Annotated in this window: 50 protein-coding genes and 2 pseudogenes (2 of these 52 cut by a window edge); 20 read left to right on the plus strand and 32 right to left on the minus strand. The window is 59.0% G+C overall.

Annotation, left to right across the window (positions count from 1 at the left end):
- Positions 1 to 363, plus strand: partial view of a catalase HPII gene (gene katE, locus ACIPY9_RS19085; RefSeq protein ID WP_400704825.1) — the end only. It extends 1,782 nt beyond the left edge of the window; only the last 363 of its 2,145 coding nucleotides appear in the window; its start codon lies off the left edge, out of view; the stop codon is at positions 361 to 363.
- A 66-nt stretch (positions 364 to 429) separates the two neighbouring features.
- Here katE and ACIPY9_RS19090 read toward each other — a convergent pair whose 3' ends face one another.
- From ACIPY9_RS19090 to ACIPY9_RS19105, 4 genes are read right to left on the minus strand one after another with little or no spacing between them, the layout of a single operon-like run.
- A complete protein-coding gene (locus ACIPY9_RS19090) occupies positions 430 to 1,149 on the minus strand; it encodes a PA5502 family lipoprotein (RefSeq protein ID WP_400704828.1) in 720 nt (239 codons plus the stop codon).
- 38 nt (positions 1,150 to 1,187) lie between these two features.
- Entirely contained in the window at positions 1,188 to 1,976 is a 789-nt protein-coding gene (gene znuB, locus ACIPY9_RS19095; protein WP_400704831.1) for a zinc ABC transporter permease subunit ZnuB, read from the minus strand.
- The gene (gene znuC, locus ACIPY9_RS19100) at positions 1,969 to 2,766 is read right to left on the minus strand and encodes a zinc ABC transporter ATP-binding protein ZnuC (protein ID WP_400704834.1); all 798 of its coding nucleotides are present in this window, start codon (positions 2,764 to 2,766) and stop codon (positions 1,969 to 1,971) included. Before znuC ends, znuB begins: the two co-directional genes overlap by 8 nt.
- The gene (locus ACIPY9_RS19105) at positions 2,766 to 3,248 is read right to left on the minus strand and encodes a Fur family transcriptional regulator (RefSeq protein ID WP_400704837.1); all 483 of its coding nucleotides are present in this window, start codon (positions 3,246 to 3,248) and stop codon (positions 2,766 to 2,768) included. Before ACIPY9_RS19105 ends, znuC begins: the two co-directional genes overlap by 1 nt.
- Positions 3,249 to 3,315: 67 nt before the next feature.
- Between ACIPY9_RS19105 and ACIPY9_RS19110 the strand changes: the two genes are divergently transcribed.
- A complete protein-coding gene (locus ACIPY9_RS19110; RefSeq protein WP_400704840.1) occupies positions 3,316 to 4,239 on the plus strand; it encodes a zinc ABC transporter substrate-binding protein in 924 nt (307 codons plus the stop codon).
- Positions 4,240 to 4,336: 97 nt separating this feature from the next.
- On the opposite strand, the gene ACIPY9_RS19115 is transcribed toward ACIPY9_RS19110, so the two are convergent.
- Positions 4,337 to 5,287 (minus strand): homoserine kinase, encoded by a 951-nt coding sequence (locus ACIPY9_RS19115; protein ID WP_400704843.1) that lies wholly within the window; start codon positions 5,285 to 5,287, stop codon positions 4,337 to 4,339.
- Between the two features lie 35 nt (positions 5,288 to 5,322).
- Positions 5,323 to 5,610: a DUF2782 domain-containing protein gene (locus tag ACIPY9_RS19120; RefSeq protein ID WP_400704846.1), complete on the minus strand. Its 288-nt coding sequence runs from the start codon at positions 5,608 to 5,610 to the stop codon at positions 5,323 to 5,325.
- A 74-nt stretch (positions 5,611 to 5,684) separates the two neighbouring features.
- On the opposite strand from ACIPY9_RS19120, the gene polA reads away from it, so the two are divergent.
- Entirely contained in the window at positions 5,685 to 8,447 is a 2,763-nt protein-coding gene (gene polA / locus ACIPY9_RS19125; RefSeq protein WP_400704849.1) for a DNA polymerase I, read from the plus strand.
- A gap of 238 nt (positions 8,448 to 8,685) precedes the next feature.
- On the opposite strand, the gene yihA is transcribed toward polA, so the two are convergent.
- Entirely contained in the window at positions 8,686 to 9,324 is a 639-nt protein-coding gene (gene yihA, locus ACIPY9_RS19130) for a ribosome biogenesis GTP-binding protein YihA/YsxC (RefSeq protein ID WP_400704852.1), read from the minus strand.
- A 350-nt stretch (positions 9,325 to 9,674) separates the two neighbouring features.
- On the opposite strand from yihA, the gene ACIPY9_RS19135 reads away from it, so the two are divergent.
- The 6 genes from ACIPY9_RS19135 (at position 9,675) to ACIPY9_RS19160 (ending at position 16,670) form a co-directional block, all read left to right on the plus strand.
- Positions 9,675 to 10,289 (plus strand): c-type cytochrome, encoded by a 615-nt coding sequence (locus tag ACIPY9_RS19135; protein WP_400704855.1) that lies wholly within the window; start codon positions 9,675 to 9,677, stop codon positions 10,287 to 10,289.
- 187 nt (positions 10,290 to 10,476) lie between these two features.
- The gene (locus tag ACIPY9_RS19140; RefSeq protein WP_400704858.1) at positions 10,477 to 11,121 is read left to right on the plus strand and encodes a thiol:disulfide interchange protein DsbA/DsbL; all 645 of its coding nucleotides are present in this window, start codon (positions 10,477 to 10,479) and stop codon (positions 11,119 to 11,121) included.
- Between the two features lie 12 nt (positions 11,122 to 11,133).
- On the plus strand, positions 11,134 to 12,009 hold the full coding sequence (locus ACIPY9_RS19145) for an endonuclease/exonuclease/phosphatase family protein (RefSeq protein WP_400704861.1): 876 nt from the start codon (positions 11,134 to 11,136) through the stop codon (positions 12,007 to 12,009).
- Entirely contained in the window at positions 12,006 to 14,093 is a 2,088-nt protein-coding gene (locus ACIPY9_RS19150) for a GGDEF domain-containing protein (protein WP_400704864.1), read from the plus strand. Before ACIPY9_RS19145 ends, ACIPY9_RS19150 begins: the two co-directional genes overlap by 4 nt.
- A gap of 97 nt (positions 14,094 to 14,190) precedes the next feature.
- On the plus strand, positions 14,191 to 14,970 hold the full coding sequence (locus tag ACIPY9_RS19155; RefSeq protein WP_400704867.1) for an N-acetylmuramoyl-L-alanine amidase: 780 nt from the start codon (positions 14,191 to 14,193) through the stop codon (positions 14,968 to 14,970).
- A gap of 83 nt (positions 14,971 to 15,053) precedes the next feature.
- Positions 15,054 to 16,670: an EAL domain-containing protein gene (locus tag ACIPY9_RS19160; RefSeq protein ID WP_400704869.1), complete on the plus strand. Its 1,617-nt coding sequence runs from the start codon at positions 15,054 to 15,056 to the stop codon at positions 16,668 to 16,670.
- A 2-nt stretch (positions 16,671 to 16,672) separates the two neighbouring features.
- Here ACIPY9_RS19160 and ACIPY9_RS19165 read toward each other — a convergent pair whose 3' ends face one another.
- On the minus strand, positions 16,673 to 18,460 hold the full coding sequence (locus tag ACIPY9_RS19165) for a KinB sensor domain-containing domain (RefSeq protein ID WP_400704872.1): 1,788 nt from the start codon (positions 18,458 to 18,460) through the stop codon (positions 16,673 to 16,675).
- Positions 18,461 to 18,470: 10 nt separating this feature from the next.
- Entirely contained in the window at positions 18,471 to 19,817 is a 1,347-nt protein-coding gene (gene algB, locus ACIPY9_RS19170; RefSeq protein ID WP_400704875.1) for a sigma-54-dependent response regulator transcription factor AlgB, read from the minus strand.
- Positions 19,818 to 20,245: 428 nt separating this feature from the next.
- Between algB and ACIPY9_RS19175 the strand changes: the two genes are divergently transcribed.
- From ACIPY9_RS19175 to ACIPY9_RS19195, 5 genes are all read left to right on the plus strand, one after another.
- Entirely contained in the window at positions 20,246 to 20,527 is a 282-nt protein-coding gene (locus ACIPY9_RS19175) for a hypothetical protein (RefSeq protein ID WP_400704878.1), read from the plus strand.
- 56 nt (positions 20,528 to 20,583) lie between these two features.
- Positions 20,584 to 20,748 carry a DUF1328 domain-containing protein gene (locus tag ACIPY9_RS19180; protein WP_025257796.1) on the plus strand — a complete coding sequence of 55 codons (165 nt, stop codon included), beginning with the start codon at positions 20,584 to 20,586 and terminating at the stop codon, positions 20,746 to 20,748.
- Positions 20,749 to 20,751: 3 nt separating this feature from the next.
- Positions 20,752 to 21,216, plus strand: coding sequence for an inhibitor of vertebrate lysozyme family protein (locus ACIPY9_RS19185; RefSeq protein ID WP_400704881.1), 465 nt, complete (start codon positions 20,752 to 20,754; stop codon positions 21,214 to 21,216).
- Positions 21,217 to 21,727: 511 nt separating this feature from the next.
- Complete coding sequence (gltP, locus tag ACIPY9_RS19190; RefSeq protein WP_400704884.1) at positions 21,728 to 23,059, plus strand: glutamate/aspartate:proton symporter GltP; 1,332 nt, start codon at positions 21,728 to 21,730, stop codon at positions 23,057 to 23,059.
- 121 nt (positions 23,060 to 23,180) lie between these two features.
- Positions 23,181 to 24,422: a nucleoside recognition domain-containing protein gene (locus tag ACIPY9_RS19195; protein WP_400704887.1), complete on the plus strand. Its 1,242-nt coding sequence runs from the start codon at positions 23,181 to 23,183 to the stop codon at positions 24,420 to 24,422.
- A gap of 4 nt (positions 24,423 to 24,426) precedes the next feature.
- Here the strand turns inward: ACIPY9_RS19195 and ACIPY9_RS19200 are convergent, their stop codons facing one another.
- The 11 genes from ACIPY9_RS19200 to exbB form a co-directional block, all read right to left on the minus strand.
- Positions 24,427 to 25,602: a DUF5924 family protein gene (locus ACIPY9_RS19200; RefSeq protein WP_400704890.1), complete on the minus strand. Its 1,176-nt coding sequence runs from the start codon at positions 25,600 to 25,602 to the stop codon at positions 24,427 to 24,429.
- A gap of 190 nt (positions 25,603 to 25,792) precedes the next feature.
- The gene (locus ACIPY9_RS19205) at positions 25,793 to 27,172 is read right to left on the minus strand and encodes a M16 family metallopeptidase (protein WP_400704892.1); all 1,380 of its coding nucleotides are present in this window, start codon (positions 27,170 to 27,172) and stop codon (positions 25,793 to 25,795) included.
- Between the two features lie 57 nt (positions 27,173 to 27,229).
- A complete protein-coding gene (locus tag ACIPY9_RS19210; RefSeq protein ID WP_400704895.1) occupies positions 27,230 to 28,882 on the minus strand; it encodes a Na/Pi cotransporter family protein in 1,653 nt (550 codons plus the stop codon).
- Positions 28,883 to 29,110: 228 nt separating this feature from the next.
- Positions 29,111 to 30,376 carry a hypothetical protein gene (locus tag ACIPY9_RS19215; RefSeq protein ID WP_400704898.1) on the minus strand — a complete coding sequence of 422 codons (1,266 nt, stop codon included), beginning with the start codon at positions 30,374 to 30,376 and terminating at the stop codon, positions 29,111 to 29,113.
- A 379-nt stretch (positions 30,377 to 30,755) separates the two neighbouring features.
- Entirely contained in the window at positions 30,756 to 32,063 is a 1,308-nt protein-coding gene (locus ACIPY9_RS19220; RefSeq protein ID WP_400704901.1) for a CitMHS family transporter, read from the minus strand.
- A gap of 332 nt (positions 32,064 to 32,395) precedes the next feature.
- Positions 32,396 to 33,790 carry an aminoacyl-tRNA deacylase and HDOD domain-containing protein gene (locus ACIPY9_RS19225; protein WP_400704904.1) on the minus strand — a complete coding sequence of 465 codons (1,395 nt, stop codon included), beginning with the start codon at positions 33,788 to 33,790 and terminating at the stop codon, positions 32,396 to 32,398.
- A gap of 86 nt (positions 33,791 to 33,876) precedes the next feature.
- Positions 33,877 to 35,952 (minus strand): ATP-dependent DNA helicase RecG, encoded by a 2,076-nt coding sequence (gene recG, locus ACIPY9_RS19230; RefSeq protein ID WP_400704907.1) that lies wholly within the window; start codon positions 35,950 to 35,952, stop codon positions 33,877 to 33,879.
- 9 nt (positions 35,953 to 35,961) lie between these two features.
- Complete coding sequence (locus ACIPY9_RS19235) at positions 35,962 to 36,885, minus strand: LysR substrate-binding domain-containing protein (protein WP_400704910.1); 924 nt, start codon at positions 36,883 to 36,885, stop codon at positions 35,962 to 35,964.
- Positions 36,886 to 36,977: 92 nt separating this feature from the next.
- The gene (locus tag ACIPY9_RS19240) at positions 36,978 to 37,724 is read right to left on the minus strand and encodes an energy transducer TonB (protein ID WP_400704913.1); all 747 of its coding nucleotides are present in this window, start codon (positions 37,722 to 37,724) and stop codon (positions 36,978 to 36,980) included.
- A complete protein-coding gene (exbD, locus tag ACIPY9_RS19245; RefSeq protein WP_400704916.1) occupies positions 37,721 to 38,146 on the minus strand; it encodes a TonB system transport protein ExbD in 426 nt (141 codons plus the stop codon). Before exbD ends, ACIPY9_RS19240 begins: the two co-directional genes overlap by 4 nt.
- A gap of 3 nt (positions 38,147 to 38,149) precedes the next feature.
- Positions 38,150 to 39,124: a tonB-system energizer ExbB gene (gene exbB / locus ACIPY9_RS19250; protein WP_400704919.1), complete on the minus strand. Its 975-nt coding sequence runs from the start codon at positions 39,122 to 39,124 to the stop codon at positions 38,150 to 38,152.
- Between the two features lie 207 nt (positions 39,125 to 39,331).
- Between exbB and ACIPY9_RS19255 the strand changes: the two genes are divergently transcribed.
- Entirely contained in the window at positions 39,332 to 40,180 is an 849-nt protein-coding gene (locus ACIPY9_RS19255) for an NAD-dependent epimerase/dehydratase family protein (RefSeq protein WP_400704922.1), read from the plus strand.
- Between the two features lie 48 nt (positions 40,181 to 40,228).
- On the opposite strand, the gene ACIPY9_RS19260 is transcribed toward ACIPY9_RS19255, so the two are convergent.
- From ACIPY9_RS19260 to ACIPY9_RS19285, 6 genes are all read right to left on the minus strand, one after another.
- Positions 40,229 to 40,966, minus strand: a complete 738-nt coding sequence (locus tag ACIPY9_RS19260; protein WP_400704925.1) for a hypothetical protein — start codon at positions 40,964 to 40,966, stop codon at positions 40,229 to 40,231.
- 54 nt (positions 40,967 to 41,020) lie between these two features.
- Entirely contained in the window at positions 41,021 to 41,401 is a 381-nt protein-coding gene (locus ACIPY9_RS19265) for a RidA family protein (RefSeq protein WP_201000981.1), read from the minus strand.
- Positions 41,402 to 41,426: 25 nt separating this feature from the next.
- Positions 41,427 to 43,532, minus strand: coding sequence for a bifunctional GTP diphosphokinase/guanosine-3',5'-bis pyrophosphate 3'-pyrophosphohydrolase (gene spoT / locus ACIPY9_RS19270; RefSeq protein ID WP_400704928.1), 2,106 nt, complete (start codon positions 43,530 to 43,532; stop codon positions 41,427 to 41,429).
- Between the two features lie 60 nt (positions 43,533 to 43,592).
- Complete coding sequence (gene rpoZ / locus ACIPY9_RS19275; protein ID WP_117163837.1) at positions 43,593 to 43,856, minus strand: DNA-directed RNA polymerase subunit omega; 264 nt, start codon at positions 43,854 to 43,856, stop codon at positions 43,593 to 43,595.
- A 146-nt stretch (positions 43,857 to 44,002) separates the two neighbouring features.
- Positions 44,003 to 44,623 carry a guanylate kinase gene (gmk, locus tag ACIPY9_RS19280; protein WP_400704932.1) on the minus strand — a complete coding sequence of 207 codons (621 nt, stop codon included), beginning with the start codon at positions 44,621 to 44,623 and terminating at the stop codon, positions 44,003 to 44,005.
- 13 nt (positions 44,624 to 44,636) lie between these two features.
- Entirely contained in the window at positions 44,637 to 45,500 is an 864-nt protein-coding gene (locus ACIPY9_RS19285; RefSeq protein WP_400704935.1) for a YicC/YloC family endoribonuclease, read from the minus strand.
- Positions 45,501 to 45,794: 294 nt separating this feature from the next.
- On the opposite strand from ACIPY9_RS19285, the gene rph reads away from it, so the two are divergent.
- Both rph and ACIPY9_RS19295 read left to right on the plus strand, forming a co-directional pair.
- On the plus strand, positions 45,795 to 46,517 hold the full coding sequence (gene rph / locus ACIPY9_RS19290; RefSeq protein ID WP_400704938.1) for a ribonuclease PH: 723 nt from the start codon (positions 45,795 to 45,797) through the stop codon (positions 46,515 to 46,517).
- A 25-nt stretch (positions 46,518 to 46,542) separates the two neighbouring features.
- Complete coding sequence (locus tag ACIPY9_RS19295) at positions 46,543 to 46,905, plus strand: DUF4870 domain-containing protein (protein WP_400704941.1); 363 nt, start codon at positions 46,543 to 46,545, stop codon at positions 46,903 to 46,905.
- Positions 46,906 to 46,975: 70 nt separating this feature from the next.
- On the opposite strand, the gene ACIPY9_RS19300 is transcribed toward ACIPY9_RS19295, so the two are convergent.
- Positions 46,976 to 47,806, minus strand: a complete 831-nt coding sequence (locus ACIPY9_RS19300; RefSeq protein ID WP_400705011.1) for a methyl-accepting chemotaxis protein — start codon at positions 47,804 to 47,806, stop codon at positions 46,976 to 46,978.
- Between the two features lie 75 nt (positions 47,807 to 47,881).
- A pseudogene (locus tag ACIPY9_RS19305) lies at positions 47,882 to 48,850 on the minus strand (cache domain-containing protein); the annotation flags it as partial.
- Positions 48,851 to 49,368: 518 nt separating this feature from the next.
- Between ACIPY9_RS19305 and ACIPY9_RS19310 the strand changes: the two are divergent.
- The 3 genes and pseudogenes from ACIPY9_RS19310 to ACIPY9_RS19320 all read left to right on the plus strand — a co-directional run.
- Positions 49,369 to 50,253, plus strand: a pseudogene (locus tag ACIPY9_RS19310) (methyl-accepting chemotaxis protein); the annotation flags it as partial.
- Positions 50,254 to 50,451: 198 nt separating this feature from the next.
- Complete coding sequence (locus ACIPY9_RS19315) at positions 50,452 to 51,156, plus strand: methyl-accepting chemotaxis protein (RefSeq protein ID WP_400705014.1); 705 nt, start codon at positions 50,452 to 50,454, stop codon at positions 51,154 to 51,156.
- 229 nt (positions 51,157 to 51,385) lie between these two features.
- Complete coding sequence (locus tag ACIPY9_RS19320; protein WP_400704943.1) at positions 51,386 to 53,308, plus strand: methyl-accepting chemotaxis protein; 1,923 nt, start codon at positions 51,386 to 51,388, stop codon at positions 53,306 to 53,308.
- Between the two features lie 40 nt (positions 53,309 to 53,348).
- Here the strand turns inward: ACIPY9_RS19320 and ACIPY9_RS19325 are convergent, their stop codons facing one another.
- From ACIPY9_RS19325 to ACIPY9_RS19340, 4 genes are all read right to left on the minus strand, one after another.
- The gene (locus tag ACIPY9_RS19325) at positions 53,349 to 54,266 is read right to left on the minus strand and encodes a type II toxin-antitoxin system RelE/ParE family toxin (protein ID WP_400704945.1); all 918 of its coding nucleotides are present in this window, start codon (positions 54,264 to 54,266) and stop codon (positions 53,349 to 53,351) included.
- 401 nt (positions 54,267 to 54,667) lie between these two features.
- Entirely contained in the window at positions 54,668 to 55,297 is a 630-nt protein-coding gene (locus tag ACIPY9_RS19330; RefSeq protein ID WP_400704948.1) for a hypothetical protein, read from the minus strand.
- A gap of 115 nt (positions 55,298 to 55,412) precedes the next feature.
- Positions 55,413 to 56,435 carry a glycosyltransferase family 2 protein gene (locus tag ACIPY9_RS19335; protein ID WP_400704951.1) on the minus strand — a complete coding sequence of 341 codons (1,023 nt, stop codon included), beginning with the start codon at positions 56,433 to 56,435 and terminating at the stop codon, positions 55,413 to 55,415.
- A 327-nt stretch (positions 56,436 to 56,762) separates the two neighbouring features.
- Positions 56,763 to 57,003: the 3' end of a hypothetical protein gene (locus tag ACIPY9_RS19340; RefSeq protein ID WP_400704954.1), read on the minus strand. 338 nt of this gene lie beyond the right edge of the window; only the last 241 of its 579 coding nucleotides appear in the window; its start codon lies off the right edge, out of view — the gene reads right to left on this strand; the stop codon is at positions 56,763 to 56,765.

Genomic DNA, 57,003 nt, shown 5'->3' on the forward strand with positions numbered 1-57,003 from the left:
GGCAAGGTTCTGGGGCCAGGCTCTGCTCCGGTGAAGACGGCCGACGGCAAGAGTCTGTCGGTGGATGCCTCCATGGAAGGCATGCCTTCAGTGGCGTTCGATGCGGTATTCGTTCCTGGCGGCAAGGAGGCATTGAAAGCCTTGAGCACGGATGGCGTTGCTCTGCATTTCGTGCTGGAAGCCTATAAACACCTCAAGGCCATCGCGGTCGCCAAAGAAGCGAAAGCACTGCTGGACCTGCTGCATCTGGATGAGGATGCCGGATTGCTGGTGGTTGATAGCTCATATGATGGGTTCTTCAACGCCATCGCCCAGCATCGGGTGTGGGACCGGGAGCCAAAGGCCAAGGCCGTGCCGGCTTGATGATTTCGCGGATGAATCCGCTCCTGCTGCCTGTGCAGGAGCGAATTCATTCGCGAACGATCCTTCTTAAGGAAGTTTCGCCGGTTTCAGAACAACCTGCGCCTGTTCGTTGCGCACGATCTGGCGACGCAGCTCCAGCTCGAAATCAGGGTTGATCTTGACCACACGCTTGGTCAACAAGGTCGCCAGCCAGGGGTAGTCGTCGGTGCGGGGGACCTGCAACAGCACTTCACAGTTGAATGCCACGGTATCGGCAGCTATCGCATCCAGTTGGCGGCGCAATTGCGGCATATCGCCGATCTTGAGGTCGATGGTGGTGCTTTCGGCCGCCGGATCGATCAGCTTGGCAATGCGTTTGGCTTCTGCGGCGCGCAACTCGGCTTCAGCCTTGTCCAGCTCGGCCTTGCGGGCTTGAGCGATGGCACCGTTCACTCCGCTGGTCAGCGCGGGCGCCTTGGGCATCAGGGCACGGGCGCGGCTCAGTGCAGCGGCGGCAGCATTCATGTCGCCCTTTTGCAGGCCGATCTGGCTACGGCTCAGATAGGCTTCGGCCAGCTTGCGCTGGAAGGGCTCCAGGCGAATGTCGGTGGGGGCCGCAGCCTGCAGCGTTGCCAATTGTTCTTCGGCTGTCGCCAGCTCGTTGCTGGTAATGCTTTGTTCAAGCTGTGCGAACCCGTCCGGCTGAGCTTCGGCCACAGGCGTTTCAACCGTCGGGGCACTCTGGCAGGCACCCAACAGGATGGTAAATGCGACAAGCAGCAGATAACGGGAGGCGAGAGGCTTCATTCCTGCGATTCTCTAGGTTGCGCAAAAAACGAGCAAGTCTACACCGCTCGCTTGGGGAGAACAAAGCTGAGCAAGAACAGTGCCGCAGCGGATACCACAATAGACGGTCCGGCCGGGGTGTCCTTGAACCATGACAACGATAGTCCAATACACACGGCCGTCACGCCCAACAGACTGGCACCCAGTGCCATTTGTTCCGGAGAACGGGCGTGACGTTGTGCCGCAGCGGCCGGAATGATCAGCAACGAAGTGATGAGCAGAACGCCGACGATCTTCATCGCCACGGCGATTACCACGGCAATCAGCAGCATCAGCGTCATGCGCAATGAAGCCACCGGCAGGCCTTCGACCCGGGCCAGCTCTTCATGCACGGTAATGGCCAGCAATGGCCGCCACAGGCAGGCGATCAATACCAGCACCAGGGCGCTGCCGCCCAGAATCCAGGCAAGGTCCGTCGGGCTGATCGCCAATAGATCGCCGAACAGATAGGCCATCAGGTCGATCCGTACTTCATGCATGAAGCTCAGCACCACCAGCCCCAGGGACAAGGTGCTCGGGGCGAGAATCCCCAGCAGCGTGTCCGAGGCCAGCGGCTGGCGTTGTTGCAGTGTCACCAGCAGGACCGCCAGCAACAGGCAGCCGAAGGTCACGGCAATGGTCGGGCTGACGTCCAGCAGAAAACCCAGCGCCACACCCAGCAGGGCCGCATGGGAAAGGGTGTCGCCAAAATACGCCATGCGCCGCCAGACCACGAAGGATCCCAGAGGACCGGCAACCACGGCCAGGGCCAGGCCTGCGAGCAAGGCGTAGAGGAGAAAATCAGCCATGCTTGCAGTGGTCTCCATGGACGTGAGTGTGGGTGTGTGGGGTGCTTTCCGCGTCACCGCTTACGACTTCGCCGTGCAGATCATGGGCGTGATCGTGGTGGTGGTGATAGATCGCCAGGCTTTGTGCGTTCTTGCCGAACAGTTCGACGAAGGCCGGATCGTTGCTGACCTGTTCCGGGTGGCCGGAGCAGCAGACATGACGATTCAGGCACACCACCTGATCGGTGGTGCTCATCACCAGATGCAGGTCGTGGGAAACCATCAGCACGCCGCAGCCATGACGATCCCGCAGGCGGGTAATCAGGCTGTAGAGTTCGGCCTGCCCGGCGACGTCCACGCCCTGAACCGGCTCGTCGAGGACCAGCAGCTCGGGTTCGCGCAACAAGGCACGCGCCAGCAGGACGCGTTGCATCTCGCCCCCGGAGATCCCTTGCAGCGGGCTGTCGATGACTTTCTCCGCACCGACTTCTTCCAGTGCAGCCAGGGCGGTTGCGCGGTCAACGCCCGGGACCAATCGCAGAAAGCGCAAGACCGACAAGGGAAGCGTCTGGTCCACATGCAGTTTTTGCGGCATGTAGCCGACCCGCAACCTGGGTTTGCGCCATACGGTTCCGGAATCAGGCTTGAGCAGGCCCAGTACGGCACGCACCAGCGTCGTCTTGCCCGCCCCGTTCGGGCCGATCAAGGTCACGATTTCACCGGGCTTGACGCTCAGTTGAATGTTGTCCAGTACGTTCTGCCCGGAGAGCGCGACAGCCACCTGCTCCAGACGAATCAACGCGGTACTCATCAAGCGGCCTTGCAACCGGAGCACACACCCACGATTTCGACCGTTTGCCCTTCGACCTGGAAGCCGACTTCGCCCGCAGCCTTGACCACGGCGTCGCTGATGGAGTCCTGCTGCAACTCGATCGCGGCATGGCATTCGCGGCAGATCAGGAACTGGCCCTGATGCGCGTGTGTCGGGTGGTTGCAGCCGGTGAAGGCGTTGAGCGAGGCAATGCGGTGCACGAGGCCGTTTTCCAGCAGGAAGTCCAGAGCGCGGTACACGGTCGGAGGCGCGGCGCGGCGGCCGTCTTCATCACTCAGGACGGCAAGAATGTCGTAAGCCCCGAGTGGCTTGTGGCTTTGCCAGACCAGTTCCAGCACGCGACGACGCAGGGTCGTCAGGCGAAGCCCTTTGCTGGCGCACAGCGCATCGGCTTCGGATAGCGCGGAATGCACGCAATGGGAATGGTCGTGGGGACGGCTGGCCAGCGGTGTAATAGGCATGAGCGGCGACGATATTTGATAGAGACGTTATTATGTTACCCGTTCCTGTCTTATATGAGTGGTTCAAGTGCGCCGTCTTTTTAATCTTTTTGTCGTTTTGTCGGCCAGTTGGCTGACTGTTGCCCCTGCTCATGCCGAGGTTCGGGTCCTGACCAGCATCAAGCCGTTGCAGCTGATTGCAGCTGCCGTACAGGACGGCGTCGGTACGCCAGAGGTGCTGTTGCCGCCCGGTGCGTCGCCTCACCATTACGCCTTGCGTCCATCCGACGTACGGCGTCTGAAAGAGGTCGAGCTGTTTTACTGGATCGGCCCGGACATGGAGAGTTTCCTGCCGCGTGTCATTCAGGGCCGAACCTTGCCTGCGGTGGCCGTGCAATCCTTGCCGGGCATGCACCTGCGTCATTTCGAGGCGGATAACTCGTCCCACGATGACCATGGTGCCGATGAGCATGACCATGATCACAGCCCGGGCAGCCTGGATTCGCACCTGTGGCTGTCTTCCGTGAACGCCCGAGTGATTGCCGCGAAGATGGCCGTGGACCTTGGCGCGGTCGATCCGGACAACGCTGCGCGTTACAAGAGCAATGCCGAAGCCTTTGCCAAGCGCCTCGATGCGCTGGACGCCCGGATCAAGCATCGTGTCAGTGCCGTTTCAGGCAAGCCGTACTTCGTTTTTCATGAAGCGTTCGATTATTTCGAGGACGCCTATGGGCTCAAGCACGCTGGCGTGTTCAGCGTTGCGGCTGAAATCCAGCCGGGTGCCCAGCATGTCGCGGCCATGCGTGAGCGTTTGAAGGAAGTCGGCAAGACCTGCGTATTCAGTGAACCACCGCTGCGCCCGCGTCTGGCCGAAACCCTGACGGCGGGCCTGCCGGTGAAGCTGGCCGAGCTGGACGCGCTGGGCGGCTACACCCCGGCCACTGCTCAGGGTTATGAGCAGGTCTTGCAGAAGCTGGGCGATGATCTGGCAGGTTGCCTGGAAAGCCTGTAGGAGCGGATTTATCCGCGAAACCGGCCTTTCAAACGACATGCTTCTGTCGGATGTACCGGTTCTTCGCGAATGAATTCGCTCCCACCTGTAGCGAAGGCTACAACGCAAACGGCAGCGGAAGGTTAACGTCCTGACGCAAGGCCAGGCGCCGCTCGAATTCGGCCGGGTCGTGGATCAGCACGTCTTGCCCGGCGAAGGATTCGGCGGCGATCAGGCGTGACAGCCAGAAGCGCACGCAACCCACGCGCAGCATGGTCGCCCAGAGCTTCGTTTCGCTGGCGGTGAAAGGCCGCAAGGCTGCATAAGCGCCCAGCAAGGCTCTGGCCCGCACGAGGTCGATCTGGCCGTCTTCCTCGGAGCACCAATCGTTCAACGCAATGGCCAGGTCGTAGAGCATCGGCCCGGAGCAGGCGTTGTAGAAGTCGATCAGCCCGGTCAGGTGGGTGCCCTCGAACAAGGCGTTGTCGCGGAACAGGTCGGCGTGCAGGTTGGCCCGTGGCAGCGCCATGATCTGCGGCTTGAGTGCTTCGATCTCCTGCAAGGCCTTCTCAAGCAGTGTTCTTTGAGGCTCGCCCAGGTGTGACAGGAAGTTATTGCCCTCGCTGAGCATCCAGTCCAGGCCGCGATCGGTCTTGCGCTCCAGCACATTGTCCCGGGTCGCGAGATGCAGGTTGCCCAGCAGTTCACCGATCTGTACGCAATGCTGAGTGTTCGGCTCGCTGATGTGTTTGCCCGGCAGGCGCGGCTGCAACAGTGCAGGTTTTTCCGCCAGCGTGCGCAGCGCCTGACCGTCGGTGGTCCGCAAGGCATAGGGCACCGGCAGGTTGGCGTCGTGCAGTACGTCCAGCAGCTCGATGAAGAACGGCAGGTCCTGGATCGGACCACGTTCGACGAGGGTCAGGACGAATTCGCCCTGTTCCAGGCTGATGAAGTAGTTGGTGTTTTCACTACCTGCGGCAATGCCTTGATAGTCGAGCAAACGGCCGAGCCCATAAGGAGCGAGGAAGATTTCCAGCTCGGGCCGAGCCAGTGGGGTAAAAACGGACATATCAGGACTGCCAGCAAATAAGTGAATTTAAGGTGTTACCAGCTGAATATTTCCCACTGCGGGATCAGCATGTCCGGTTGGTCCGACCGGATGAAGTTGGGGCTTGTACCATCGGCGCGCACAAGAAAGTAAGGTTTTCCGTTCTTGGGCGTGATTTTCACGGCGTACAGAAAGCCATTCTGACGGTATTCCTGAATGGTCTTGTCCCCATCGGTGCGAATGGTAACGTCCGGAGCCGCCGCTGGAGAATCCTCTGCTGCAACAGTAATCATCGGGCAGAGTGCCAACAGGCCGGTCAACAACAGTCGATTTGCTGTACGCATGATAACCTTGTCCCTTTGTCGTCAATGGTCCTCGCATTCTAGCGCCGACCCCGCCGAAAAGGTTGAATCTGCTCATGAGCCAAGCCCCCCTCGTCCTGGTGGACGGTTCTTCTTACCTGTACCGCGCCTTTCATGCGCTGCCACCTCTCGCCACGTCCAAAGGTTTGCCGACAGGTGCCGTCAAGGGCGTGCTGAACATGCTCAAGAGCCTGCGTCGGCAGTACCCGAAAAGCCCGTTCGCGGTGGTGTTCGATGCCAAGGGCGGGACTTTTCGCGACGAGCTGTTTGCCGAGTACAAGGCCAATCGCCCCAGCATGCCGGATGACCTGCGCGTGCAGGTCGATCTGCTGCATGCCTGCGTAAAGGGGCTGGGTTACCCGCTGCTGTGCGTGGAAGGCGTCGAGGCGGATGACGTGATCGGCACCCTGGCACGCAGCAGCGCGGCGGCGGACCGCCCGGTGATCATCTCCACCGGCGACAAGGACATGGCGCAACTGGTCGACGGGCACATTACGCTGGTCAACACCATGACCGGTAGCGTGATGGATGTGGAGGGCGTGAAAGAGAAATTCGGCGTCGGTCCTGAGCACATCATCGATTATCTGGCCTTGATGGGCGATAAAGTCGACAACATCCCCGGCGTTCCCGGCGTGGGTGAAAAAACGGCCGTGGGCTTGCTGGTCGGTGTCGGTGGCGGCTTGAAAGAACTGTATGAAAACCTGGACTCGGTGGCCGGGATGTCGTTCCGGGGTGCCAAGACCCTGGCCCCCAAACTGGAAGAACATCGGGCCATGGCGTTTCTGTCCTATGAGCTGGCGACGATCAAGGTCGACGTGCCGCTGGACATCACCCTCGATGATTTGCAGGTCGGTGAGCCGGACCGGGACAAGCTCGCCGAGCTGTATACCGAGCTTGAATTCAAGAGCTGGCTTGAGGACTTGCAGCGCGAAGCCAAGCGCGCGGGCGTAGAGATCGTCAAGGAAGAGGTCGTTTCCGACATCGAGGTGGACTACAAGACGATCCTGGATCAAGCGGATTTTGACGTCTGGCTGGAAAAGCTGCGCAACGCCAGCCTTATCGCCTTCGACACCGAAACCACCGGGCTGGATGCCCAGCAGGCGCAACTGGTGGGCCTCTCCTTTGCCGTCAAACCCGGTGAGGCGATCTACATTCCGTTGACCCACTCCTACATGGGCGTGCCGGATCAACTGGATCGCGACACGGTATTGAGGGCGCTCAAGCCGTTGCTGGAAGACCCGGCCATTCTCAAGGTCGGGCAAAACGCCAAGTTCGACATGAATATCCTGGCCAACTGCGCGATAGGTGGCGATCAGGATTGCGGCATCAAGGTCCAGGGCGTGGCTTTTGACACCCTGCTGGAGTCCTACGTGCTGAACTCCGTGGCGACTGCCCATGACATGGACAGTCTGGCGATGAAATACCTCGGGCATCAAACCACACGCTTTGAGGACATTGCCGGCAAAGGCAAAAAACAGCTGACGTTCGATCAGATTTCTCTGGAGCAGGCTGGCCCTTACGCCGCTGAAGATGCCGACGTGACCTTGCGCCTGCACCAGACCTTGTCGGCAAAGCTTGAGGCGGAGCCGGCGCTGTATCGCGTGCTGACCGAGATCGAAATGCCGCTGGTCCCGGTTCTCGCGAAGATCGAGCGTGAGGGGGCGAAAGTGGATGCCCAGTTGCTGGGCATTCAAAGTGTCGAGCTGGGCAACACCATGGTCGAGCTGGAGCGGCAGGCGTTCACGCTGGCCGGTGAGGAGTTCAACCTGGGCTCTCCGGTCCAGCTCGGCAAGATTCTCTATGAAAAGCTGCAACTGCCGATTCTGGGCAAGACGCCTACTGGCAAACCGTCCACCTCCGAAGACGTGCTGGTCAAACTGTCCGAGCAGGGGCACGAGTTGCCGACGGTGCTGTTGCAGTACCGCTCGATCAGCAAGCTGAAAAGTACCTACACCGACAGCCTGCCGGGGCAGATCAACCCCAGGACCGGGCGTGTTCATACCTCCTATAACCAGGCGGGCGCAGCCACGGGGCGTTTTTCGTCCAGCGAGCCCAACCTGCAGAACATCCCGGTGCGTACTGCCGAGGGGCGCAGGATTCGTCAGGCGTTCATTGCCAAACCGGGTTACAAGCTGCTGGCTGCGGACTATTCGCAGATCGAATTGCGGATCATGGCGCATCTGGCCAGTGATGAAGGGCTGTTGGACGCCTTCCGCAATGGCCTGGACGTTCACCGTGCGACAGCCGCCGAGGTTTTCGGGGTTGAACTGGACCAGGTCACGAGCGACCAGCGCCGTAGCGCCAAGGCGATCAACTTCGGGCTGATCTATGGCATGGGAGCCTCGGGGCTGGCCCGGCAGATTGGCGTCGATGGCAAGCAGGCCAAGGCGTATATCGAGCGTTATTTCGCGCGCTACCCAGGCGTGCGGGAATACATGGAGCGTACCCGCGAGAAAGCCAAGGAGCAGGGTTATGTCGAAACCTTCTTCGGGCGTCGCCTCTATTTGCCGGAGATCAACTCCGACAACGGCATGAAGCGTGCGGGCGCCGAGCGTACGGCAATCAACGCGCCGATGCAGGGCACGGCCGCCGATATCATCAAGAAGGCCATGGTTGCGGTGAACACCTGGCTGGAGGATTCCGGGCTGGATGCTCGCGTCATCCTTCAGGTTCATGACGAACTGGTGCTGGAGGTCCGTGAGGATCTGGTGGAGCAGATCAGCGAGCAGATCCGTCCGCACATGAGCGGCGCGGCGCAACTGGCGGTGCCGTTGCTGGTGGAAGTGGGCGTGGGCAACAACTGGGACGAAGCGCACTGACCGTTGACGGGCAAGCCTGAAGCCGGGCTTGCCCCCATTGCCAACATGAACATTTTGACAGGTTGGGAACTTAACCGGCCCGAGGCCAGTCAGAGAACTCGATTGGTTGAAAAACCCGTCATGCTCCTAGTTGTGTTAAGTGTTGGCAGATATCCGGATCCCGCCCTAAGGGTCTGGACCTTGAACCCCGAACTTCCCCCCTCCCCATATGAAGTCCGGGGTTTTTTTTGCCTGCGATTTATTCCTCGGCAGGCGTTTTGTCTTCCAGCTCCATCCAGTCGGCCAGAACGGTATAGGCTTCTTCCAGGCCCATGCGCTTGGGGGCCGAGAACAGCTGGATAGTGACCGCTTCTCCCCAGCCCTTGCGGATTTCCGACTGAACCTTGAGCAGCGTGTTCTTGGCTGCGCCATAGGTCAGCTTGTCGGCCTTGGTGAGCAGGATATGCATCGGCATCTGGCTGGCGATTGCCCAGTCCAGCATCAAGGTGTCGAAGTCGGTCATTGGATGACGGATGTCCATCATCAGAATCAGCCCCTTCAGGCTTTCGCGGCTGCCCAGATAGGCTTCCAGGTGACGTTGCCAGTGTTGCTTGAGCGGAATCGGCACCTTGGCGTAGCCGTAACCGGGCAAGTCCACCAGGCGGCGGTCGTCGTCCAGCTTGAAGAAGTTCAGCAACTGAGTGCGGCCCGGTGTTTTCGAGGTGCGCGCCAGGCTGGCGTGGGTCAGCGTATTGAGAGCGCTCGACTTGCCTGCGTTGGAGCGCCCGGCAAATGCGACTTCAAAGCCTTCGTCGTCAGGGCACTGATCGACCTTGGCGGCACTGAGCATGAACGTGGCCTGTTGGCACAGACCGAGGATGGGGTTCTTGAGTTGCATGTGATTTCCGGTGAAGGCCCTGCCTGCAAGGGGTGCGGCAAGAGGTGTCGTTTCCGTTTGAGTGGCACGAGTATATAATGCCGCAAATTTTGTGTGGAATTCCCGCCTGCATGAAGGGGAAGACCGTTGAAGCGAGAACTTATACGCGCATTAGAACGCAGTCCGCTTTCAACCTGAAAGGTTTTTACTGCGCAAGAGGGCTTTGGAGCTCCCTGTTGCCTGGATCGAAACGATGCCGCCGCGTGGAATGTGCAAGGACCGCAGTAGCCAGAATTTGCGAACCGTCATCCTGGGGATGAGCAAATCACCTGCTATCTGACTTTTCACCATTAGCCGATTTGGAATACCTGATGAACAAATTATTCGTGAGTCTGCTGTTGACGTTTGGCCTCTGTGGGGCAACCCAGGCCGCTGACGTTACCGGTAATGCTGCTGCCGGTCAGGCAAAGACGCTGGTCTGTAGCGCATGTCATGGCCCGGACGGCAACAGCATGGCTCCCAACTTCCCTAAACTGGCGGGCCAGGGGGAGCGCTACCTGCTCAAGCAATTGCACGAGATCAAGGATGGCAAGCGTACCGTGCTGGAAATGACCGGCCTGCTTGCCGGGCTCAACGATCAGGATCTTGCCGACATCTCCGCCTATTACGCCAGCCAGAAAGGTAGTGTCGGTGCTGCCGATCCCAATCTGGTCGCGCGCGGCGAAGCCCTGTTCCGGGGTGGCAAGCTTGCCGAGGGCATGCCGGCCTGCACCGGTTGCCATTCCCCTGACGGTACCGGTAATGCGGCGGCCGGCTTCCCGCACCTGGGTGGTCAGCATGCCGATTACATCAAGAAACAATTGACGGCCTTCCGTGAAGGCGACCGCGTCAACGATGGCGACACCATGGTCATGCGTTCCATCGCCGCCAAGCTGAGCAACAAGGACATAGACGCTCTGGCGCAATACATTCAGGGCCTGCACTGATCGATACCGGGGTGCTCGCGCATGCAATCCCGGTGCTTGACGTGACGTGCTTCATGGCACATACAAAAAGGGTGGCTTCGGCTGCCCTTTTTTGTGGCCGCCAGCGTTACACTAACGAACCGAAGCCTTGGTGGCCGGTCGAAAGACCGTCGCTTGAAGGCGACTTATATCTGCCCAGGAGTAAAGCATGCGTAAACTGATCATCAGCGCCGCTCTGGTTGCGGCCAGCCTGTTCGGTCTGTCAGCCCAGGCTGCCGCACCTATCGAAGCTGGCAAGCAATATGTTGAATTGAGCAGCGCAGTGCCTGTTTCGGAACCAGGCAAGATCGAGGTTGTGGAACTGTTCTGGTATGGCTGCCCGCATTGCTATGCGTTCGAGCCGACCATCAACCCATGGGTTGAAAAACTGCCTGCCGACGTTCACTTCGTCCGTATTCCAGCCATGTTCGGCGGCCCTTGGGACGCACACGGCCAACTGTTCATCACCCTCGACACCATGGGCGTGGAACACAAGATCCACGCCGCTGTATTCGATGCCATCCAGAAGGGCGGCAAGCGTCTGACCGACCCGAACGACATGGCTGACTTCGTGGCCACTCAGGGTGTCGACAAGACCAAGTTCCTCGAGACGTTCAACTCCTTCGCAGTGAAGGGCAAGATCGCTCAGTACAAGGAACTGGCCAAGAAGTATGAAGTGACAGGTGTACCGACCATGATCGTGAACGGTAAATACCGCTTTGACCTGGGCACTTCCGGTGGTCCGGAAGCCACCCTGCAGGTTGCCGACCAGCTGATCGCCAAAGAGCGAGCGGCTGCCAAAGCCGGCAAGTAAGCGACGCCTGCCATGCGCCGCTGGGGCAAGGGCACGGAGCGAGTCGTTGGCCTGCATGAACCGCGGGTCAACGAGCACCATCTGCTGCAAAGCGGATTGCCAGCCGAAGGTCGTCTCCGGCTGCTCAGCTTCAATATCCAGGTCGGTATCAGCACCGAGCGCTACCGGCATTACCTGACCCGCGGCTGGCAGCATCTGCTGCCACATGGCGGGAGAGCCGGCAATCTGCAGAAGATTGGCGACCTGCTCAATGATTTCGATCTGGTGGCCTTGCAGGAGGCCGATGGTGGCAGCCTGCGTTCCGGCTTCATCAATCAGGTCGAACACCTTGCCCACCTCGGCGCCTTTCCTTACTGGTATCAGCAGCTCAATCGCAATCTGGGGCGGTTGGGGCAGCACAGTAACGGGGTGCTCAGCCGTCTGCGTCCCGGCAAGATAGAAGACCATCCACTGCCGGGCCCTGCCGGGCGCGGTGCCATTCTTGTCCGTTTCGGGGAAGGCGAGGATGCGCTGGTGGTGGTCATGATGCATCTGGCCCTTGGCTCCCGCACTCGCACACGGCAACTGGCCTATATCCGGGAACTGATCGGCGGATACCGTCATCAGGTACTGATGGGCGACATGAATACCCATGCCGTCGACCTGCTGGAGCATTCACCCTTGCGTGATCTGGGCCTTCTGGCTCCACAGGTCGAGGCGACCTTTCCCAGTTGGCGGCCACAGCGCTGCCTTGATCATATTTTGCTCAGCCCGACACTGACACTCGAACGTGTTCAGGTACTGGCCCAACCCATTTCCGATCACTTGCCCGTTGCTGTAGAGATTCGCCTGCCAGCGTCATTATGTGGGGACTCGCTACCCGTGCTCTCTGGTGGACCCCTTGAATGAGCGAAGAAGCCGAGCGCTGGAAAGAGAAATACCTCAAGGGCATCGAGCAGCAGGACAGGCTTGAGGAACGCTGGAACGCCCGGCTCGACTTGCTGCGTCGAGGCCTGGTGCGCAGCAGCCTGGCGGCGGAAGGTACAGACCGGTCTGTCGACGAATGCATGAAGGAAATGCGCGAAATCGTGCGCAAGGACGACATGGATGCGGGCCTGGCTGCGCTGATCCCGCGCCTTGAAAAGGCAGTGCTGGATTCCGAGCAGCGCCGTGAAGTGCGGGTCGGTCAGATCAGCACGGCATTGAGTGCGCTGGTGACACAGTTGCAGGCTTTGCCGCTGCCCCGCGAAGTACGCAAGCCCCTCAAACGTTTTGCCAAGGACCTTGAAGACCGTGCCTCTCAGGCCCGTGAATTGCCTTTGCTGCTAAGCGAATTGAGTGGCTTGCAAGGCAAGGCGCTGACTTTGCTTGAGAAACACGAAGAAGGTTCACGCCCCGGCATCCTGCAACGCCTGTTCGGCACGCGTGAAGAGTCGGGCGATGCGGCTCATCCTCCCGAAAACGCTCATCCGGCTCATCCGGTGACGCCTGCGTCTGTGGAGCCCGCGCATGAGCGCGACGATCAGGAAGACGCCCCTGAATCGCCCGTGCCTGCGCCTTCTGCTCCTTCTCCGCAAGCCGCCCCCGCAAAGGTTGAGGTCGAGAAACCAGACGTCGAGCAGAAAACAGAGCTGAAAGCAGAAGCCACACCTGTTCCGGTTGTGGAGCCTGTCGTTGAAGTGCCGCAACCAGCCGAGGTAGAAGCCGCTGCCCCCGCCGCACCCACCGCACTCACCGAAAAAGTGGTTGCTGCACCTGCATCCGTACCGGTACCGCCTGAAGCGTTGCTGGCGCCCACGCCTTCTGTGCCCTTCGAGCATGTGCCCGTTCCGGTGCCTGTCGAAAGCGACAGTGCAGAAGCCGATGAGTCGGATGATGAGCCCGCGGATGAAGAGGAAGCCAGCGAGGGCGATGCCCATTATTCACTGCCCTCCTCCCCGGAACCGAGTTACAGCTCGGTCGCCGCGCACATTGAGGACACCTTGCTGGGGCTGCTCAAGGACCTGACCTTGCCCGAGCATCATCGCCCGCAGGTCGAGGACATGCAGCTACGCCTCAGGCATGGGCTCAATTGGTATGAATTGCTGCCGATCCTCGACGATCTGGCGGTGTTGATGCTGGCGCTCAATAACGGTGGCCAGCAAGAGTTCGGTATTTACCTCAAGCAGCTCAACGAACGGCTGGAGTCGTTCCAGAGCCACTTGCAGGCTGCCAGCGAAGGCCATGCTCAGAATCAGTCCACGGCACGTGACTTGAACGAGCAGTTGCGTGAGCAGGTGGGTGGCTTGCAGAGCAGCGTGCAGGACGCCTCCGATCTGACCAGCCTCAAGCAAGTGCTGGACAAGCGACTGGAAGGCCTGCTCAGCACGATGGACGATTATCAACGCAAGCGGGATGAGCGTGAGCAAGAGGTCGCTTCGCGTCTGCAAGGCCTGGCCGCCCGTGTCGCAAGCATGGAGCAGGAGGCACTGGGCTTCAGGGTGCACCTGGAGGAGCAACGGCAAAAAGCATTGATCGACCCGCTGACCAGCCTGCCCAACCGTGCCGCCTGGGGTGAGCGGCTCGAACAGGAAGTGGCGCACTGGCAGCAAGAAAAAAACAACTTGCTGGTCTGCATACTGGACCTGGATCACTTCAAGCGGATCAACGACGGGTATGGCCATCTGGCGGGCGACAAGGTGCTCAAGATCGTCGCCAGTGTGCTGAAAAAACGCATACGCCCCACGGATTTCCTGGCGCGATTCGGCGGTGAGGAGTTTGTCATGCTCATGCCCGCCACTCAGGTGTCGGCAGCCCTGACGTTGCTGGATGAGTTGCGGGCCGCTGTCGAGCTTTGCCCGTTCCACTTCAAGGGCGAACGGGTGACGGTGACGGTGTCCATGGGTGTGACAGCGTTCCGGACGGGTGAACGCAGCGATCTGGCCCTCAAGCGGGCTGACCAGGCGCTCTATCGTGCCAAGGAAAACGGCCGGAACCGGGTCGAACAGGGCTGACGGAAACATCTGGAATCCATCGATGTTTCACGGATGAAGCTATTTGGCTGCATTCCGTTATGATGTTGCATTTGCTGCCGACGTATTCTGAACTGCCATGAAGCTGTTTCTTCCTGCACTGTTTCTTCTTGCCCTGACCGCCTGTACCAGCGGGCCAAGGCTCGATACCAGCCATCCTTCGGTCAATCATGATGGCCGGGTTCAGTACGTCATCATGCATTACACCTCCGCTTCGCTGGAGCGTTCTCTGGAGTTGTTGACTCATGGTGAGGTGAGCAGCCATTACCTGATCGGGGACGACAATCCGGCCACGATCTACAAGCTGGTCGATGAAAGTGCCCGTGCCTGGCATGCAGGAGAAAGCGAGTGGGAAGGCCGCACCTGGCTCAACTCCAGCTCGATCGGCATCGAAATCGTCAACCCCGGTTATACGGACACCCCTACAGGACGCCTCTGGTATCCGTACACCGAGAGCCAGATCCAGTCGATCATCGTGCTGCTCAAGGACATCGTCAAACGCAACAATATCGACCCTCGGCACATCATCGGGCACAGCGATATCGCACCCTTGCGCAAGCTGGACCCAGGCCCGCTGTTCCCCTGGAAGCGCCTGGCTCACGAAGGCATAGGCATCTGGCCGGACGAACGGTTGGTGGCTCAGCAGCAGGCGCTGATGATGGATAACCTGCCGGATATCGGCTGGTTCCAGCAGCAACTGGCACGCCTGGGTTACACCACGCCGCAGACTGGAGAGCTGGACACCGCCACACGCCACGTTCTGGCGGCGTTTCAGATGCATTACCGTCCCGAGCGTTTCGACGGACAGCCTGATATTCAGAGCGCGGCGATCTTGCAGGTGCTCAACCGGTCTCGTTGATGAGACCTGGAAGGCCTGCTCTTTAGCGGGCTATTTGCGCGCTTGTTGCTATACCTGATGGATATTCACTCGGATCTCCACAGATGCCCATCGCGCCAACGCGCTTTCGCATGACCCCTCATCCGTGGCTGCTGGCTTTGCTGGCGGCCTTGTTGAGTGCGGCTGTCTTTTTGTGCGGCAGCTTCGGTCTGGCAGTTCATCAGGCACGCCAGAATGAAAGCCTGCAGATGAACGCCCAGGGCGAGCGTTTTCTGGTGCGACTGGAGCAATTGTTCGGGCAACTGAGGGCCGGACTGGATCAACTGGAGCACCAGCCGCTGCGGCGTTGCAGCCCGGAAATGGTCGGACGCTTGCGTGAGGTCATTTCCGGCAACCGCTTCATTTATGAAGCGGCGTATGTCGGTGATACGCGAACCTGTTCCAGTTGGCCGCGCCCGAAGCTTCTCGGCGAGTCCCGCACTCCCGACATTCGTGGCCCCACCTATGACTATTGGCTCAATACGTCTGCCCAGCCAGACGACAATCTGGCTGCACTGGTGCTTGGCCGTGGAGATTTTCGGGTTTCGACGTCCCGTGGGCATCTGACGGATGTGGTCGACCTTCCGGCAGGCGGGAGTCTGTTGGTGGTGCTCGATAATGGCGCCCGGGCGATACCGGTGCTGGGTCCTGCGCAAGTCTGGCCTCCAGTCCGGGACTGGCCGCCGGACAGCGAGACCACTCTGATGACGACCCCCACCCAATTGATTTACCGCATGCCTACGCAAAGTCCGGAGTATCAGTTGGTGCTGATGACCCCGCGTACCGGCCTGCAGGAAAAGATCACTGGAGCCTGGTGGTTGCTGGTGCCAGCCAGCCTGTTGATGTCGCTGTGCATCGCGGCGCTGGTCCTGCAATTGCTTCAGCAACGCAAATCCCTGGGGGCAGAATTGTCGGGTGCCTTGCGACGCGGCGAACTGAAAGTCCTGTATCAACCCATCTTCAATCTGGAAAGCCGTCTCTGCGTCGGTGCGGAAGCCCTTGTGCGCTGGCGCAGGCCGGACGGCACGCTGACCAGCCCGGACCTGTTCATCCCGTTGGCCGAAAATACCGGGCAGATCCGGCAGATTACCGACTTCGTGCTTCAGGAAACGCTGGAGAAACTGGGCCCGTTACTGCGAGCCAATCCGCACCTGTACATTTCGGTCAACCTGGCGGCATGCGATGTCATCAGCCCGCGTATCGGCCGTGTAACGGCCAGACTGCTGGCCCTGCACAAGGTGGCTCCCCGACAGATTGCCTTTGAGGTCACCGAGCGTGGGCTGGTTGATGTGATGGTGGCGCGCAACCATCTGCAATTGCTGCGCGACCGTGGTCATCAAGTGCTGATCGATGACTTCGGCACCGGCTATTGCAGCCTGGCCTATCTGCAAACCTTGCCGGTGGATTGCCTGAAGATAGACAAGGCATTCATTGACGCCTTGGGGCATGACGCTGCCAGTAGCGGTGTGGCACCGCATATCATCCGCATGGCCCATGCGCTGCAACTGCGCGTGATTGCCGAAGGCATCGAATTCGAGTCGCAGGCCATGCTGCTCAAGAGCGAAGGCGTGGTCTACGGCCAGGGTTGGCTGTTTGCCCGACCTCTGACGGCCGCCAGATTCTGCGAACGGGTGACCGGTGGCCGACGGGGTAACGGACGGCGCAGGGATGATGTGGCGTGAGCCTAAAGCGACAGCGCCATATAAAACTGGGTGCCCTGGCCGGGGCGTGAATAGACGCCCATGCGTCCACCGTGCAATTGCACGATTTCCTTGCACAGTGCCAGGCCCAGCCCTGCACCGCCTTTCTTGCGACCGACCTGCACGAATGGCTCGAAGATGCGTCCCTGCTGTCCGTAGGGAATGCCTTCGCCATTGTCTTCGATGCTGATAATGGCCCGCTCGCCGTGGCGTCGTGCCTGTAAGCGGATCAAGCCGTTTTCCGGGGTGTGGCGCAGTGCGTTATCCAGCAGATTATCCAGCACCCGTTCCAGTTGAGCCTGGTCGGCATGCAGGTGCGGTACGGGGTGCTGAATGTCCAGCATCAGGACGATGTTCTGTTCGCGGGCCTGTTCCTCGAAACGGGCCTTGGCTTCTTCCAGCAACTGTTCAATGGAGCACGGGGCCAGTTTGAGTTTTTGCAGGCCGCTTTGATAACGCGAGAAGTTCAGCAGGTCGTTGATCAACTGCATCAGGCGCTGCATTTCTTCGGTGATGGTATTGAGCAGGTCCGCTTCACGGGATTCTGCCGCGAAGTTCAGGCGTTCCTGCAGCAGACCGAACGCCATGTGGATGCCGGTCACCGGGGTGCGCAATTCGTGTGAGGCGCGCAGGACGAACTCGCTGCGAACCCGCTCGAAGGCCCGTTGTTCGGTGACGTCGCGCAGCACCATCACCGCGCCGAGAATATGGCCTTTGGTATGGCTGACCGGTGTCAGGCTATAAGTCAGCAGGCGGGATTCGCCCTCGATCTCGATGTTCAGGTCCTCGGGCGCATGCTCCAGGGTTCCGCCACGCAGGATAATGAACAATTGCTCATCCAGCTCGGGATGCTCCAGTGCCTGGCCGAACCCTTGGCCCAGACGGCTCTCGTCCCAGCCCAACTGACGCTGTGCCACCGGGTTCAAGTGCTCCAGACGGCCTTGCCGGTCGATCATCAGCAAGCCGTCATCGATACTGTCGAGCACCGCTTGCAAGCGCTGCTGCCCGGCCAGTAACTCATCGACGTTCGTGGCCTGATGCTGGCGCAGGGCTTCGGCCATGATGCCGAAGCGGCGTGTCAGAAGGTTCATCTCGGCTGCCGACGACAGGGGCAGCGTGACCTCATAGTTGCCCTGACCGATGTTGTCCGCCGCCTTGGCCAAGGCTTCGATGGGGCCACCGAAACGTTGGGCGATACCGTGGGCCGTGATGAAGCCGATGCACAGTACCGCGATGCCCACCAGGCCAAGCAGCCCGGCAATCCATAGCGCCCGCTCACGGGAATAGATTTCGGCGTGGCTGATGTTATCCAGCGCCTGTCGGTGTGTTTCAAGCAGATCGTTGCGCAAGGCATCGAAGCTGTCTCTCAGCTCGGGGTCCTCGCGCAAGGTCCGAGTATCGCCCTGGAAGCGTTGGTAGGCCTCAATGAAACGTTGGTAGTCCTGGCTGGTTTTTGTAAAGCGATCCGGCAGCTTGTGCTGCACGTCATGCTCCATGGCCTCGGTCAGCAGTTCACGAAACTGCTCCTGATACGTCTCCAGTGCGCTCTTGTCGGGGGAAGGGCCGATCATGATCGCCAGTTGATCGCCCAGGTTCTGCCGCAGTTTCAGGCCAAGCTCAAGGTTGCTGAAATTACCCTGGATCAACGATTCCTGGCTCTTGGCCATGTGCATGACGCTGACGAGCCCCAGCAGCAGCCCCAGCAGCGCAACCGTGATCAGGGCCGAGATGCTGAGGAACAGTCGGGTGCGCAACTTCATTGCCAATTTCATGCAGGACAATTCACAGGTTGTACTGTTTACGTTTGCGATAAAGCGTCGAAGAGTCGATGCCCAGTGTTTTCGCAGCCTGATCGAGTGTGTCGCTAGTGGCAAGCACAGCACCGATATGCGCTTTTTCAAGTTCGTCCAGGCTCAGAGGCGCACCGATGCGAGGGGCATTGTTGGTCGGTACTTCGGCCATGCCCAGGTGGCTTATTTCTACCCGCTCCTGAGGGCAGATGATGCTCGCACGCTCAATGACGTTGCGCAGTTCGCGAATGTTGCCGGGCCAATGGTAGTTGAGCAGCGCGGCACGGGCCTCTTCGCTGAATCCACGGGCGGGACGGGCGTATTCCTTGACGAAACGGGCCAGGAACCGGTCGGCCAGGGTCATGATGTCTTCGCTTCGCTCGCGCAAGGCCGGGAGGTGAAGGGTGATCACATTCAGGCGATACAGAAGGTCTTCACGGAAACGTCCGCTGCGCACCATGTCTTCAAGATTCAGGTTGGTGGCCGCCAGGATTCGCACGTCGGCCCGGCGTGTAACGGGGTCGCCTACCCGCTCGTATTCCTTGTCCTGAATGAAGCGCAGCAACTTGGGTTGCAGGGTCAGCGGGAAATCCCCGATTTCATCGAGGAACAAGGTGCCGCCATCGGCCTGGTTGACGCGGCCCAGTGTGCTTTCGCTGGCACCGGTAAACGCTCCGCGACTATGGCCGAACAGCTCGCTTTCCATCAGCTCTGCCGTCAACGAAGGGCAGTTGATGGTGACGCAGGATTTCTTCGCGCGTTTGCTCCAGCCATGGATCGCCCTTGCCAGCTCGCCTTTACCGGTGCCGGACTCACCCAGGATCAGGATGTTGGCGTCGGTCACGGCGACCTGTCGTGCCGTTTCCAGAATGGCCATCATGGCCGGACTGTGTGAGTCCAGGCCGTCCTTGGGTTTGCGAATCTCGCCTTCCAGCGCTTCCAGGCGGGCAGACAACTGACGCACTTCCAGCTGTTTGGCCGTGGCGAGGCGCAATTGGTCCGGGCTGCACGGTTTGACCAGGTAATCGGCGGCGCCTGCCTGAATTGCATCGACGGCCGTATCGACGGCGGAGTGGGCGGTGACGATCACGACACGCATCCAGGGCGCTTGAATGCGCATTTGCGCCAGAACATCCAGCCCGTTGTCTTCACCCAGACGCAAGTCCAGGAAGCACAGGTCGAATACCTGGCGCTGCATCAGCGTATCGGCCTGTGCAGCGCTATTGGCCGTGGCAACGCTGTAGCCTTCATCTTCCAGACAGTACCGAAAGGTGCGAAGGATGGCGGACTCGTCGTCCACAAGCAGAATACGGCCCTGATTCTCAGTGGCTTCTTCCATTTTCCTACGCTCCTAAATGAATGATCTTGGTTAGTGTCGGAATCATCGGGCAAGTTGCATGGTTGATTCTGATGGATTATGTGACATGCATGGTAGCTATCTGTTCGGTTGTTGGCTAACTGACTGATTTTAATGGCTATATACCGCCAAGACCGTTCTGCTTCCTTTTATAGACCTCTCTTTACTCAAGCATGCCCTTTTCGGCGAGAACGATTCCCAATGATTCGTGCAGAACGCACGATCTCAAGCGGGTGATCGTGCAGCTTGCTGGTAAGGATGGATACTCAATTGTTTTTAACTATTTGATTTTATTGAAAATATTTCCTTGTCGATAAGTGGCATGCAGCCTGCAACATCCTTGATGAACGAGGCCGTTCCATAAGGCCCGACCGTATTCTCACTGCCCACTCAGGGAAGGAAGCCAAAGGATGAATAGCCTGAATATTGCTCACTTGCGTATTTCATCCTTGCACATCCAGCAGGGGCTGTTTGTCGTCCTGGCCTTGCTTGTGACCCTGATCGCGGTTCAGCAATTCCAGCGCTGGGAATCATCGCGTGAAGCACCGCAAGTCCAGCAGACCTTCATTAAAGGTACGGCCTCTTTCCAAAGCCTGAGGCAGACGACCCTGAACACTGAAGGCAGGCAGCAGCCGATGAGCGGCATGGTGTCTGTTGATGAAGTGGCAACCCCGCAGAAATGGGTCTTCTGACCCGCAACACCTGAACGAAACGTTCCACATTCAAACAAGCAGTAAGGAGTATCGCCATGTTGAGCTGGGCTATCACGTTCTTGATCATCGCCATTGTTGCGGCTGTACTGGGCTTCGGTGGTATCGCAGGTACGGCAACGGGGATCGCCAAGATCCTGTTCATCGTATTCCTGGTCATGTTCGTCGTGTCGTTCTTCTTTGGTCGTCGTGGTCGAGGCTGACGCATGAACACATCCTTTCACTCACTGGCAGCCGCCCTGTTGATGGGCGGCAGTGCCATGGCCATGGCTGCCAACGACGGGCAGGCGCGAGTCAGTGAATTGCTGAGTTCCGCGCCTGAATATCGTCAGACCTGGATGAAGGTCGTACAGAAAGAAGAGCGGCTGCCGGAATGGATCATCAACCTGTCCGGTGTTTCCGAGCAGATGACGGCCGTTACCGAGGATCATGACCCGTATCTGGTCGGGCCTCTGTGTGAAACCGCTGAAACCTGCCGCAACAAGCGCCTGATCGTGTCGTTCAGTCTCGATAAGGAAAAGGCCTATGCCATGCTGGTCGAAGTGCCTGCCGGTCTGCCGGCCGACAAGTCACCCACTCGCCATGCCACTTACCGCTTTTTGGGCAAACCCGACGAGGGTATGCAGCAATTGCTGAAGGAGCAATTGAGCAAGGATCCGAACTGGTACTGATCCTTCGGGCACACCCTTTAATGTTGTCATGCAAACCCGCTTTTTATGACCTCGATATCGCCGTTGTGCGAGGTCGAGGTCTGCATGACATTTTGCGTGTTTTGCTTTTAGTTCCCTGATTTGCGACCGTTTATCCAATAAATATTGTAAGGATATTGCGCGGTCATGCCCTTGTTACAAATCTGCTTTCCCTCCCCTCTTGCCACGCTACAAGCGACGTTCTAGCCACTTGTCCGGCCAATAACGGCATTTTTTATTGTCGTAAACAGGCATGTCTTGTCGTTTTTGTATGCTGATTCGGCATGAGGTAGGCGTTTATGGCATTAGACGCGCCCCCCCACCATGGGAATAGTTGCGACTTTTTTCGCCTGCTATAGAGCTGGGATGCTCGTGTGCGGTGACCTTCTCTGGACATTTCAAAGGCATCCGGGCCTTGAAGCCGTTTCGGAAAAAACAGTTTCAGCGTGCCGGTTTTGGATATGTTCAAGCCACTAAAAACAAGGGTAAATGCATGAAGAAGGCAAAGCTGAGTCTGGCCTGGCAGATTCTGATTGGACTGGTACTGGGGATTGCCCTCGGTGCGTTGCTCAACCATTTCAGCGCCGAAAAGGCCTGGTGGATCAGTAATATCCTGCAACCGGCAGGCGATATCTTCATTCGTCTTATCAAGATGATCGTGATCCCGATCGTGGTTGCATCGCTGGTCGTCGGTATTGCCGGCGTGGGCGACGCAAAGAAATTGGGTCGCATCGGTCTCAAGACCATCATTTACTTTGAAGTCGTCACCACCATCGCCATTCTGGTCGGTCTGGTTCTGGCCAACGTGTTCCAGCCGGGCGCCGGCATCGACATGAGCACGCTGGGTACTGTCGATATCTCGAAATATCAGCAGACCACTGCCGAGGTTCAGCACGATCACGCTTTCATCGCGACGATCCTCAACCTGATCCCGTCCAACATCTTTGCCGCCATGGCGCGTGGCGAGATGCTGCCGATCATCTTCTTCTCGGTACTGTTCGGTCTGGGCCTTTCCAGCCTGCAAGCCGATGTCCGCGAGCCGCTGGTCAAGATCTTCCAGGGCGTCTCGGAAACCATGTTCAAAGTTACCCACATGATCATGAACTACGCCCCTATCGGCGTATTCGCACTGATCTCGGTGACAGTGGCCAACTTCGGTTTCGCATCCCTGCTGCCGCTGGCCAAGCTGGTGATTCTGGTTTACGTCGCCATCGCCTTCTTCGCATTCGTGGTTCTGGGCCTGATCGCTCGCATGTTCGGCTTCTCGGTCGTGAAGCTGATGCGCATCTTCAAGGATGAGCTGATCCTGTCCTACTCCACCGCCAGTTCCGAAACGGTCCTGCCGCGTGTGATCCAGAAGATGGAAGCCTACGGTGCGCCGAAAGCCATCTGCAGCTTCGTTGTTCCGACTGGCTACTCGTTCAACCTCGACGGTTCGACCCTGTACCAGAGCATCGCGGCCATCTTCATCGCTCAACTGTACGGCATCGACCTGTCGGTCGGCGCACAGATGATGCTGGTTCTGACCCTGATGGTGACCTCCAAAGGTATCGCGGGCGTTCCTGGCGTATCGTTCGTGGTTCTGTTGGCAACCCTGGGCAGCGCAGGCATTCCGCTGGAAGGTCTGGCATTCATCGCCGGTGTCGACCGCATCATGGACATGGCGCGTACCGCACTGAACGTGATCGGCAACGCCCTGGCTGTACTGGTTATCGCTCGTTGGGAAGGCATGTACGACGAGGCCAAGGGCCAGCGCTACTGGAACTCCCTGCCACACTGGCGCAGCAAGGAACCTGTTCCTGCTACCGCGCCGCTGGCTGACTGATAGCTGATCGGTTGTACCGACAAACCCCGGACTTTCCGGGGTTTGTCGTCTCTGCGGCTCCCGATTTCCCTCCAGACCGCCCCGCCGCTATCATCCCCGCATCTTGTGAAGGACATATCCGATGCTCAATGGCCTGTGGCTTGGTTTTTTTGTCGTGGCGGCCGTCTCTGCTCTGGCGCAGTGGCTGATTGGGGGGAACGCCGGCATTTTTGCGGCGATGGTCGAAAGCATCTTTGCGATGGCCAAGCTCTCGGTCGAAGTGATGGTTCTGCTGTTCGGCACCCTCACCCTCTGGCTGGGTTTTCTGCGTATTGCGGAGAAAGCCGGGATCGTCGACTGGCTGGCCAAGGTCCTGGGGCCGCTGTTTCTGCGCCTGATGCCGGAAGTACCGCCAGGCCATCCTGCGCTGGGCCTGATTACCCTCAACTTCGCCGCCAATGCCCTGGGCCTGGATAACGCCGCTACGCCTATCGGCCTCAAGGCCATGCGCTCGTTGCAGGAGCTGAACCCCAGTCAGACCATCGCCAGCAATGCGCAGATCCTGTTTCTGGTACTCAATGCTTCGTCTCTGACCCTGCTGCCCGTGACGATCTTCATGTACCGCGCCCAGCAAGGCGCGCCGGACCCGACCCTGGTGTTTCTGCCGATCCTGTTGGCGACCAGTGTCTCGACCATCGTAGGCCTGCTGTCAGTAGCGTTCATGCAGCGCCTGCGCCTGTGGGACCCGGTGGTGCTGGCCTATCTGGTACCGGGCGCGCTGCTGCTCGGTGGCTTCATGGCGTTTCTGGGCACGCTGTCGGCGGCAGCGCTGGCCGGCCTGTCTTCCATTCTCGGCAACCTGACGTTGTTCGGCCTGATCATGCTGTTCATGATCATTGGCGCGTTGCGCAAGGTTCAGGTCTATGAGGCCTTTGTCGAAGGTGCGAAGGAAGGTTTCGATGTTGCCAGGAACCTGTTGCCCTATCTGGTGGCAATGCTGTGTGCGGTGGGTGTGCTGCGGGCTTCAGGTGCGCTGGACTTCGGTCTGGAAGGTATTCGCCATCTGGTGTCGTGGCTGGGGTGGGATACACGCTTCGTCGATGCCCTGCCGACCGCGATGGTCAAACCTTTCTCCGGCAGTGCTGCACGGGCCTTGCTGATCGAAACCATGCAGACTCAGGGCGTGGACAGCTTTGCCGCACTGGTGGCGGCCACGATTCAAGGCAGCACCGAAACCACGTTCTATGTGTTGGCGGTGTACTTCGGTGCCGTCGGCATCCAGCGAGTGCGACATGCGGTGGGCTGCGCACTGCTGGCTGAACTGTCGGGCGTCATTGCTGCCATTTTCGTCTGTTACTGGTTCTTTGGCGCGACCGCGGCCTGATTCGTCATGGCGTGACCGGTGTCGCTGGCGTTTCAGGCGCGGGTGACGCTGGCTGTTCCGGCTCCGGAGCTGGCGCCTGTTCCGTCTGAGGCGCGTTCTCTTGCTCATCGCCGCCCGGCTTGAGCTTGATCAGCCGATCTGTCGGCTTGGTGACAGCCGGTTGATCGGTATCGGTCACTTCAAAGCGCAGTACGCCGATCATTTGCCCGTCCTCGGTCAGGACCCTGACCTGCCAGCGGCCGACCACATCCTGCGGGAAGTTCTGTTTGTGGGTCCAGGCACGATAGCCCTCCTTGCGCCCGCCATGGATGTCCAGGGCGATGCGGTCCACATCCTCGCCGTTACGCCGCCATACGTGGTAAATCCGCTCTTCAAGGCCTCGTGGCGCGTTGATGGCGGTGTAGGCATACAGGCCATCGCGGCGTAGCTGGGTGGCACTTATCTGGCGGATGCTCTCGCCCGGCGTACGGTTTCGGTTATCGAAGTCGGTGCTGACGGCGACTTCGGTCATCCACAGGGTCGCGGGCGGCACCCAGGAGCGCAGCAGCCAGCCCGCGCTGCCTGCGGCCAGAGTCAGGGCAACGACCATCAGACCGCGTCGCCATGTGTTGATCGGGAAACTCGAGGCCAGGCTGGGGAAGGACAGCAGCATGGCGATACCCAGCGCCAGCTTGTAGCTCTCGGACGTGGTCAGGTTGAGGATGATGGGCAAGGCGGTGAGCAGCGCCGCGAACAGCGTCAACGTATGCAGGGCCATGAACAGCCAGCGGCGGGGTGCCAGCCATTTGTAATACAAGGGATCGATGATGGAAATCAGCCCGGCAGCACCCAGCAAGGTCGTGAACACCAGCTGGCCGCTGTTCCAGGTGGTGGTGATGAAGAAGAACGGCAGAACGAAGAACAGGCTTTCCTGATGGATCAACTGTGTGCCGTAGCGCAGCAGGCCTTGTGGTATTTCCCTGCCGAACGTCTTGCTGAACAGCCCGACCACGCTGTTTTCGATCATCAGCCACAGCCAGCTGACCAGCATGACCACCGCGATCCAGGTGGCCAGCCCGGCCTGACGATCCACCAGAATGAAACTGGCGATTCCGGAGACGAAGCCTCCGGCGGCAATGACTCCCGGATAGCGCCTTATCAAGCCGAGTGTGCGGGTTACATAGGCGTTCCAGTCAGGCATCTTGGCAGTTCACTTTCATCGGCTTCAAAAACCCCGGCAGCATAACAATGCCAAGGTTTGTGTAAACACCTGTCACGTGTAAACCACAGTCTGTGGGAGCAGATTCATCCGCGAGGGGCCAGTACAGCCGATCCGGCTTTACTGGCCGTAAGACTGTCTTCGCGGATGAATCCGCTCCCACGGCGTCTGTTCATTCGCGAAGACGTTTGCGTCTGCGCCAGAACAGAGCCAACCCGATCATCCCGACCAGCGCCGCTGCCAATACATACAAATCGTCATAACTGAACAGTGGCTTTTCGATCCGCCAGTAACCGAGTCGGGCCAGCAGTTGGCGCATGGCGCGATTGGCCGTGTCCAGGCTCACCGCCTTGATGCGTTTGGCCGGATCGGCAAAGCGTCCGTTGTCGTAATCATTGAGGGCGCTCCAGTAATAGTCGGCCAGTGCGCTATTGCCCTGGACAGCCCAGGCTTGTCTGGCGATTGCGGCCTGTTGCAGACGGGCAAATGTGGCTGGCTGCATGCCGTCTTTCTGCAAGTGTTCGAGCAGCGTGCGGACGCTGTGCTCGGCTTCGTCGATGTTGTCCCGTTCAAGGTCGGCATTCAGGCTCATGAACCCGACATCTCCGAAGACTTCACGATCCACCGAGGGCCCGTAGGACAGGCCGTGTCGCAGGCGCAGCTCTGTGTAGAGCGCCCAGTCCAGATAGGCCTCGACCAGTTCCCAGGTTTCGTCGTGCTGCTCATCGAGTTGCGGTTCGGTGAAGGTCAGGTGCAGGCGTGCGGCGTCGCCCAGCAGACCGCGCGTCAGGGTACGCGAAGCTTCGGCTGAGTCGTTGCTTTGTGCCAGGGACGGATGATCGATGGGGTCTGTCGGGTTGAGCTGGCCGTAAGTCCGTTCCAGATAGCTGGGCAGCAGCTTGTCCAGATCGCCGACCATGATCAGCGTCATGTTGTTGGGGGCATACCAGGACGCGAAAACATCCTGAACGTGTTGAAGCGTGACGTCATCGACCTGTGGGCGTTCGGCACATTTTAGGCCCATCTCCATCGCCAGCTGACCGCTGGCACTGTTGCCAGCATCACGACGATCAAGCAGGCGCTGCAGATGGGAGAAGTGGCCGCCGTCTTCACGTTCAACAATGCGCTTGACCTCATCGAAGCGGCTTTGCAGCAACTCCGTATGGGTCAATACCTCCAGCAAGAGGTCCAGGACCTTACGCTGGTTCCTGGCCGGAGCCTCGATGACAAAGGTGGTGTCGGTATTGCTGGTGAAGGCATTCCACTCGCCGCCCAGGGCCTGCATGCGCTCTTCAAGCCCGCCTTCCCCGCTGTCGTCGATGCCACTGAACAGCAGGTGTTCCAGCAAGTGAGGCAGTTCCTTGTCCTCACAGGGGAAGTCATCGAAGCCGATGCCGACTACGAGACGGATGGCCACATGGCCCTTCTCGTAACCGGGCTTGAGCAATACCTGAAGCCCGTTGGGCAGCAGGTAGCCTTCGACTTGAAGACGGTCAAGGGCCAGCGAAGGGAGAGCACTCAGAAGCAGACAAGCGAACAGCAGGCAACGCATAAAACAGCTTTCCTTGCGGGCCGGTATGTTTAACAGACTTCGCTCCGCCGGGGATGTTCACACCGATTGCTCTTGAATGCTCTCGCTCGACAAGGCTCCGGTATCGGCTGTTCCCAGAACGGCATAGGCGCTGCTGCAGAATAGCGAGTTCAGGCGCTTCATGTCGGCAATCAGCTCAAGGTGCAACGAGCTGGTTTCGATGCTTTGCACGACCTTGCGCTGCAGGCGGCTGACGTGGGCGTGCGCCAGACGTCGTTCCTGTGCCCTGAAACGGCGTTTTTCCCGAAGCAACTGGCGGGCGCTTTCTTCATCCGAACTGAGGAAAACCGACAGGCCCAGACGCAGGTTGGACTGCAGCTGGATGTGCAGATCGGCCAGCTCCTCCAGCCCGACTTCCGAGAACGAGCGACGCTGTGAGGTCTTCTGCTGCTGGATCTTGCGCAGCATGCGTTCGATGAGGTCGCTGGCCAGTTCCAGGTTGATGGTCAGCTCGATGATCTCGGCCCAGCGTCGATTGTCCTGCTCACCCAGTTCTTCACGGGGCATCTGGGCCAGGTACAGTTTGATTGCGTTGTAGAGTGCCTCGACATCGTCGTTCAGGCGACGTATTTCCTGGGTCACGGCGGTCTGTGTGCCGCGCAGGACTGCCAGCATCGAGCCGAGCATACTTTCGATCAGGTCACCCATGCGCAAGGTTTCGCGCACGGCATTGGCCAGCGCCAGACTGGGCGTGGACAAGGCCGCCAGGTCCAGATGGCGTGCTTGTGCCGGGCCATTGGTTTCGGCCTGGTGCGGCAACAGGGCCGCGCACAGGCGAGCCATCGGGCTTACGGTGGGTAGCATGATCAGGCAGCGCGCCGTGTTGTAGATCAGGTGAAAGCCGATGACCAGTTCCTGAGGACTGAAGCCAAGGGTGGAGAGCCAGTGAACCAGCGGGTTGAGCACTGGCATGATCAGCAACAGGCCCAGCAGTTTATAAAGCAGGCTGCCCAGCGCCACCTGACGTCCGGCCACGTTCTGCATGCTGGTGCTGAGAAAGGCCAGCAGCCCGCTGCCGATGTTGGCGCCGATGACCAGCCCGATTGCCACGGGCAGGCCAATGATTTCGGCACCGGCCAGGGTGGCCGTCAGCAGGACCGCCGCCAGGCTTGAGTAGGAAATCAGCGCGAACAGGGCACCGACCAGCGCATCGAGCAGCAGATCCCCCGTCAGGGACGCGAACAGTACTTTGACCCCGGTGGCCTGGGTGATGGGAGCGGCGGCGCTGACGATCAATTGCAGGGCCAGTACGATCAGGCCCAACCCGATGGCCACTCGCCCCAGCTGGCCGGCGCGGGTCTGTTTGCGCGACAGAAAGAAGACCACACCCAGGAAGATCAACAGCGGCGACAGCCAGGACAGGTCCAGGGTCAGTACCCGGGACATCAGCGCCGTGCCGACATCGGCCCCGAGCATGATTGCCAGTGCAGGGGTCAGTGTCATCAGGCCCTGACCCACGAACGAAGTCACCAGCATGGCGGTCGCATTGCTGCTTTGCACCAGCGCGGTCACCAGAATGCCTGCGACAAACGCCAGTGGGCGCTTTGACATGTTCTGGCTGAGGACACGCCGCAACTGGGCGCCATACACCCGAAGGATACCGGTGCGCACGATGTGTGTGCCCCAGATGAGCAAGGCGACGGCGGATAATAAATCGAGCAGGGTCAGCACACTGAAAGCCCCCTGAGACGTGCCCCATTCAGGACAAGGGATTGAAGGTGTAGCGTGTAGCGAGCGGAACAGTTTTATGACGCTCTACTAAAGCTTGTAGTCGGCCTCTGGCCTTGGCGCCAGCATCGCACAGGCTTGATTCGATTGAAATAAAACTGTCATAAATCAATATGAACCCGTCGGGGCATTCAGCCATGCTCCGACGGGGTTTCGCTGCTTTGGGACCGATCAGTCCCCCATGTAACGAGCGACAATTTTCTCGCCGGTCTTGCTCATGGCGGTTGCGACGATTTTCCCGTCGGGTTGCCTGAGCAGATTGTTGCTTTCTTGACCGGAATACTCCCACCAGCCCGAATTGCCGTAAGACACATCCGGGGTGCCATCGAGCAGGTAGCGGGCCAATGCGATATTGCCCATGTCACCCAGCAGCACAATACCGTCGCCGTCGGCGACAAGGTCCTTGAGGACCAGAGAGTGACCGCTGGTGCCCAGTTTCACCTCGACGGCGTTACCGCCGTTGAAACCCGTGTCCCAGGCGCCATCGGCAGTCAGACCCAGTAGCACGGCGCTCCATGGTTTCGAGCTGTCCTGGATATGTTTATTGGCACCCACAATAATGCCGTCTTCTTCATGGTGGGCGATTGCCGTGATATGTCCGCCATCCAGCCCGTCGATGAGTCGATACCCAGAGGAGCCGAATGTCCGGTCAAGCTCGCCATCGGGAAGATAGCGAGCGACATACCCCGTGTGTTCCTGAACGTTCTCCATCTGACCGGCCAGCAGGATGTTTCCGTTCTCCAGGACCAGATGCCGGTCCACGACATTTCTCGGAGGTTTCGGATACAGATAGCCCTTATCCGCGAAAGTATTGTCCAGCGAACCGTCAGCATTCAGGCGACCGAGCACGCTGAACTTGCTGGCTTCATCGCCCCTGTCTGCCTGGATGGACCCAGAGAAGATGATTTTTCCGTCCGGCAAGGGCGTAACGTTGAAACTGAAGAGTTCATAGGCGGTATCGGGGGGGCCGCCCGCTGGCTGAGTCTTCTCGGATTCGGGTGGTTTTGGAGGCGGGAAATCGAAAAGAACGACGCCGTCTTCACCAAATTCGGTATCGATTTCGCCGGTAACGAGATGGCGTGCAAGCACGGGTTTATGCTCCGTCAGCGGTGCCTCCTTGTAAAAGCCAGAGATCAGGATCTTGCCGTCCGGGGTATAAGCCGTTACCCCGGCGGCCGATGTCTTATCCGGTATGTACCGCCCGGTGACCATGCCGTTCTGGCCGAATTGTGGAACGGGCTGACCGTTCTCCGTCAGCCGGGCAATGGCGTAGACATCGCCTTGCCCCCGACCGGCAATGATGAGGCCTCCGTCGGGGCCCAGTGCGAGTCCCGCGATGGAAAATCCGCCGTAAACGTCGGTAAAAAAGGTAAAAATGCCGTCGGTGCCGAACGACGGGTCCAGATCGCCCGCCGCACGAGTATCTGAAGTGTCCATTTCGAGGTGTCTCCTTGTGAGGTGTATCTGGACGCAATCACACCGGTCATCGAATGACAATAAACAGAATGTGTGGCCGCCCATTGCGATCAAGAGTGCAATAGGGTCAAGACTCTGGCTACTGACAGAAACAACAGGTGCGAAGGTGCCTCAGCCTCTTCTTCGGGCACTTGCTGGATGCCATTCAGGTATGGGTCGTTTCCATCGCAAGGGAATATCGGAGCGGTGTCGATGACGATTCGTTGTCGCGCAACACGATCAGGCCGATGTGACAGATGTGCGCCACGGCCCCGCAGAATGTGGGGGCTTGGGCAGAGAGGCAGGAGTCTTGAGGGGAGTCGCCGCCAGCGGTCAGGCTGGCGGCGAGGCGAATCGCTCGTTAAACGTTGCTGAACAACGGGAAGATACCCATCATCAACGCGGCGATCAGGATGCAGACACAGACCAGAATCGCCCATTTCAGGGTGAAGCGCTGGTGATCGCCGAAGTCGATCCCGGCCAGTGCCACCAGCAGATAGGTGGAAGGAACCAGCGGGCTGAGCAGGTGAACCGGCTGGCCGACAATGGACGCGCGGGCCATTTCCACCGGGCTGATGCCGTAGTGGGCAGCGGCTTCGGAGAGGACTGGCAATACGCCGTAGTAGAACGCGTCGTTGGACATGAAGAAGGTGAACGGCATGCTCACCAGTGCCGTGATGACCGCCAGGTACGGGCCCAGTGCATCCGGGATCACGGCCAGCAGGCTTTTCGACATGGCGTCGACCATGCCGGTGCCGGTCAGGATGCCGGTGAAGATACCGGCCGCGAAGATCAGACCGACCACTGCCAGGACGCTGCCGGCGTGAGCCGATACGCGGTCTTTCTGATCCTGAAGGTTCGGGTAGTTGATGATCATCGCGATACTGAACGCGATCATGAACAGCACAGGCAGAGGCAGCAGGCCCATGATCAGTGCAACCATCAGAGCAAATGTCAGGGCACCGTTGAACCAGATCATCTTCGGACGACGGGCTTCAGGGAACTGCGACACACTGATTTCGCTGTGATCGATTTCATCGCCCGGCAGATGCAGCTCGCCCAGACGGGCGCGCTCACGCTTGCCGTAGAAGTAGGCAATGGCCAGGATCGCAACCACGCCCGCCAGCATGGCTGGGATCATCGGGACGAAAATGTCCGACGCATCCACATGCAGTGCGCTCGCTGCCCGAGCGGTCGGGCCGCCCCATGGCGTCATGTTCATCACGCCGCCGGCCAGGATGATCAGGCCGGCCATGATGCGCGGGCTCATGCCGACACGGCTATAGAGCGGCAGCATGGCGGCGACGCAGATCATGTAGGTGGTTGCACCGTCACCGTCGAGGGAAACCACCAGTGCCAGCACGGCGGTACCCACCGAAATACGCATCGGATCGCCTTTGACCATTTGCAGGATCTTGCGTACGGCGGGGTCGAACAGGCCCGAGTCGATCATCAGGGCGAAGTAGAGAATCGCGAACATCAGCATGACGCCGGTAGGCGCCAGCTTGGTAATACCGGCCAGCATCATCGGGCCGATCTGTGGGCCAAAGCCGCCGAACAGGGCAAAGATGATAGGAACGATAATCAGGGCAATCAGCGCAGTCAGGCGTTTGCTCATGATCAGATACATGAACGCAATCACCATGGCGAAGCCAAGGAAAGTCAGCATAGAAATACTCCAGGCGTAATACGGCTACGGAACGATGAAACGAACGAATCAGCTCAGCAGAAGCAATACGTGGAGGGGAGGCGCAAGGAGGGTGTACATCGGGGTATCAGCAAGCATCGGAATCACCATTTATTCTTGTTAATTGGGCCGGAAAGTGTGTGGAACACCTTGCCTGGCTAACCGGTCTGTTGCCGGTGGTGAGTCGATCCTAATGGCAGAAGCTTTCGCTTACCTTTCAGCGATGACAGGCTCGCGAATGAATTCGCTCCTACGGGGGTGACAAGTTCGCGAATGAATTCGCTGTGGGAGCGAATTCATTCGCGAAGGGACGATCAGGAGAACTGGGACGCCAGCTCTCGCAGCATGACTTCGGCTTCCAGAACCTTTCTGACCGATTCGTTGGCCTTTTCCCGAGTCAGGCCCAGGCGCTCGAACAACTCGTCCGGAATCTCCTGCTGAGGTCCCGAACCGATGCCGTTGGCCCGCAGCAAGCGCACGGCCAGATAGATCAGGTTGGCGTATTCGCAATGTTTGCCCGCGTAGTACGGGTCATGCTGGAAGCGCAGGGCTGTGGACAACTCGTCCGGCATGTCCCAGTAGCGCATCAGCCAGGCCCCGATCTGCTCGCGGCTGATGCCCAGCAAATGGTGCTCCACATAGCTGTGGTGCAGATGAGGATTGACCTCGAGCTGACGGCAGATCAGTGAGAAGTGAGGCGGGAACACATGGGCCAGCAGCAGGTAGCCGAAGTTGTGCAGCAGACCAGCCAGATAGGTCAGGCCACCTTCCGGACGCTTGGGGCGCGGAATGGCGCGGGTCAGGCCTTCGATGACGGCGGCGGTATAGATCGACTGCTGCCAGTAAGGCGTCGTCTGTTGCGGGTGATCCTTGGGCAGGCTCAAGGTCTTGCCCAGTGCCAGGCCCAGCGCAAGGTTGATGACCAGATCGAAACCCAGGACTCGCACAATGGCGTCCTCGACCGAGCGAATCTTGCCCGTCGAGGCGTAGTAAGGCGATGCCGCCCAACTGACGACTTGAGCGGCCAGGGCGGGATCGGTTTCAACCACCCCGGTGATGTCATCGATGGTCGCGTCGGGATCGACCCGCAGCTTGATGATCTTCTGGGCGGTTCCGGCCAGCGGCGGAATCTCCAGCGTTGCTTCCAGGCGCTGCTGGATGCGCCGTGCGGTGAACGCGTGCATGGCCTGGGTGATTTCTTCGCGGTCGTCGTCGGGACGGTCGAGATTGGGGTGAATGCCGCTCAGCAGCTCGCCAAAATGCGCGGCACTGGCCTTGCTCAGCATGCCCTTGAAGTCTTCGCTGCTGATTTCAAGCAGAACGCCCGGCTCGCCGGAGCCAATCAAAAGCGATGGTTCCTGCAGCAGGCGGTCGTCATACAGACAAGGTGAGCTTGTTAGGGCCGGCAGCCCTGGAAGTGCATGCAGGCTGTGCTTGGCCAGCATGCGCAACAGACGATCATGAGGCACGGCCGCCAGTTGGCGTCCCGTCAGCTCGGTGATCCGGGCAAGGTCCAGCAATTGGTTTTGTGGAAACAGGATCAGCAGCGCACCCACAGCGTCTTCGACCAGCACGGCCTGAACCTTGCGTGATGCAGGCAGACTCGTGTCATCCATGACTTCGGTGTAGCTGATGGCCAATTTTTCAAGCAGTTGCCGGATGACCGACGGGGCTTGGTGAGCATCATTGACGTGGGCAACTTCTGTCATGGTCTGTGTCCGGTTTCCTACAATCACGGCAGTATAACCACCTTATTCTTTTTGGGCCGCATGCGCTTCCCAAAGCGTTGCCTGCGTCACACCTGGCCGTATTGTTGGCCGTGTCGCAACCAGCGCTCCAGCAGGGGACTGACATGTTGTGGCCAACGCTCAAGAAGCGCCTGGGCCGCGTCGCGCACGGCAGGTAGCAAATCGGCATCACGCATCAGGTCGGCCACCTTGAATTGCAGAAGGCCCGTTTGTCGGGTTCCGAGCATTTCGCCAGGACCACGCAGTTCAAGGTCCTTTTCCGCGATGACGAAACCGTCGTTGGTTTCACGCATGATGCCCAGCCGCTGACGACCGATTTGTGACAACGGCGGGTGATAGAGCAATACGCAGTGACTGACAGCACTGCCCCGTCCGACCCGGCCCCGGAGCTGGTGCAATTGCGCAAGGCCGAGACGCTCGGGGTTTTCGATGATCATCAGGCTGGCATTGGGGACATCGACGCCCACTTCGATCACGGTCGTGGCGACCAGCAGTTGCAGCGCTCCCTGTTTGAACTCGGCCATGATGGCGGCTTTTTCCGCAGGCTTCATGCGACCGTGGATCAGCCCGACACGCAACTCACCCAGTGCACTGCTCAACTCCTCGAACGAGGTCTCGGCGGCCTTGCAGGTCAGTTCTTCGGACTCTTCGATCAGGGTGCAGACCCAATAGGCCTGCCGGCCTTCGGCACAGGCCGACCGCACGCGTTCGATGACCTCGATGCGACGGCTATCGGCTACCAGTACCGTGTTGACCGGTGTACGCCCCGGAGGCAGTTCGTCGAGGATCGACGTATCCAGGTCGGCATAGGCACTCATGGCCAGTGTGCGAGGAATGGGGGTTGCGGTCATGATCAACTGATGCGGACACATCATGCCGCCCACGCCCTTCTTGCGCAGGGCCAGCCGTTGCTGGACGCCGAAGCGGTGCTGTTCGTCGATGATGACCAGCGCCAGATTCTTGAACTGCACTTCGTCCTGGAACAGCGCATGGGTGCCCACCACCATGGGCGTGCCGCTGGCAATCTGCTCCAGCGAGGTGGCCCGCGCCTTGCCCTTGAGCTTGCCGGCCAGCCAGGCGACTTCCACGCCCAGAGGCTCAAGCCAGCGCTGGAAGTTGAGGTAATGCTGTTCGGCGAGGATTTCGGTCGGTGCCATCAAGGCGACCTGATAGCCCGCCTCCAGTGCCTGCAAGGCTGCCAGTGCGGCGACCACGGTCTTGCCTGCACCCACATCGCCCTGGATCAGGCGCAACATGGGTTCTGGCTGGCTGAGGTCATAGGCCACTTCATTGCCGACACGCTGCTGTGCGCCGGTCGGCGGGAAGCCGAGATTGGCCAGAAACTGCTTCGGCAACTTGCTGGCCGGAGGCAGCGCCGGAGCATGCTGTGAGCGAAGGCTTTCGCGCAGGCGTTGCTGGGATAGCTGATGGGTCAGCAGTTCTTCAAAGGCCAGGCGGTGTTGAGCCCAGTGATGGCCCAGGGAAAGCTCTTCGATGTCGGCATCGGCCGGTGGGTGATGCAGATAGCGGATGGCCTCATCCAGAGGGGCCAGCCGGTAGTCCCGAGCCAATTCTTCCGGCAGCCAGTCCGGCAGGCTTTTGGGGCCGAGCATCGCCAGGCTTTGCTGGCAAAGCTGACGCAGACGCTGCTGGGTCAGGCCTTCGGTGGTCGGGTAGATCGGCGTGAGGGTCTGTTCGACGGGAGCCGGTTCGTCACCGGTCAGCGCCCGGTATTCCGGGTGGTAGATTTCCAGGCCCGAAGCGCCGGGCCTGGCTTCGCCAAAGCAACGCAGGTGCGTGCCGCGCTTCATGCCTTCCTTCTGGGCGTTACTGAAGTGATAGAAACGCAGACTGACCACGCCCGTTCCATCGCCCAGTCGCACCAGCAGGCTGCGGCGCTTGCCCATCACCACGTCTGCGCCACTGACCACGCCTTCGATCACGGCATCCTGACCGGGTCGCAGTGCGCCGATCGGCACGACACGCGTCCGGTCCTGATAACGCAGCGGCAGGTGAAACAGCACGTCCTGGAGGTTTTCCAGACCCACTTTTGCCAGCTTTTCAGCCATGGCTGCGCCGACGCCCTTGAGCGCAGTCACCGAGACCCTGGAAAGCTCGCTCATTGCCTTTGCCTAGTTTGCTGCTGTCTTGGGACGAGCCACCGAACACAGGCGTGCCGAGTCCGCGAGGATCTCGATGGCCTTGGGCCGCGGGAAGCTGGCGCGCCATGCGATGGCGACCGTGCGGAAAGGCACTGGTGCCGTTAGTGGGCGAACCTCGATCACGCCGGGTGCGTAGTGATGGCTGTCGACCGCCGACAAGGGAAGGATCGAAATGCCCAGCCCGGAAGCGACCATGTGACGAATGGTTTCCAGAGAGCTGGACTCTACCGTCGTGTGCTTGGCACCCTCGCCGCCCTTGGTCAGGGTCGGACAGGCTTCCAGTACCTGGTCGCGGAAGCAGTGGCCTTCGCCAAGCAACAGCAGGCTCTTGTCGTTCAAGGCCGAGGCATCGATGCTTTCTTTCTGGGTCCAGGGGTGGCCAGCAGGCATCAGGACCGAGAAAGGCTCGTCATAGAGCGGCAGGGTCAGCACGTCGGCTTCGTTGAACGGCAAGGCGATGATGATTGCGTCCAGCTCGCCGTTGCGCAGCTTGTCGCGCAGTACATGGGTGAAGTTTTCTTCGATGTACAACGGCATTTGCGGGGCGACCCGGTGCAGTTGCGGGATCAGATGCGGGAACAGATAAGGACCGACGGTGTAGATGGCGCCGACCTTCAGCGGTGCCGTCAGCTGGTTCTTGCCTGCCTGGGCCAGTTCGCGAATGCCCTGTGCCTGCTCCAGCACCTTCTGTGCCTGGGCGACAATGCCTTCACCGACAGGCGTTAGACGTACGGCACTTTTGCTGCGCTCGAAAATCAGCACGCCCAGTTCATCTTCAAGCTTTTTCACGCCCACGGAGAGTGTGGGCTGACTGACATGGCAACGTTCGGCGGCGTGGCCGAAGTGCTGTTCCTGAGCAAGCGTAACGATATAGCGCAATTCTGTAAGGGTCATAACGTGCGTCCATGAAGTTGCGGTCCCAGCATAGCGGGTGCAATCGATAGACGCACGTTATCAGAGGCACTCTTGAGTAACAAAAGTGCGATTCAGCGTTTATCCAGCGAATAAACGAAGGGTGCCAGGATCTCGATCGTGCCGTTGTTCAGTGTTTCCGCTGGCGGTTTCGGCAAAGGCTGAGCACGACGGATCATCTCCATGGTGGCTCGGTCCAGCGCCGGGCTTCCGGAAGTACTGGCAATCGAATACGACAAGACGTTGCCTTCTGCATCGACGACGAAGCGCAGGCGGGCCACCCCTTGCATGCCACGACGACGGGCATCTTCAGGGTACTTCTTGTACTTGGCCAGATGCCTTAGCAGATCGCTTTGCCAGCTTGGCAATGCCGTACTGGGTGGCGATGGCGGGCTAGGCGGCGTCGGAGCAGCCGATTTCGCAGGCGGTGCCGTTGTAGGCGGTGTGTCCACCGGCTTTTCATCGGCGGGCTTTTCCTGTGGCGGCTCAGGCTTCTTCTGCGGCTTGGGCGGCTGCGGTTTTGGCTTGGGCTTTTCCACTTTCTTGGGAACCGCGATCTCCGGTTTTGGCGCTTCGACCAGTTCCGGCATCGGAATCTCTTCTTCCGGTGCAGGTGGTTGTGGCGGCTGGACGACCTTCGGCGGCGGTGGCGGTGCGGGCTCAGGTAACGGTGCCAGCTCGACCATCATGGCCGCCGGCGGCAGCTCGATAGCCTGTGATGCCGGCCACCGAAGTGCTGCGACGATCGCGATGGCATGCACGGCCAGCACCAACAACAGACTACCGCTATAGCGCGTCAGTTTTTGGCGCGTACTGATCATTTTTTACCAACCGTCTCAAGGCCAACCAAACCGACTTTCAGGTAGCCGGCACCGCGCAGGGTGTTCATGACTTCCATCAGGTCGCCGTAATCCACACCCTTGTCAGCCTGGAAGAAGATGGTGGTGTCTTTCTTGCCCTTGGTCTTGGCATCCAGCACCTGGCCAATCTGCTCGCGCGTGACCAGCTCTTCCCCCAGATACAGGTTCTTGTCGGTCTTGACGCTCAGGAAGATCGGCTTCTCGGGTCTGGGTTGCGGTGTCGCGGTAGAGGCTGGCAGATCGACCTTGATGTCCACGGTTGCCAGCGGTGCGGCAACCATGAAGATGATCAGCAGCACCAGCATGACGTCGATGAACGGCGTCACGTTGATTTCATGGTTCTCGGCGAGGTCGTCACCGCCTTCATTAAGATGCAGGCCCACGTCTTAGCCCACCTTTACCATGTGCGGTTGCTGTTGATTGCGGTCGTTTTCCGGCAGGTGATCCAGATCGCGGCTGACCAGCAGCAGCACTTGGGCCGAAGCGTCCGAAACCTGTGCCTTGTAACCGGCGATGGAGCGGGCGAAGACGTTGTAGATCACGACCGCCGGAATGGCCGCAACCAGACCCAGAGCGGTAGCCAGCAGGGCCTCGGCGATACCGGGCGCCACGACGGCCAGGTTGGTGGTCTGGGTTTTTGCGATACCGATGAAGCTGTTCATGATGCCCCATACGGTACCGAACAGACCGACGAACGGTGCAGTCGAACCGATGGTGGCGAGTACGCCTGTGCCGGTGCTCATTTCACGACCGCAGGCAGCGACCAGGCGCTCCAGACGGAAGCTGACGCGTTCCTTGATGCCTTCGCGCTCACGGCTGTTGGCCGACAGGCGCATTTCTTCCAGCGCATCGTGAACCAGAAGGTGGGCAAGCGTGCCTTCCTTGCTGGCGCTTTGGCTGGCGTCGCTCAGGGAGCGTGCCTTTTTCAGGTTGGCGATTTCAACGCGCAGACGACGCTTGGCACCGAGCAGCTCGAAACCCTTGGCGATCCAGATGGTCCACGTGATGATCGAAGCGATAGCCAGACCGATCATGACCGCTTTCACGATCACGTCGGCATTCTGGTACATGCCCCATGGCGACAGATCGTGGGCCATACCCATGCCTGCTTCTTCTGCAACGGGCTCCAGCGCCTCCACCGGGGCAGCGGCATTGGCAGGCGCCACTGCCGGAGCCGCCACTGTAGGTGCAGCCGTTGCCGGTGCGGCGGCTTGTGCAGCCGGTGGCGTGGTGGGTGCAGCCTGATCGGCGAAAGCGACAGGTGCGAGCATCAAGCTCAACACTAGGGCAGCAACCCCGCGCCATGCGCGCTGCAGGCGAGGTAGCTTGGTTGGCGAAGCGGTTGATTGAATGCGTGTCATGCTGGCCTGACCTGAGTAGAAAAGAAGTATTCTGGAACGTCGTGTTTTATAGCTGCGACGAGAGTGCAAGAGCAAATGGGCGGGTATTATTGCAAATCGTTCTTGTTAACAAAAGTAATAAAGTAACTTTTTTTCACTTGATAACATAAGAACTCAATATTCTTGTTTATTTTTCTGTATTTATCCGCCGTGCCCTGGAGGTAAAGAATGCCTGCTCCATCCGTTCTGATCGCTGGTTGTGGCGATATCGGGTCTCGCCTTGCCGGACAATTGCAGGCTCATGAATGGACGGTCTATGGGCTGAGGCGTGATACGTCCTTGCTGCCTGCGGGAGTGATTCCGGTAAAGGGCGATCTGTTCGACTGGCTGGAGCCTGAAGGCTGGCCGACGGGGACTATCGATTATCTGGTGTACTGCGCCACGCCCACGCAAAGAGACGAGTGGGGTTATCGGCGTGCCTATGTCGACGGTCTTGCTCAGGTGCTGATCTGGATGAAGCAACATCAGCAGCGGCCCAGACGCATCGTGTTTGTTTCCAGCAGCGGTGTTTATGGTCAACAGCACGGGGAATGGATAGATGAAACCTCGGCAACCGAACCGGGTAGTTTTTCCGGGAATGTGATGCTTGAGGCGGAACGGGTCGCTCTCAACAGTGGCTTTCCCGCCACGGTCGTACGTTTGACGGGCATTTACGGTCCTGGCCGTAACGACCTCTCCAACCGTGTACGTCAGGGTCAAAGCGTACAGATAGATCCGCCGGTATACGCCAATCGTATTCATGCCGATGACGCGGCAGGTTTGCTGGCCTTTTTGTTACTGGCTGATGCGCGAGGTGTGGCGCTGGACGACTGCTATCTGGGTGTCGATGACGATCCGGCGGCGTTGGGCGATGTCGTGGCGTGGATGCGCGAGTATCTGGGTGTTACCGAGTGGTCGGATGAAGTCGGTGTGAGGCGGGCGGGCAGCAAGCGATGCAGCAATGCCCGGGCGCGTGCGTTGGGCTGGGTGCCCAGGTATCCGGATTATCGTGCGGGGTATGCGGCGTTATTGGGGTAGAGGGGTGACAGGCCCGGCCATTGAGATGGTCGGGCCTGTGCAGAGGCGTTATTTCTGCTCGAGCAGCCAGCGACGCTGGCCTGGGCGAAGTTGAGGCATCTGATCCGATTCGGCTTCGTTGACCGCCTGGAAAATCTCCAGTTGCTTGCCTTTGCGGGCAAAGATCCACGGGTTGCCTTGCTCGTTCTTTTCCAGCCACATGCTGTCGTACTCGCCGCTCATGGCAGCGCAGTCTCCCGCCAGGCACAAGGCATAGCGGTCGTTGTCAGGAAGGCCTTGCACGCTGCCATCAGGCAGGAATTGCACAATGCCGCCCTGCCCGTCGCCGCTGACGATGGTCCATTTGCCGCCCATGTAGGCGCCATACAGCGCTTTCTCGAAGCTGCTGCCAGGCGGTGCGCCTTCCGGAGCCGGGCTTTCGGGTCTTTCAAAATGCTGTTCCGGGCCTGAATCGCTGGCTGCCTGAAGCAGTTCGTCGCCATCGACGGTCAGGTCTTCGGAGAAGTTGCCGTAGAAGTTGATGTGCAGCTTGCCGTTGGCGGCGCTGGCAATCTTGCCTTCACCCAGCTCGAAACCGTTGGAATAGGTCGCCTGACTGGCTTTGGTGTTCACCTGCCATTCCAGGTTGGGACCGTTGGCCAGCAATGCTTCGCGCAGGTTTCCGCCCTTGACGGCAGCGTCGATGGCGATCTGGTTGATCCATGTGCCGTCAGGGTTGCGGTCGGCGTGGCTGGCACAGCCGCTCAGAATGGCGGCCAGCAGTGAGAGGGCGAGCGCGGAGCGCATAGCAGAGTCCTTCCTTTGGGGAATGCGGAGCGGCTGGCGCTCCGCTGGAATGATTTATTCGATGACGAGGATCGCGTCCATCTCGACCTGGGCGCCGCGAGGCAATGCAGCAACGCCGATGGCGGCGCGTGCCGGGTAAGGCTGCTCGAAGTATTTGCCCATGATTTCGTTGACCTTGGCGAAGTGGCCCAGGTCGGTCAGGAAGATGTTCAGTTTGACGATGTCCTTGAAGGAACCGCCTGCTGCTTCAGCGACCGATTTCAGGTTCTCGAAGACCTGAACGATCTGGGCTTCGATGCCCTCGACCAGTTCCATGCTTTTGGGGTCCAGCGGGATCTGCCCGGACATGTAGACGGTATTGCCAGCTTTGATCGCCTGGGAGTAGGTGCCGATGGCCGCAGGTGCTTTGTCGCTGGTGATAACGGTCTTGGTCATGAAGAACTCCTGATGATGGATGTGGCTATGCGCGCATGCGAGTGATACGTGTCACGCCGGTCAGGGCGCGTAGTTTCTTGATTACGCGAGCCAGATGCACGCGATCGTGAACGCTGACGACCAGCTGGACCACGCTGATGCGACCATCGCGTTCGTCCATGCTGATCTTTTCGATGTTGCCGTCGGCGGCGTTGACGCTGCTGGCCAGCAGGGCGATCAGGCCGCGCTGATGCTCCAGCTCCACGCGCAGTTCGACGTTGAACTCGCCGGTGACATCCTTGGCCCAGGACAGCTGTATGCATTTTTCCGGGTTGTGGCGGATTTCACTGATATTGCGGCAGTTGTCCAGGTGCACGACCATGCCTTTGCCGGCGGACAGGTGGCCGACGATCGGGTCGCCCGGAATCGGCGTGCAGCACTTGGCGTAGCTGAGCACCAGACCTTCGGTGCCGCGAATGGCTAGCGGGCCTTCCGGGCTGGGCAGTTGCTCGCCTTCGCCCAGCAGGCGGCGGGCGACGACATAGGCCATGCGATTGCCCAGGCCGATATCTTCCAGCAGGTCTTCCAGGACTTCGACGCGGTATTCGGCGAGTACCAGTTGAATGCGCTCGGGGGCGATCTTGTCGAGGCTGCACTCAAAGCCGTTGAGCACCTTGTTCAGCAGGCGTTCGCCCAGGCTGATGGACTCGGAGCGGCGTTGCAGTTTCAGGGCGTGGCGAATGTGCGTGCGGGCCTTGCCGGTCACCACGAAATTCAGCCAGGCCGGGTTCGGGCGTGCGCCGGGTGCGCTGACGATCTCGACCGTCGAGCCGCTTTGCAACGGTTCGGACAGCGGTGCCAGCCTGCGGTTGATGCGGCAGGCAATGCAGCTGTTGCCGACGTCGGTGTGGACCGCGTAGGCGAAGTCCACCGCCGTGGAGCCTTTGGGCAGCTCCATGATCCGGCCTTTTGGCGTGAAGACGTAGACCTCGTCCGGAAACAGGTCGATCTTTACGCTCTCGATGAACTCCAGGGAGTTGCCGGCGCGTTGCTGCATCTCCAGAACGCCCTTGACCCATTGGCGAGCACGGGCGTGGGTGCCCTTGGGTTGCTCGTCGTCGCTGGACTTGTACAGCCAGTGGGCAGCGATGCCGTTGTTGGCCATCTCTTCCATTTCCCGGGTGCGGATCTGGATTTCGATGGGTACGCCATGCATGCCGAACAGGGTGGTGTGCAACGACTGATAGCCGTTGGCCTTGGGGATTGCGATGTAGTCCTTGAAGCGGCCGGGCAGCGGCTTGTACAGATTATGTACAGCGCCCAGCACCCGGTAGCAGGTATCGACCTTGTCGACGATGATCCGGAACGCATAGACATCCATGATCTCGTTGAAGGCGCGACGCTTGCCGCGCATCTTCTTGTAGATGCCATAGAGGTGCTTCTGCCGACCGCTGACCTCGCCTTCGATCCCGTCCACGGCCAGGCAATGGCTCAGGGATTCTTCGATCTTGTTGACCAGTTCCTTGCGATTGCCCCGGGCGCGTTTGACGGCCTGATGGATGCGCGAAGAACGCATGGGGTACATGGCCTTGAAGCCCAGGTCCTCGAATTCGATGCGAACGCTGTGCATGCCCAGGCGGTTGGCGATGGGCGCATAGATTTCGAGGGTTTCCTTCGCGATGCGGCGGCGCTTTTCGCCGGACAGGACTTCCAGCGTACGCATGTTGTGCAGGCGATCGGCGAGCTTGACCAGGATCACGCGAATGTCGCGAGCCATGGCCATGGCCATTTTCTGGAAGTTTTCGGCCTGCGCCTCGGCCTTGGTCTCGAAGTTCATCTGGGTCAGCTTGCTGACCCCGTCGACGAGTTCGGCCACGGTTTCGCCGAACTGAAGGCTCAGCGCTTCCTTGGCGATACCGGTGTCTTCGATGACGTCATGCAGCATCGCGGCCATCAGGCTCTGATGGTCCATGTGCATGTCGGCGAGGATGTTCGCAACCGCCAGCGGGTGCGTTACGTAGGCTTCGCCACTGCGGCGGCGTTGGCCGTCGTGGGCTTGTTCGGCGTAGTAATACGCTCGGCGGACCAGATTGACCTGGTCCTTGCCGAGGTAGGCCGAAAGGCGATCGGCGAGGGCGTCTATGCTTGGCAAGGCGCTACCCCCTGCTCATGGCGTTTACCCAGCGTCGTACTACGTCGCCCCGGCATAGGCTTAGACGGCCTCGCTGGACTCGTCCTCGAACGCTGCGAACAATGGTTCATCTTCAACGATTTCAGCTTCCGCGATGACGGAGTAGTCCATCAGGCCCGCTGCGATTTCACGCAGGGCGACGACGGTAGGCTTGTCGTTTTCCCAAGCCAGCTTGGGCTCTTTGCCGCCGGTGGCGAGCTGACGCGAGCGCTTTGTAGCGAGCATGACCAGCTCGAAGCGGTTATCGACGTGTTCCAGGCAGTCTTCAACAGTCACGCGGGCCATGGGTATTCCTCGTAGCAAATGCGTATGCGCGGTGCCCGGATGGGCGAGCGGACTCGGTAGTTTACAAGCGGTTAGCCACAAGCTTCAAGCGGAACGCCATCGTGGGGCGTTCCGGACCTGTGGCGTTTTTTGCCCTGAGGCTCGACTCAGGCCAGTAACTCTTTGAATAACTGAGCGTATTTCTCTTGCTGGTGCTGCTGGGCAAGCCGGTTGGCACGGAAAATGGCCTTCAGGTCTTCCAGCGCATGGGCAAAATCATCGTTGATCACGACCGAGTCATATTCAGTGTAGTGACTCATTTCGCTGACAGCTTCGCGCATGCGGGCTTCGATGATTTCGTCGCTGTCCTGGCCGCGATTGGTCAGGCGCTGACGCAGGGCCTGCTGGGTCGGCGGCAGAATGAAGATCGAGCGTGCGCCCGGCATCTGCTTGCGAACCTGTTGGGCACCTTGCCAGTCGATTTCGAGGATCAGGTCGTGGCCTTCGTCCAGGGTCTGTTGCAGGTGGCTTTTCGAGGTGCCGTAGAGGTTGCCGAAAACTTCGGCCTGCTCCAGGAAATCGTCGTGCTCGACCATGCGCGTGAACTCGGCACGATCGACGAAGTGGTAGTTCACGCCATCGACTTCGCCGGGACGCATGGCGCGGGTGGTATGCGAAACCGAAACGCGGATCTGCGGCTGGGCGTCGATCAGGGCCTTGACCAGACTGGTCTTGCCTGCCCCGGAGGGAGCAGAAATGATGTACAGGGTTCCGGTGCTGTGGGTCATGTCAGGTTCAGCCTTACTCAATATTCTGCACTTGTTCACGCATCTGCTCGATCAACACCTTGAGGTTGACGGCCGCTTGCGTGCTGCGTGGGTCGAAGGCCTTGGAGCCTAATGTGTTGGCCTCGCGGTTGAGTTCCTGCATCAGGAAATCAAGGCGACGGCCTGCCTGCCCGCCCGTCTTCAGTACGCGACGTACTTCGGTGACGTGGGTGCTCAGGCGGTCGAGTTCTTCAGCAACATCGCTTTTCTGCGCCAGCAGGACCATTTCCTGTTCCAGACGCTGGGGGTCCAGCTCGGCCTTCATGTCGGCAAAGCGATCCATGATTTTCTGACGCTGGGCGGCCAGCATCTGGGGCACCAGCGTACGCAGGGTGGCGACTTCCTGGGTGATGGAGGTCAGGCGCTCGTCGAGCAGCCGGGCCAGATCCGCCCCTTCCCGGCCGCGTCCGTTCTTCAGTTCGGTCAGGGCTTCGTTGAACAGTTTCAACGCGGCGGTGTTCAGGGCCTGCGGGTCGGCTGAATCGGCCACCAGCACACCGGGCCAGGCCAGGACTTCGAGGGGGTTCAGGGCCGCAGGTTGTTTGATCAGGCTGGCAACGGTTTCAGCCGCGGCAACCAGTTGCCTGGCGCGCTCGTGATCCACCTGCAGGGATTTTCCGCCTGTTTCTTCAACGAAGCGCAAGGTGCATTCGACCTTGCCTCGCGACAGCCCCTGGCGCAGGGCTTCGCGAATGGCGCCCTCCAGATCACGGAAGGACTCCGGCAGGCGCAGGTGCGGCTCAAGGTAGCGATGATTGACCGAACGCAGTTCCCAGCTCAGTGTCCCCTGAGCACCGGCCTGTTCGACTCGGGCAAAGGCCGTCATGCTGTGCACCATAGGAATACCTCTTGATTCTGGCCGTGAACGCGGCAGGGCTGCGGTCATGGAAAGTCGTAAAAGCCGACAGGCTGCAAAGGCGCAGGATTGTAGCGCAGTGCGAGGCATGCTCCCAATCCGGCAATGCGACAAGTGATGCCAGGTGTTGCCTTTTCAGCCGATGACCGATGGAAAACCTCGTTCCAGAGCCTTTGTGCCACTGCGATCGGCATTCCCGACTTTTAGATGTGCCCAGCGTGGACTGTGACCTCTATAATGCTCGGCAGTTTTCCGTCCCAGTACAGGTATTCCCAGATGAAACGTCCAAGTGGTCGCGCTGCCGATCAGCTCCGCTCGATCCGCATCACCCGCAACTACACCAAGCACGCCGAGGGTTCTGTGCTGGTCGAGTTCGGTGACACCAAAGTGATCTGCACGGTCAGCGTCGAGAATGGCGTACCACGCTTCCTCAAGGGGCAAGGCCAGGGCTGGTTGACCGCCGAGTACGGCATGCTGCCGCGGGCCACCGGTGAGCGTAACCAGCGTGAAGCCAGCCGTGGCAAGCAAGGTGGACGCACGCTGGAAATCCAGCGTCTGATCGGCCGCTCCCTGCGCGCTGCGCTGGACATGTCCAAGCTGGGCGATATCACCCTGTATGTCGATTGCGACGTGATCCAGGCCGATGGCGGTACGCGCACGGCTTCCATCACCGGCTCCATGGTCGCTCTGGCCGATGCCCTGAAAGTGATCAAGAAGCGTGGTGGCCTCAAGGGCGGCGATCCGCTCAAGCAGATGATCGCGGCCGTTTCCGTGGGCATGTATCAGGGCGAGCCGGTGCTGGACCTGGATTACCTGGAAGATTCCGCTGCCGAAACTGACCTGAACGTGGTCATGACCAGCGCAGGCGGTTTCATCGAGGTTCAGGGTACTGCCGAAGGCGCACCGTTCCAGCCGGAAGAGCTGAATGCCATGCTGGCATTGGCACAGAAAGGCATGACCGAGTTGTTTGAATTGCAGCGTGCCGCATTGGCCGACTGACCGAACGCCGTATAAGGAGCCGCTCATGAGTGACAGCCAGTTCCCGAAACCCGCCCGCGAGGTTCGTCAGTGGGCGATGTTCTGTCACCTGGCGGCTTTCTGCGGATGCCTCTTCCCGTTCGGGAACCTGCTGGGGCCGTTGATTATCTGGCAACTCAAGAAAGACGACGACCCGTTCCTGGATGCTCAGGGCAAAGAAGCGTTGAATTTCCAGATCACGGTGTCGATTGCCATCACGATCAGTCTGATGTTGATGGTCGTGCTCATCGGCTTCCCGATGTTTGCGCTGGTCGGTATCGGTGCGCTGGTGCTGACGATCATTGCCGCGATCAAGGCCAATGAAGGTCTGGACTATCGCTACCCGTTCACCTGGCGTCTGGTGAAGTAAGATCAGAGGCTGTTCCCGATGTCAGCACGGACCTCCTGGCTGACACGGGAACAGAACCACGCAGTGCATCTCAGATCTTGAAGCTGTCGACCAGCTGCTTCAGGCGCCCTGCCTGTTGAGAAAGCGCCGCACAATCCTTGAGGGTTTCATTCAGGTTGGCCACGCCCTGCTGGTTGAGGGCATTGATCTGGTTGATGTCCACGTTCAGGGTTTCCACCACGGCCGTCTGTTCTTCGGTAGCGGCCGCAACCGACTGGTTCATGCCGTCGATTTCACCGATGCGTCGGGTGACGTCGCGCAGGCGGCTGCCGGCCTGGTTGGCCACTTCGACGCTGCCCTGGCTGGACGTCTGGCTTTCATTCATGTTCACCACGGCTTCCTGGGAGCCGGTCTGCAACTCGCCGATCATCTTGTGGATCTCGTCGGCCGAAACCTGGGTGCGATGAGCCAGGTTGCGGACTTCGTCGGCCACCACGGCAAAGCCGCGCCCGGCATCGCCTGCCCGTGCAGCTTCGATCGCCGCGTTGAGCGCCAGCAGGTTGGTCTGCTGGGAAATGCCTTTGATGACGTCCAGAATGTGCCCGATATTGTCGGTACTGGCGTTGAGTGTTTCGATCTGTGTGCAGGAAGCACTGATCTTGCTGGACAGCTCGCTCATTGAGCTGATCGTCTTTTCCACCACGATCCGGCCATCTTCAGCCTGCTCGCGGGCCTCGCTGGCCTGGGCAGACGCGTCCGAAGCATTGCGCGCAATTTCCTGAGTGGCGGCCCCCAGCTGGTTGATCGCGGCGGCAACGCTGTTGGTGCGTGCGCTTTGCTCGTCGAAGCCTGTGATCGACGAGTTGGATGACTCCACGACGCGCTGAGACAAGTCATGAACCTGCACGGTGGCAGACGACACTTCCGCAATGGAGGCGTGGACACGCTCGACAAACTGGTTGAAGGAGCCGCCCAGTTCTGCGAACTCGTCCTTGCCCTGAATGTGCAGACGGCGTGTCAGATCGCCCTCTCCCTGAGCGATGTCCTGCATGGCGCGGCCCATGTCAGTCAGCGGGCGCATCAGCGTCCGGATCAGCAGGCTCAGCAGCAAGGCAATCACGATGACCGCAATGAACCCGGCAACGATGGCGGAGCTGCGGAACTGGCTCAGAGGGGCATAGGCTTTGTCCTTGTCGATATTCAGCCCGATGTACCAGTTGGCCGACGGCAAGCCGGTAATCGGAGTGAAGGACAAGAGACGCTGCTGGCCATTGAGCGTGACTTCCCGCAGGTCGTTATTCAGGCTCAGCGTCTGCCCCGGATAAATGTCCTTGAGGTTCTTCATGACCTGGTCCTTGTCAGGGCTGACGATGACTTGGCCGTCGCCGCTGACCAGGAAGGCATAACCGATACCGCCGAACTCGACGGAGTTGATGATCTTGACCAGTGTTTCGAGACTCAGGTCGCCCCCGGCGACGCCTGTAATCTGGTTGCCTGACTTGATCGGGCTGGCAGCAGTGACGACCAGTCCGCCGACCGACGCCAGGTAGGGCGCGCTCAGGATGGTCTTGCCGGCCTCGACGGTCGATTTGTACCAGGGCCGCTGGCGAGGATCGTAGCCGGCGGGCATCTCTGCGTTGGGACGTTGCGTGAACGTGCCGTTACTGTCACCGACATAGGTGAATTGAAAGGTCGACACCAGCGTGGACTGACCCACCAGCCCGCTCAGATCGGTCTTGACGCCCTGATAGGCCACGTCCTGGGCAAGGTTTTCCAGCACCAGAATGCGCCCGCCCAACCAGTTCTGAACACTGCTGGCTGTCAGCGCACCGGCCTGTTCCACCGAGGATTCGAGGTTCTGGCGGATGGTGGTGCGTTGCAGGTAATCGTTGTAGAGGGTGAATAGCGCGAATGCCAGTACCACGACACCCGATGCAGCTAACAGAATTTTATGACGAAACTTCATTACGATATATCTCGGCAGAATAAAAAGATTCAGGTGTCCGGGTAAGTTGTTGTTATGGAGGTGTTCTATTCATTTTTCGCTGAAAGATACTCTATACCCACACAGTGAAACAGGTTTATTTGGGATCCATTATAGGCAGATTTTTGGCGTCTTTTTTATGACAGGTATGACGAACGCCATATTCTGCATGCCTTTATAGCCGTGGCTTGCAGCGAATGAAAGCTTCATGAAAGCCAGGAAAAATTTTTTCAACTTTCGCTGTTTTTTATTTCAGGTCAGCTGCGATCTGCCGATAGTGTCACTACGTATTGCCTTTGCTGCGGCCTAAAAAAATAACCTTCCAGCGGCCATAATTTGAAACTAGACGATCCTGGAGAAAGTCGATGAATAGCTGGTTCGCTAATATCAGCGTAAATATGAAACTGGCCCTTGGGTTCGGTCTAGTACTTGTTTTTACTGCAATTCTTGCCCTCACTGGCTGGACCAGCCTCGGCGGGCTGATCAATCGTAGTAACTGGATGAGCGACATCACCTCGCTCAACCTGCAGTTGACCAAGCTGCGGGTGACCCGCCTTCAGTACATGGTGGCCAACGGTGACGAAAAAGTGGCCGAGACCGTTCAGGTTTCGCTCGATGGCTTCAAGGGCTATCAGGAAAAGCTGCTCAAAAGCTTCAAGAGCCCTGAAAACGTTAAGTTGCTTGAAAAGCTCGGTGTCGTGATCAGCGATTACCAGAAGTCCCTGAACAACATGCGTAATGGCTACAAGACCAGCACGGCCATGCGCACGGAAATGGGCGTCAATGCGGTCAAGGGTGCCGACCTGATCGAGCAGATCCTGGCGGATGTCAAAAAGCTGGACCCTTCCGATGCAACCCGCTTCGATCAGTACGAAAGCATCATCGATGCCAAGGAAGATTTGATGCTGGTGCGCTATGAGGTCCGTGGTTACGCCGCAGATGCGACTGCTGAAACCGAACAGAAGGCCATCAGCCAGTTGGATGATGCGATCAAGGGGCTGACTTCGCTCAAGGCCACCTTCGCGGCGACTCATGCGGATCATTTGAAACAACTTGAAACCGTTCTGCTCAACTACCGTACCGCTCTTCAAGGCTTCAAGGCGGCGAATACCGATATTGTCCAGGCGCGCAAGGAAATGACCGTACAAGGTCAGGACATCGTCAAGATCAGCGAAGACATGTACCAGTTGCAACTGGACCGTCGCGATGCGGAAAGCGTTCAGGCTCGCAACATGCAGATTGGTTGCACCATCCTGGCACTGGTTCTTGGCATCCTGGCTGCTGTGATCATTACCCGTCAGATCACCCGTCCGTTGCAGGAAACCCTGGCAGTAGTGGATCGCATTGCTTCGGGCGACCTGTCTCAAACCATCGCTGTGACCCGTCGCGACGAACTGGGTGTCTTGCAACAAGGTATCCAGCGCATGGGCAGCACCCTGCGTGACCTGATTACCGGTATCCGCGATGGCGTGACGCAGATTGCCAGCGCAGCCGAAGAACTGTCGGCCGTAACCGAGCAGACCAGCGCCGGGGTCAACAGTCAGAAAGTCGAAACCGATCAGGTGGCGACAGCGATGCATGAAATGTCGGCCACGGTCCAGGAAGTGGCCCGCAATGCCGAGCAGGCTTCGCAAGCGGCTTCCAATGCTGACCGCGAAGCCCGCGATGGCGACAAGGTGGTAGGTGAAGCCATTGCCCAGATCGAGCGTCTGGCCACTGAAGTGGGCCGTTCGGCCGACGCCATGACCGAGCTGGAACAGGAAAGCGACAAGATCGGCAAGGTCATGGACGTGATCAAGGCTGTGGCCGAGCAGACCAACCTGCTGGCGCTCAACGCGGCGATCGAAGCGGCCCGTGCCGGTGAAGCCGGTCGTGGATTTGCGGTGGTGGCCGATGAGGTCCGTGGCCTGGCGCAACGTACCCAACAGTCCACCGAAGAAATCGAAAGCCTGGTGGCCGGTTTGCAGAACGGTACCCGTCAAGTCTCGAACATCATGCTCAGCAGCCGTGAACTGACGGCCAGCAGTGTGTCGCTGAGTCGCAAGGCAGGCGAGTCGCTGGGGAGCATCACTCAGACCGTGTCCAACATCCAGGCCATGAACCAGCAGATTGCCGCCGCCGCCGAGGAGCAAAGTGCCGTGGCAGAGGAAATCAGCCGCAGCATCATCAACGTGCGCGATGTGTCCGAGCAGACTGCGTCGGCCAGCGAGGAAACGGCAGCTTCCAGCGTCGAACTGGCCCGTCTCGGTGGTCAGTTGCAGATGATGGTCAGCCACTTCCGCGTCTGATAGCGCTTGCCTTCACCCAGAGCCCGGCCTTTGCCGGGCTTTGTTTTTTCAGCCACTGCAGGCTCCTGGCTGGACAAAAAACACACACTAATTAATGGCTACAAGCCATCTTTTCTGTTATTCATGCAATCATCTATATCAATTTGTTAGTTCCGTACGGCCCACTTATTGGACAACTAGTCGCGGTCTGAACCCCTCTGACTGTTGCTCAGGAAATCGAAGGAATGTCATGAATACATGGTTTGCGAATATCAGTGTCAAATTGAAACTTGCCCTGGGCTTTGGCGCAGTGCTCATTCTGACCTGCCTGCTGGCGCTTACGGGGTGGGATGGTCTGGGAAGCCTGATCGTACGCAGTGAACGTGTGGCCGATATCATGACGATCAACGCCGAGATGAGTGAGCTGCGTCTGAGGCGTTTGCAGTATGTGACCGAAAACGGCAACGAGAAGATGGGTGATACCGCTCAAGGTATCCTGAGCCGCTTCATTGAAAAACAAAGCTCCTTGATGGCGCTGTTCACGTTTCCCAGTAATCAGGAAAAGTTGAAGCAACTGGGCCAGCTCAGTGAGGACTATCAGCAATCCTTCAACCGCATGCGCGATGCTTATCGGGCCGATGCGGCGCTGCGCAAGACGATGGGTGTTCATGCCGTCAAGGGCGCTGAAATCATTGGCAAGATCATCGAAGATGTCATCAACATGCCGCCTGCCGACGAGCGGCGTTTCTCGCGGTACCAAGCCATTCTGAAGGCCAAGGAAAACCTGGCCCTGATCCGTTATGAAGTGCGCGGTTACACGGGCAATCCGACCGAAACGACGGAAAAGAACGCGTATCGCCAACTCGACACCGCGCTCCAGGGCATGGGGCCGCTCAGGGCTGCATTCGATGGCAGTTATGGCGATGAATTCAAGCAACTGGAAAACGCGATCGTCAGCTACCGTCAGGCAGTGGACAGCTTCAAGGCGGCCAATGCGGCTATCGGCGTGGCGCGCAAGGAGAACACCGAGCAAGGCATCGCGATGGCCAAGGTCAGTGAAGATCTTTATCAGCTTCAGGCCAGCCGAGGCGCTGAAGACAGCGAACATGCCCGCAACATGCAGATCGGTTGCACCTTGCTGGCGCTGGTCCTGGGTGTGCTGGCAGCCTTGATCATCACCCGCCAGATCACGCGGCCGCTGCAGGCTACCTTGCTGGATGTGGAGCGCATTGCATCGGGTGACCTGTCGCGCAACATGGTCGTGACACGCCAGGATGAGTTGGGCGTGCTGCAACAAGGCGTCCAGCGCATGAGCACGACCTTGCGCGACCTGATTGTCGGCATCCGCGATGGCGTGACGCAGATTGCCAGCGCTGCTGAACAACTGTCGGCCGTGACCGAGCAGACCAGCGCCGGGGTCAACAGCCAGAAAGTCGAGACCGATCAGGTGGCCACCGCCATGAATGAAATGTCGGCCACGGTTCAGGACGTTGCGCATAACGCCGAACAGGCTTCGCAGGCAGCCTCCAATGCGGACCGCGAAGCCCGCGATGGCGACAAGGTGGTGGGCGAAGCCATTGCCCAGATCGAGCGTCTGGCCACTGAAGTGGGCCGTTCGGCCGATGCCATGACCGAACTGGAACAGGAAAGCGACAAGATCGGCAAGGTCATGGACGTGATCAAGTCCGTGGCCGAACAGACCAACCTGCTGGCCCTCAACGCGGCCATCGAAGCGGCCCGTGCCGGTGAAGCCGGTCGTGGTTTTGCGGTGGTAGCCGATGAAGTGCGTGGCCTGGCGCAACGCACCCAGCAGTCCACCGAAGAAATCGAGAACCTGGTGGCAGGCCTGCAAAACGGTACCCGTCAGGTCTCGAACATCATGCTCAGCAGCCGCGAACTGACGGCCAGCAGTGTGTCGCTGAGCCGCAAGGCGGGTGAATCGTTGGGGAACATCACTCAGACCGTGTCCAGCATCCAGGCCATGAACCAGCAGATTGCAGCCGCTGCGGAACAACAGAGCGCCGTGGCCGACGAGATCAGCCGCAGCATCATCAATGTGCGCGATGTGTCCGAGCAGACCGCTGAAGCGAGTGAGGAAACGGCAGCCTCCAGCGTGGAACTGGCCCGCCTGGGCGGTCAATTGCAGACGATGGTCAGCCACTTCCGGGTCTGACAGTGAGCGCTCTGGGGCCTGCGGGCCTCAGAGCACGCCTTCATTTCAGTCCGCTGATGGATTCCACGTACTGATTGACGGCGATCTGATCGGCCTTTCGTTTGCCCGCTTCCAGAAACGTCTGGAACTCTTCGCTGCGCATCAGCAGGTCGATCTCCTGATCCAGTTTCTGACGTATGGCCTCAGGTACGGCAGAAACTTCATGCCTCATTGTGTAGGAGCACTCCAGCGTTTCGATCAGCTTGGCGCGCAGTTTCTCCATGCCTCTGCCACTTTCCACCCGCTTGTAAGTCGAGACAAAGAAGGTTTCGCCGCGTCCCGGTTTTTTGCTGATGACGTAAGCGACTGCACACAAGCCGACGCCACTGCGCTTGCGCCAATGCACGGCCGAGTATTCATCGAGTCGCAGCACATCGCCGCCAAGCCAGGCATGACCGCTGTGAACCAGATGGATAATGGCACTCTCCAGAGCCTTCAGCGTCCCACCGAACGACTGGTCGCTGAAGCGTGCCAGCAACGCATTGCGTTTGTTCTTGATGACCCGAACGACCCAGGCATTGCCACGGGCTTCACGGCTGATGCCTCGCGGCACGCTGTAGGTGATGCCCTCCACGACCTTGTCGTAGCAGCGCAGCCCGGACACATCGACACTGGACGATGCCTTGACCGTGGTCGTGCGATAGACCGGCTGATTGACGGCTTGATTGTTCTGGTGGAGGAACCCGAGGATCTCGATGGATTCCGGCGTGACCTGGTATGTCGTCAGGAACGGCCAGCGTTTCAGCTTCAATTCCTGGACGGTTGGCAGGTCGGTCGACGCGCTCATGGATTCCAGCGTGCTGCTTTGGGCGACGACGTCGTTGATGATTGCCTTGGCCTGTTCGGCACCTACAAGGTCCTTGTAGTGCTCGAAGATGTTTTCCAGGTCAGCACTCGCCTTGCCGGTTAGTTTCAACATGACTGAACTGTCCTAATGTATTTTCAGTATCGAAAATTCCGACATTGCCTGGATCGGAATATAAGGCGTTGCGGATTGACAGATAACAGATGGCGGATCGACCGCTATAAAAAGCGGCATTTTAAAACCGAGTGAAAATAAGCGGTTTCTGGTGGTGGTCTTATGACGGAAGAATTATGGCCGCCGTGTTGCTGCGTATTCAATGCTGCCAATGTAAACAAAAGGTAAAAGAAGATTCTGTTGGCTTTACATATAAACACTGCGTGCCGTGAATGAAGGCATGCCTACGGACTATAGACCTTCTTGTTCATATGTTTAGTTTGAAAAGTGCAACCGGTTGAATACAGTCTGGATACACAGCGTCTGTATAAACGCACCGAGGGTTAAACAGAGAGGCTGGTTCATCTGTTGTTCCGAGTGAGGTGTTGAATGTATTCAGTGACTGCCAACTGGTCGGCTTTTCTTTTTCCGGCGGCCAGAAAAGCCTGGAACGGTTCACTTTCAAACAGGCGATCGACCTCCAGGCGGATGGTCTTCTGGATCGAGTAGGGGGTGGTCGAGACACCCTCTTCCACTTCATAGGCGTTTTCCAGTACCTCGACCAGTTTGGAGCGAAGCTTTCCCAGGCCCCGGCCACTGGCAACCCGTTTGTAAGTGGAGAGGAAAAAGGTTTCTCCGCGCCCCGGCCCCTTTCGGGTGACATACGCAACGGCGCACAGGCCTACGCCGCTTCGTTTGCGCCAGTGTGCGGTGGCCCGCTCATGCAATTGCAGGACATCGTCACGTCGCCAGGCATGGCCACTGTGTATCAAGTGGATAATCGCAGCATCCAGGGCCCGCCGTGTTCCGCCGAATCGCAGATCGGTGAAACGTGCCGAAACCTGCACCTGTCTGTTTTTCAGGACGCGAACGATCCAGACTTTACCTCGTGTTTCCCGAGTAATGCCGCGTGGAACGCTGTAGGTCATATCATCGACAGTCTTGTCGTAACACCTCAGGCCTGAAATATCGAGTTCAGAGAGTGTGCTCATGGTGTGATGGCTATCAGGATAAAGAGTGGAAAGGCCCCGGTTTCTTGAAGCGGTAAAACAAAAGCCGACATCGCCAAGGCCAGCTCTCGGGCGGCTTCATCAAGGTTGTTGTTCTTCACATGACGTTGACGAGGACGGCCATCAGCAGGCCCAGATTGCCCAGTCGCGTCTGTCGGTAAAGACTGGTGCGTCTGAAACTGACCAGGCGCATGACAAGAGAGGGCGCGCGCAAGGCTTTGAGTTGCTTTAGCAAGTCGCGACTTTCGTCCGTCAAATACAGCGAGACGGCTTCCAGTGCGGCAATGTTTGTGGTGTTCCAGTCTCTGAAGCGCCCCTGCAATAGCAGGCGGATACGCAGGGCTCGAGCTTGCCAGCCGGCGTTGGAGCCCACCAGATTGCTGTCATGCTGGCGATAGCTGACGTACGGCGTAGGGTCGTAATGCACATGTCCTCCGACCCCGGTGATCAGCAGATAGGCCCACCAGTCATGGGACACAATATCCAGCGACATCAGTGCCAGATGCTCGGCGGCATCCTGAATCATGCACCGGGCCGCATGATTGAACACCATGGTGTTGCCGCCACCGATATTCTGGACCAGTGCATTGGCGAAGGATGGCGGTTGCCGGAACAAGGGTGAGTAACCGATGACATCACCCTGCTCGCCAATCAATTCGGTCCGCCCCAGATAAAGCGCCGGTTCGTTTGCCGGAACGCTTTGCAGCCAGGTAATTGCCGTCTGTAACTTGTCTTCATGCCAGATATCGTCCTGATCACACCAGGCATAGAACTCGGCCTTCAGGTTGCGGTTACGGATACAGGAAATGAAGTTCTGAGCGAACCCAAGTCCTGGGCCGCGCCAGATATTCATTCTGTCGTGACCCCACAGGGCCTGATAATGGCCTGCGATATTCAGTGTGTTATCGCTGGAGCCATCATCGGACAATGCAATGAACCAGGTCGGCCAGCGTTGGTTCTTGATGGACGCCAACTGTTGGGACAGAAAACGCTGGCCATTGAACGTACACAGCAGAATGGCGACCTGGGCGCAACCCTCGGCTGGGGCCGGATGTTTTTCAAAGATGGCTACCGCCTCTGAAATCGCTTCAGAAGCATTCAGTGTTGCAGGAGGCGTCAAACCTTCATTTACGCACGAACTACCATGAATATGACTTGAGCGTCCTGTTACAGGATCGTCGATCATTTTCAGGGGCCGGGGCTGGATGGCCGTTACTGCTGCAGAAACAGTGTGGCAGGCGGTCAGGCGTTGGGGGTATTGAAGCGATGGATGGCGTGTTGTTCAGGCGTTATTTCAAAAAGAACTTCTTATTGTTTCATGTGTGAAACATAAACTTCCGTTTGTGCCACGCCGGCATGAGAAATATCCCTCCATGGCCAGATGTGCCATGTACAGAAGGTTGCAGGGTATGAACCCATGCAACCTTCTTGTGTGCCCCTTCATTGATCAGGGAGCGATAACAAGGGAGGAAGCGCCTTTCACCTGAGTGACACCGGAAGCCTGAGCGCAATCGTTATTCAGGATGGATTCAATGTCTCCGAGTACAAAGGTGGTCATGGCTTTGGCATTCTTGTAACGCCCGTCGAGAATCTTGCCGACGCCTACAATCGTGGTATTCAGATTGCCGATATTATTCACGGTCGCCGTGAACTCATAAGTGCTGGTAGCACCATCGCTCCAATTGATG

It is taken from the genome of Pseudomonas sp. NPDC089734, from assembly GCF_044748865.1.
Lineage (GTDB): Bacteria > Pseudomonadota > Gammaproteobacteria > Pseudomonadales > Pseudomonadaceae > Aquipseudomonas.

Coding starts and splice junctions, on each gene's coding strand:
- ACIPY9_RS19090 (WP_400704828.1), bottom strand. CDS start 1,149: ATGAAGCCTCTCGCCTCCCGTTATCTGCTGCTTGTCGCATTTACCATC.
- znuB (WP_400704831.1), bottom strand. CDS start 1,976: ATGGCTGATTTTCTCCTCTACGCCTTGCTCGCAGGCCTGGCCCTGGCC.
- znuC (WP_400704834.1), bottom strand. CDS start 2,766: ATGAGTACCGCGTTGATTCGTCTGGAGCAGGTGGCTGTCGCGCTCTCC.
- ACIPY9_RS19105 (WP_400704837.1), bottom strand. CDS start 3,248: ATGCCTATTACACCGCTGGCCAGCCGTCCCCACGACCATTCCCATTGC.
- ACIPY9_RS19115 (WP_400704843.1), bottom strand. CDS start 5,287: ATGTCCGTTTTTACCCCACTGGCTCGGCCCGAGCTGGAAATCTTCCTC.
- ACIPY9_RS19120 (WP_400704846.1), bottom strand. CDS start 5,610: ATGCGTACAGCAAATCGACTGTTGTTGACCGGCCTGTTGGCACTCTGC.
- polA (WP_400704849.1), top strand. CDS start 5,685: ATGAGCCAAGCCCCCCTCGTCCTGGTGGACGGTTCTTCTTACCTGTAC.
- yihA (WP_400704852.1), bottom strand. CDS start 9,324: ATGCAACTCAAGAACCCCATCCTCGGTCTGTGCCAACAGGCCACGTTC.
- ACIPY9_RS19135 (WP_400704855.1), top strand. CDS start 9,675: ATGAACAAATTATTCGTGAGTCTGCTGTTGACGTTTGGCCTCTGTGGG.
- ACIPY9_RS19140 (WP_400704858.1), top strand. CDS start 10,477: ATGCGTAAACTGATCATCAGCGCCGCTCTGGTTGCGGCCAGCCTGTTC.
- ACIPY9_RS19145 (WP_400704861.1), top strand. CDS start 11,134: ATGCGCCGCTGGGGCAAGGGCACGGAGCGAGTCGTTGGCCTGCATGAA.
- ACIPY9_RS19150 (WP_400704864.1), top strand. CDS start 12,006: ATGAGCGAAGAAGCCGAGCGCTGGAAAGAGAAATACCTCAAGGGCATC.
- ACIPY9_RS19155 (WP_400704867.1), top strand. CDS start 14,191: ATGAAGCTGTTTCTTCCTGCACTGTTTCTTCTTGCCCTGACCGCCTGT.
- ACIPY9_RS19160 (WP_400704869.1), top strand. CDS start 15,054: ATGCCCATCGCGCCAACGCGCTTTCGCATGACCCCTCATCCGTGGCTG.
- ACIPY9_RS19165 (WP_400704872.1), bottom strand. CDS start 18,460: ATGAAATTGGCAATGAAGTTGCGCACCCGACTGTTCCTCAGCATCTCG.
- algB (WP_400704875.1), bottom strand. CDS start 19,817: ATGGAAGAAGCCACTGAGAATCAGGGCCGTATTCTGCTTGTGGACGAC.
- ACIPY9_RS19175 (WP_400704878.1), top strand. CDS start 20,246: ATGAATAGCCTGAATATTGCTCACTTGCGTATTTCATCCTTGCACATC.
- ACIPY9_RS19180 (WP_025257796.1), top strand. CDS start 20,584: ATGTTGAGCTGGGCTATCACGTTCTTGATCATCGCCATTGTTGCGGCT.
- ACIPY9_RS19185 (WP_400704881.1), top strand. CDS start 20,752: ATGAACACATCCTTTCACTCACTGGCAGCCGCCCTGTTGATGGGCGGC.
- gltP (WP_400704884.1), top strand. CDS start 21,728: ATGAAGAAGGCAAAGCTGAGTCTGGCCTGGCAGATTCTGATTGGACTG.
- ACIPY9_RS19195 (WP_400704887.1), top strand. CDS start 23,181: ATGCTCAATGGCCTGTGGCTTGGTTTTTTTGTCGTGGCGGCCGTCTCT.
- ACIPY9_RS19200 (WP_400704890.1), bottom strand. CDS start 25,602: ATGCCTGACTGGAACGCCTATGTAACCCGCACACTCGGCTTGATAAGG.
- ACIPY9_RS19205 (WP_400704892.1), bottom strand. CDS start 27,172: ATGCGTTGCCTGCTGTTCGCTTGTCTGCTTCTGAGTGCTCTCCCTTCG.
- ACIPY9_RS19215 (WP_400704898.1), bottom strand. CDS start 30,376: ATGGACACTTCAGATACTCGTGCGGCGGGCGATCTGGACCCGTCGTTC.
- ACIPY9_RS19220 (WP_400704901.1), bottom strand. CDS start 32,063: ATGCTGACTTTCCTTGGCTTCGCCATGGTGATTGCGTTCATGTATCTG.
- ACIPY9_RS19225 (WP_400704904.1), bottom strand. CDS start 33,790: ATGACAGAAGTTGCCCACGTCAATGATGCTCACCAAGCCCCGTCGGTC.
- recG (WP_400704907.1), bottom strand. CDS start 35,952: ATGAGCGAGCTTTCCAGGGTCTCGGTGACTGCGCTCAAGGGCGTCGGC.
- ACIPY9_RS19235 (WP_400704910.1), bottom strand. CDS start 36,885: ATGACCCTTACAGAATTGCGCTATATCGTTACGCTTGCTCAGGAACAG.
- ACIPY9_RS19240 (WP_400704913.1), bottom strand. CDS start 37,724: ATGATCAGTACGCGCCAAAAACTGACGCGCTATAGCGGTAGTCTGTTG.
- exbB (WP_400704919.1), bottom strand. CDS start 39,124: ATGACACGCATTCAATCAACCGCTTCGCCAACCAAGCTACCTCGCCTG.
- ACIPY9_RS19255 (WP_400704922.1), top strand. CDS start 39,332: ATGCCTGCTCCATCCGTTCTGATCGCTGGTTGTGGCGATATCGGGTCT.
- ACIPY9_RS19260 (WP_400704925.1), bottom strand. CDS start 40,966: ATGCGCTCCGCGCTCGCCCTCTCACTGCTGGCCGCCATTCTGAGCGGC.
- ACIPY9_RS19265 (WP_201000981.1), bottom strand. CDS start 41,401: ATGACCAAGACCGTTATCACCAGCGACAAAGCACCTGCGGCCATCGGC.
- rpoZ (WP_117163837.1), bottom strand. CDS start 43,856: ATGGCCCGCGTGACTGTTGAAGACTGCCTGGAACACGTCGATAACCGC.
- gmk (WP_400704932.1), bottom strand. CDS start 44,623: ATGACCCACAGCACCGGAACCCTGTACATCATTTCTGCTCCCTCCGGG.
- ACIPY9_RS19285 (WP_400704935.1), bottom strand. CDS start 45,500: ATGGTGCACAGCATGACGGCCTTTGCCCGAGTCGAACAGGCCGGTGCT.
- rph (WP_400704938.1), top strand. CDS start 45,795: ATGAAACGTCCAAGTGGTCGCGCTGCCGATCAGCTCCGCTCGATCCGC.
- ACIPY9_RS19295 (WP_400704941.1), top strand. CDS start 46,543: ATGAGTGACAGCCAGTTCCCGAAACCCGCCCGCGAGGTTCGTCAGTGG.
- ACIPY9_RS19315 (WP_400705014.1), top strand. CDS start 50,452: ATGTCGGCCACGGTCCAGGAAGTGGCCCGCAATGCCGAGCAGGCTTCG.
- ACIPY9_RS19320 (WP_400704943.1), top strand. CDS start 51,386: ATGAATACATGGTTTGCGAATATCAGTGTCAAATTGAAACTTGCCCTG.
- ACIPY9_RS19325 (WP_400704945.1), bottom strand. CDS start 54,266: ATGTTGAAACTAACCGGCAAGGCGAGTGCTGACCTGGAAAACATCTTC.
- ACIPY9_RS19330 (WP_400704948.1), bottom strand. CDS start 55,297: ATGAGCACACTCTCTGAACTCGATATTTCAGGCCTGAGGTGTTACGAC.